The organism is Caulobacter segnis (assembly GCF_029543125.1).
Taxonomy (GTDB): Bacteria; Pseudomonadota; Alphaproteobacteria; order Caulobacterales; family Caulobacteraceae; genus Caulobacter; species Caulobacter segnis_D.
In genome coordinates this window covers 227,673-283,978 of sequence record NZ_JARQWW010000005.1, presented here as the reverse complement: position 1 = coordinate 283,978, position 56,306 = coordinate 227,673, and the positions used below count along the sequence as shown (strand labels likewise).

Below are 56,306 nucleotides of genomic sequence, written 5' to 3'. Positions count from 1 at the left end.
CAAGCTTGGTCCAGTCGACGCGGACGCCCGGGATGATGGTCAGCTTGTCCGACCAGACGAATTCCGCCTGAGCGTACAGACCGTACTTCTCCATGTTGCCTTCCGGGTGCGTCGCGGCCCCCGGCGTGGTGGAGCCGCTGGTGGTGACGCGCGGGTTGCGGCGCTCCTGCTTGTAGCCTTGCGCGCCGACGAACAGGAACGCGCTCCAGTCGGGGCTCAGGGTGAACTTGGACTGGTTCTCGATACGGCCCTGCAGGGTCTCGTAAGAGAACTCCGAATAGACCACGCCAGGCAGGAAGGTGGTTTCGCGCTGCTCGACCTTCGACATGGCGTAGGAGCCCTGCGCCGACAGGTTGAACAGGTTGGAGCCGTTGAAGTCGTTTTCGTAGCCGATGACGGCGGTGTCGTCGTCGACCTTGCGGCGGACCGGCGTGGTGCCGAAGGCTTCGGCTTGGTCATAGATCTGGGTGCTGTCGCTCAGCCAGTTCTGGTAGCTGGCCCAGATGTTGTGACCCCTCTTGCCGTTGATATAGTAGCGGCCCTTCAGAAGGTAGGAGCTGGAGTCCACGTTCGACGGATTGACCTCGACGCCGGCGCCGTTCTCGTAGTGGTCGCTCTTGCGGGCCGTGTACATGGCCAGCAGGTCCAGGTTCTCCACCGGCTTGGCGGCGAAGATCACCGAACCGAAGCGGGCGTTGGCATTGGTCTCATAGCCGCCGCGTACGCGGACGCCGAACTGGTCATCGCCCTTCAGGAAGTCCGACGCGTCCTTGGTGGTGAAGTTGACCACGCCGGCCAGCGCGCCCGCGCCGTACAGGGTGGAGGAGGCGGGGCCGCGCAGGACCTCGACGCGCTTGTACAGTTCCGGCTCCGAGAAGAAGCCGCCCATGCGGTACTGCTCGAAGAACTTCGTGACGCCGTCGACCTGCATCAGGATGCGGCTGTCGGAATCGGCCAGGCCGGTGCCCAGGCCGCGTATGTTGAAGCCCTGGCCCAGCGCGCTGACACCGCCCTGGACGCTGACGCCCGGGATGCCTTCCAGCATGTCGCCGATGGTGGTGGCCTGGGTGTCGTCGATATCGTCCTGGTCCAGCGAGGTCACAGCCTGCGGCGTGTCGATGGCGACCTTTTCGGCGCCGGCCGAGACGATGACGCGGCCCAGCGACAGCTTGGCGGTCGAATCGTCTTGAGCGTGGGCGGCGGTCGTCAGCAGCATGACGGATGCGCCAGCGAGGAGAGCGGTCCTGGACCGCTGCGAAAGAAGCTTCATTATGATCCCCAAGAGATGCGGATGAGTCGCATTAGCGACTTCTGTGTGTCTGCGCGTCTTGGCCCCGACGGCGACGCTTCTCTGCCTGACTAATGATTCAATTGCAAGTGACTCGCAACTGCACTATCGGAGCTGTGCCGGCACCGTCGTCGGCGACACTTTGTTCGGGGCGAGCATGAGACTTCTGAAATCCACCCTGTCGGCCGGCGCGGCCGCGGTTGTGCTGGCGGCGGCGGGTGTCGCGTCCGCGCACATGCCGTACCTGCTGCCGGGCGTCTTCACCCTGGGTGGCCGGGCCAACCACGTGACGCTGCAGTCGGCCTTCACCGAAGATCCCTTCATCGCCGAGGTGGTTCTGAAGTCTGACTTCTTCTTCGCCAAGGACCCCGCGGGCGCCGAGACGCCCATCGCGACGCCGACCTATCTGCGCGACCTGGCCGTGCTCGAAGCCGCCACGCCCGCCGAAGGGACCTACCGCTTCTCGACCGGCCCCCGTCAGGGCCGCAAGGGCAAGATGTACAAGGACGCCAAAGGCGACTGGCTGATGGTGGGCGAGGAAGCCGAAGGCGCGCCCGCCGGCGCCCAGCTCGTCGACGTGGCCAGCATCACCACCGCCGAATCGTATGTCACCAAGGGCAAGCCGACGACCGCGGCCCTGGAGGCCAAGGGCGTGGGTCTGGAGCTGAAGCCCGTGACCCATCCCAGCGACATCGGCGCGGGGCAGGCCGCCAAGTTCCAGCTGCTGTTCGACGGCAAGCCGCTGGCCGGGGCCCTGATCCGCCTCTATCGCGCCGCCGGTGTGTTCGACGGCAAGAAGGTCGCTGGCGAAGCCAAGACCGCCGCCGACGGTACGTTCAGCCTGACCGCTCCCGACGCCGGGCTCTACATGACCATCGTGCGCCACCGCACGGCGTCTCCGGCCGGCGCCGAGACGCCGTACCGCTCCTACACCCACACCCTCAGCTTCGAAGCCGCCCAATAGGGCTGGAGACCGACATGACCATCCGCAAGACGATTCTCTCGGCCGCCCTGCTGACGGTGATCGCCGCTCCTGCCTTCGCCGCCCCGCACGAGCGCAACGCCTTCATCCACGACTACGACGCCAACCACGACGGCGAAGTCACCCAGGCCGAGTTCGACGCCGGTCGTACGGCGCGCTTCAAGGCGACAGACACCAACGGCGACGGCTGGGTCTCGGAAGCCGAATATCTGGCCGAGTATGAAGTCCGCCTGGACGCCAAGCTGGCCAAGTCCGATGCGCCTGCCGAGGACAAGCTGGCCATCCGCCAGCGTGAGGTGCGCCAGACGCACGTCCGCTTCGGCGCCCTCGACAAGGACAAGGACGCCAAGATGACGAAGGCCGAATACGACGCCTCCGGCGCCCGCGCCTTCGCCCAGCAGGACAAGGACAAGAACGGCAAGATCACCAACGCCGACGCTGTTGTCGAAAAGGCCGAGGCCACGACAAAGCCTGCCGCCAACTGACTTCCTCCTGAGGGGAGGCGGCCGCCTCGTGTCTTCGGACCGGGCGGCCGCAGCTCCCTGGACGCCCTTGCCAAGGCCATGAGCCTCGGCCACTTTCCGCCCCCTTCTCTGCGGGGCGATCCATGCTCAACACCCTGATGCGCGCCGATCTGTCGGCCTTGCTGCGGCTCGCCGGCCCGGTGATCCTGGCGCGCCTGGGCATCATGGTCATGGGCCTGACCGACGCCATCGTCGTCGGCCATCATTCCGCCGAACAACTCGCTTTCCACGCCCTGGGCTGGGCGCCCACCGCCGCCATCGTCACCACGGGCGTCGGTCTGTTGGCCGGGGTTCAGGTCATGACCGCCCGCCGCCTCGGCGAAGGCCGTCGCGCCGAGACAGGCCCCATTCTGCGGCGCGGGATCGTCTACGCCTTCTGGGTCGGGGTCATCGCTACGGTCGGCCTGATCCTTGGCGGCCCCCCGATGCTCCATGCCCTGAAGCTGGAGGCCGGTCTGGCGGACGGGGCCAGCCAGGCGTTGCTGGTTTTCGCCCTGTCGTTGACGCCTTATCTGATCTCGGTGGCGGCCACCTACTACATGGAAGCCCTATCGCGGCCGGGGCCGGGTCTCGCCATCATGTGGATCGCGAACGGCCTGAACCTGATCCTGAACCTGCTGCTGGTGCCGGGCGTGCTCGGCATTCCCGCCATGGGGGCGGTGGGGTCGGCCTGGGCCACCTTCGGCTCCCGCGTGTTCCTGATGGTCGCCATGCTGATCTGCGTCTTCGGCATGAAGGAGGCGAGGGCGCTGGGCGTCTTCCAGCGTGCGCCGCGCGACCCTGCCTCGGCGGCGGAGCAGCGCAAGGTCGGCTACGGCGCGGGCGCTTCGTACCTCGTGGAGTCCGGGGCCTTCGCGGCCATGAGCGTCGTCGCCGGCCTGGTCGGCGGCCTGGCCGTCGCCGCCTGGGCGGTCGTGCTGAACGTAGCCGCCTTGATCTTCATGGTGCCGCTCGGCCTTGCCACGGCGACCGGCGTGCTGGTCGGCACCGCTTATGGCGCGCGCGACAGGGCGGCGGTGGAGCGCGCCGGCCTGCTCGGCGGCGGCGTGGCCCTGCTGGCGGGGACCCTGATCTCGGTCATCGTCTGGCCCACGGCGACGCTGATCGCCAGCGCCTATACGACGGATAGGGCGCTGCTGGCGTTGACTGCTCCCGCCATCGTTCTGGCCTGTCTCTTCTTCACCGCCGATGCGGTTCAGGTGGTGGCGGCTCAAGCCCTGCGGGCGCGCGGCGACGTGCTGGTGCCGACCATCACCCACGTCATCAGTTATGCCGTGATCATGACGCCCCTGGCGTGGTTCCTGGCCGTGCCTTTGGGCATGGGCCTGAACGGCATCGTCTGGGGCGTCATCGCCGCCAGCCTGGCGGCGGCGGTGTTCCTCTGCACTCGTTTCGAAATGCTGACCCGGCGCGACAGCTTTTAGGCGTCAGACCCCCAGGATCCAGCCTTCTTCCTGCTCGACGGCGTCCAGCACGTCGGTCGAGACGGCGCTCTGCGGACCGAAAGCGGCGCCCAGCTTGCCGGCTTCGTCCAAGCGGGCGAACTGCTCGCACACGGCGCGGACCTGGGCGCGGTCGATGATCTCGTCACCTTCGGGCTTCACCTCAGCCAGGGCGGGGTAGATTTCGGCGACGACCGCCTCCAGCCCGTCCAAGTCGGCGGGGGTAAGCGCGCGCCAGCCGGTCTCGAACGGCCAGACCTTGGCCTTGTCGCCCAGAACCTTCTTCAGTTCGGCGACGTGAGGAATGCCGACAATGGCCTGGCTGCCCACGGTGCCGTTGCCGAAGATTTGCCAGATGCTCTTGGCGCCCTTGGCCGCCTTGTCGGCGTGGCGCAGCTCGGCCGGCACGTCGTCGCGGCGAGCGGTCGGCTTGGTGGTGGTCAGCCAGCGTTGGGCGTCGTTGACCGGGCAACCCCAGAAGGGCTGGGCCTCGTCGGTCATCAGGCGGTTCATCTTCGCGGCGACGGCGAAGCGGTTGTTGGTGTTGTTCGGCTTGTCGACGACGTTTTTGGTCATGAACGCCCACTGGCCGCGCCAGTCGGCCGGGTTCAGGTCGAGCATCTTGGCCGTGCCGGCGGGATAACCCAGCGGGAAGTCGAAGCCGATCAGAACCCGCTCGCTGCGGCGGCGCAGGTCGGCCAGCACGTCGGCCAGGACCGTCATGGCCTCGGCGCGGGTGGAGGGATTGTGGGCCTCGAACGTCAGGCGGAAGCGCACGTCGCGTTTCAGAACGCCGATCCAGATGGAGTCCTTGCCCGTCTTCGGCTTGGCCGAGGCGCTCCAGTCGACGATCACATAGGCGTTGAACAGGCGGGACAAGACAGACACTCCGGAAGGCAAGGCGCGGTTCTATCTCCGAACGCCTTGCGGGCCAATGCGGCCACGCCTCCGAAAGCTGTTTTAGGAGGCTTGCTCCAGTGCGCCGCGAGCCGGTTCGGTCGCTGGAATGCGGAAGGGCTCGGGAGCGAGAGGCTTCAGGCCCAGGGCCTTGCGGGCGATCATCGGCGGGCGACGCTCTTCCGGCGTCATGAAGAAGCCGGCGTCGCGGACTTTCAGGCCGACGCCGCGATGGCCGCCCAGGACCGCCAGCGGCGCGGCCAGGATGAGACCGGTCACGATCGGCGCGGTGGCGGTCAGCAGGTCCGGGGTGAACCAGAACGCGCTGGCGAGGATGACGCCGGCGGCGCTGATCCAGCCCATGGCGCGCAAGGATTCATCCCAGCTGATGCGATCGGCTTCGCGGCGCTGGCGGGCCCAGCCGCTGTCGCGGCCCAGCAGGATCTCCACCAAGGCGCGGGTCTGGGTGAACATCAGCATCGGCGCGACCAGGGCCGACAGCACCATCTCGACACCCAGGCTCTTCACGATGGCCTTGCCGCCGCCGAAGGCCCGGCGCTCGACCTTGGAGCGCAGGACCAGGATCAGGCCCAGGATCTTCGGACCGAACAGCAGCACCCCAGTGATGATGATGGCCCACGCCGTCGCCTGGATTTCCTTCCAGTTGATCAGCGCCTCGGCCGCGGCCTGCACGTCGGCCCACTGGAACACGGCCTTCTTCAGGTCGGGCATCAGCAGGCGGGAGACGATGCCCACGCTCAGGGCCGCGAACCACAGCGGCGACAGGATGTAGGACAGGCAGCCGATCACCAGATGCAGGCGGCTCAGCCAGTTCAGGCCCGGTGTGCCGATCAGCGGGATATGCTGGACATTGCCCTGGCACCAGCGACGGTCGCGCGAGGCGAAGTCGAGCAGGTTGGGCGGGGATTCCTCGTAGGAGCCTTCCAGATACGGAGCCAGATGCACGCCCCAGCCGCCGCGGCGGAGCAGGGCGGATTCCAGCGCGTCGTGGCTCATCACCTGGCCGCCGAACGGCTTCGGTCCCGCCAGGACCGGCAGGCCGCAGGTCTCGGCGAAGGCGCGCACGCGGATGATGGCGTTGTGGCCCCAGAAGGAGCTTTCCGAACCCGACCACCAGGCAAGGCCCGTCCAGGCGACGCGGCCGTACAGGCGCGTGGCGAACTGCAGGCAGCGCGCGAAGATCGTCTGGCTGTTGATCACGACGGGCATGGTCTGGATCAGACCGATGGAGGGGTGACGCTCCATGGCGTCGGCGATGCGCACCATGGCCTCGCCGGTCATCAGGCTGTCGGCGTCGAGCACGATCATGTGCTCGTAGGCGGCGCCGTGGCGGCGGACCCAATCCGCGACGTTGCCGGCCTTGCGGCCCGTGTTCTGGGTGCGCAGGCGGTAATAGGCGTGGCTGGAGGCTTCGCGGCGGAAGTGGGCGAAGGCGGCCTGCTCGGCGAGGGCGATGGACGCCTCGCGCGTATCGCTGAGCACGAAGAAGTCGAAGCGCTCGCTGGCGCCGGCCTCGCCCAGGGACTCGTCCATGGCGCGGAGACGGGCGAAGACCGCCTGGGCGTCTTCGTTATGGATCGGCATCAGGATCGCGGTCTTGTCGCGAAGGCGGGGCATCGGCGCCGCCTCATCGATGCCGAGCGGGTCCTTGGGATGACGCAGCAGGATGATGAAGCCGGCCACTGCCGTGCAGAACCAGAGCGACAGCGCCAGGAACAGCGGAGCCAGCAGGGTCAGGCAGATGGCTTCCAGGCGGGTGATGCCGCCCAGGGCCACGGTGTCGTAGGTCGCCTTCCAGCCGGCCATGGCCAGCAGGGCGGTCAGCACGAAGATCGCGATGCGGCGAACCAGAATGTCGGTCGGCGAGCTTTCAGGCGTTGGGGCGGCTTCGCCCTGCCAGTCGTGCAGATCGCGGACCGGCATGGTCAGCGGGGTCTCGACAGGCATGTCGACGGCGCGAAGCTGGGCGTCTGTTTTCGGGGCGACGCCTTCACCGGACTCGGTACTGGCGAAAACCGCGCGATCGCTCGATTGGTCCATGATCGGTTGTGGTCCGCTCAAGCTTTGCAGGAAGGGGTCTTGGAGAAGGTCGCCCGAGCTGTTTTCACGCACCGAATGTCACGCACGATGTTCAGCTCCGCTGTACGCCTTCCGAGGTCTGAAAACCCCGACGCACCTACAGTAAAACTTCGATCACGAAATCGCTACCAGTTTAGGTGGGATTTTTGGGCTTCGCAGCGCAAAAAAATCGCTAACGCCCGTAATTTCAGCGGAATTTCATTCTCCGCCGCGCCATATGGCCTCATCACGAAATGCGTGATCGGACGGGAGGCGGGCGTGAATCAGCCGCTGGCTGTTCCCCACCGAAATCTTGTCCATAGTCTGGCCGATGAACACCACCACGACGACTTTCGTCGCTCCTGGCGACGGTTCGCGGCGTCGCTGAAATCCGCTAAGAGGCGCCCATGACGAAAGTTCTCAAAGCCGGCGTGGCCGGAGCGGGCGTGTTCGGCGGCTATCATGCCAAGAAGTACGCCGAACTCGATGGCGTCGAACTGGCGCTGGTGTTCGATGTGGACCTGCCGCGAGCGAAGGCTCTGGCCGAGCCGCTGGGCGCGCAGGCGACCGACGATCTGGCCGCCTTCATCGCCGCCGTCGACGTCGTGACCGTGGCCACGCCCGCCGTTCATCACGCGGGCCCGGCCCTGGCCGCCCTGGAGCAGGGCAAGCCGGTCTATGTGGAGAAGCCGGTCGCGGTGGAGCCGGAAGACGCGGACGAACTGATCGCCGCCGCCCTTGTGCGTGGCCTGCCGCTCGCCGTCGGCCATCAGGAACGTGTCGTGTTCCAGGCCATGGGGCTGTTGGACACTCCCGAGCAGCCGGTGCGGCTGGAGGCGGTGCGTCGCGGCACGCCGTCGGACCGCAGCCTGGACGTGTCAGTCGTGCTGGATCTGATGATCCATGACATCGACCTGGCTCTGACCGTTTGCGAAGCCGATCCCGTCGCCGTCGAGGCGGAGGGCGAGGCGACCCGCAATGACCTGCTCGACTGGGTGAAGGCCGAAGCTACTTTCGAGAACGGCTTCATCGCCACCTTCGACGCCTCCCGCGTCGCTGAGGCGCGCGAACGGACCATGAAGATCGTCTACCCCTCGGGCGAGGTGGAGATCGACTTCCTGGCGCGGACGTTCCGCAACACGACGCCGTTCCCGCTGATCGAGGATTTCAACAATACGCCAGCGGGCAAGGACCCCTTGGGCCGCAGCGTGGCGGAGTTCCTGGCGGCGGTGCGCGGCGACAGTCCGCGTCCGGCGGTCACGGGTGAGGAGGCCGCGCGAGCGCTTGATCTGGCCCTGGCGGTCGAGCAGGCCGCAGAGGGTTAGAAGAGCCTAGGCTCCTTGCCGTCGTCCTCGTCCCAAGGCGGATCATCGTCGATGACGTCCGCGAACAGGGGCAGGGCGTCCTTGGCGGGAGCCGGCGGCTTGGCCGCTTTTGGAGCAGGGGCGCGAGGCGGCTGCGGGCGGGGCGGCGGCGGAGGCTCGTGGAAGGCGGCTTCGTCCTCCTCGTCCTCATCGTCAAAGTCATCATAGACGGGTTGCGGAGCCGGCGTCGGCGGCGCCGCTTCACGACGCGCGATGGGCGTTGGCGGCGGCGGGTTGCGTGTGCCTGGCGCACGTTTGAGGATCGCCTCGATGCGGGCCAGCCAGCTGTTGGCCTCCTGCGCGGCCTTGGCGGCTGTAGGCGCGCTGCGCAGGGCGGCGTCCGAGGGAATCCATAGCGCCAGCTCAAAGTCCGCGTGCTTTGGGTCGTCGAACACCAATCGCAGGACGACGCTCTGCGCCTCGCCATAGGTGCGGTCCAGGAACCGCTTCGGCTCGTCGCGGAAAACCCGGCCTACCGACTGGCCGTCGACCAGAAGTTCGGCGCCGACCAGTTCGTTCAGGCGGAAGATCAGGCACCAGCCGCCCTTGTCCCAGGTGGTGGCGATCAGACCGCTGGTCAGGCGAAAGCCCACCCCGCGTCCGCGTCCCTTGGCGACGATGAAGGCGTCGGGCGCCCCGCCCAGCACCTTGGACAGGGCGCGGCGGATGCGGCGGTCTTCGTCCAGCAGCCATCGCGCCAGACTGCCGGCGAACGTCACCGCGGTCGCGGCGACAGCCAACATCACGAGAAGGCGGGCGAACTCCGTCATGGCGGAGAGGGTAAGGGCGAATCAGGGCCGCCGCGAAGAGGGACCTAGAGGTCGAGCTCCACCACGACCGGAACATGGTCTGACGGCTTCTCCGTGCCGCGCACGTCGCGGTGGATGATGCAGCTCTTCAGTCGGTCGGCGGCCTGGGGCGACAGCAGGGCGTGGTCGATCCGGATGCCGTGGTTCCGCTGCCAGGCGCCGGCCTGATAATCCCAGAACGTGTAGCCGCCAGGCGTTCCGTCGGCCTGCATGTAGGCGTCGGTGAAGCCGAGGTTCTTCAACGCCCGGAACGCGCCCCGGCTTTCCGGCTGGAACAGGGCGTCGCCGAGCCAGCCTTCCGGCTTATCGGCGTCTTCCGGCTCGGGGATCACGTTGTAGTCGCCCAGGATCACCAGCCGCTCTTCCTGTGTCAGCAACGCTTTCGCGTGGCGATGCAGGCGATCCATCCAGGCCAACTTGTAGGCGAACTTCTCGGTGCCGATCGGATTGCCATTGGGCAGGTAGATGCCCACGACCCGAACCGATGTCGCGCCGCCGGTGACAGCCTCGATGAAGCGGGCGTGATCGTCGGCGTCATCGCCCGGCAGGCCGCGGGTCACATCCTCAAGCGGCGTCTTCGAGAGCATGGCCACGCCGTTGTAGGTTTTCTGACCGTGAACGGCGACGTTATAGCCAAGCCTTTCAAAGGCTTCGGTCGGGAATTTCTCGTCGACGCACTTGATTTCCTGCAGCACGGCCACGTCGGGCTGCGCCTGGTCGAACCAGGCCACGATGTTCTCCAGCCGGGCGTTGACGGAGTTTACGTTCCAGGTGGCGATACGCATGGGCTCAGGGAATCCGGGGGGCGAAAGGGCTCGCAAGCTAGGGCGGCGATGCGCCGCGCTCAAGCACAAGCGTCAGTCACAGAACCGTGGTATGGTCGTCTCAAATCCGTCCGAGAGAGACGAGAGTGATGATTGGGAGAAACGCTTTTGGCGCGGGACCGCGCGACGTCAGTCGCCGCCGCGCCATGATGTGGGGCCTGGCGCTGTCGAGCCTGGCCGGTTTGGGACACGCCAACACGCCGGTGGCGCCCGCGCCGCCTCATGGACCGGAATTCGATGTCGGCACGGATGAGGATTCGGCGGACCGCGTGACCGCCCCGGTGTTCTTGAACGGCAAGGGGCCCTTCCCCTTCATGATCGACACAGGCGCCAATTACTCCGCGGTCTCAAACGAGCTGGCGGCGGCTCTGTCTCTCCCTGATCGGGGACCGGTGGTGCTGAACACCATCGTCGGCCCGGAGACGACGGGCTCCGTCGAGGCCGGGGAGATCAAGGTCGGCAGGAAGAGCGCCCGCAATGTCCGCATGGCTTCGATGCCCCGGCGCTGGCTCGGGGCCGCCGGCTTGATCGGGATGGACCAACTGGCGTCCCAGCGGCTTACGCTGGATTTCGCCAACGCCAGCATGAAATTCGGCGGAGCTCCCGCCTTTGGCGACACCTCGGCCATTGTCGTGTCGGCGCAGCACCGCTCGGGTCCGTTGACCCTGGTGAATGCGCGCGTCGGCGGGGCGTTGGTCACCGCGTTCCTCGATTCCGGCGCTGACGGCACGGTGGGCAATCCGGCTCTACGTCAGCTGATGGCGACACGTTTGAGGCGCGTGGCTTATAACGACATGTTCGTGCCATCGCCGTTGATCAGCCCCACGGGCCAGACGATTCCCGGCGAGCTGGCGGTGCTGCGATCGGTCAGCGTGGGCGGCATGGACATCAGCAACCTGCCGATCGTCTTCGCCGACCTGCACACCTTCCGCATGTGGGACATGCACGAGGAGCCGGCCTTTGTGCTTGGCGTCGACATCCTGCGGCGCTTCCGCAGCGTGGTGATCGACTTCCGCCGGGGAGAGGTGATCTTCCGTCTGCCCCGTGATGGCGGGCCGGCGCCCTATACCGGATCACGCATGCGCCGGGGGTGAGCCCTTGGCGCCACGTCGGGTGTTGTTAATGTCGCAGTGCGCGGTTCCATGCGCGTCTTCGCCTTCCCGGTCTTGACCCTCCCTCGTCGAGTGCGCGACAGGTTGAGAACAAGTGTTTTGGGAGGCGTGCCCTTTGAGACTCAAGGCCCGGATCAAGCGTGAGTTGCGGTTCCTCAAGGGGCTGCGTCGCACGCTAGGGCGCGTGAAGTCGATCGCGCCGGATTCCGGCAATCTGATCTGCGACGACATCGAAGCGGCCGTCGACAAGTACCGCGACCGCCAGGCCATCAGTTTCGAGGGCCGCTCCCTGTCCTATGGCGAGTTCGACCAGTTGGCGAACCGCTACGCGCATTGGGCCAAGAGCCAGTCCCTCACCCGCGGGCGGGTAGTGGCGCTCTACCTGCCGAACCGTCTGGAATACGTGGCCATCTGGTATGGCCTGACCAAGGTCGGCGTGGTCACCGCCCTGATCAACAACAACCTCACTGGCCAGGCGCTGTCTCACTGCCTGAACATCTCCGGCGCCAGCCACATCATCGTCGATGATGAGACCGCCCCGCATGTGGACGCGACGAAGGCGCAGCTTGATCGACCCATGCAGCAGTGGACCCTCTCCGCGCCGCAGGGGGATCAGCGCGATCTGGTCAATGCGCTGAAGAGCTGCTCTCAGCTTCGCCCCGATCGCCAGAACGTGCGCGGCGATCTGGTGGCCAAGGATACGGCGCTGCTGATCTTCACCAGCGGCACCACTGGCCTGCCGAAAGCCGCGAAGATCACCCACATGCGGTGCCAGCTCTATATGCGCGGCTTCGCCGGTTCGACCGGTTCGCGCGAGACCGACCGCATCTACATGACCCTGCCGCTCTATCACGCCACTGGCGGGCTTTGCGCGGTGGGCGCGGGCCTGCTGAACGGCGGCGCGGTGGTCCTCAAGAAGAAGTTCTCGGCCAGCCACTTCTGGGACGATATCGTCACCGAGCAATGCACCATGTTCGTCTATATCGGCGAGCTGTGCCGCTATCTGGTGAACCAGCCGGAGCACCCTCTGGAGCGCGGACACAAGTTGCGCCTGGCGTTCGGCAACGGCCTGCGCGCCGATGTCTGGGAGGAGATGCAGAAGCGTTTCGCCATCCCGAACGTGCTGGAATTCTACGGCGCGACCGAAGGCAACGTCAGCATGTTCAATTTCGACGGCAAGGTCGGCGCGGTCGGCCGGGTGCCGAAGTATTTGAAAAAACGCTTCAACTTCCGCTTGGTGCAGTTCGACATTGAGGCCGAAGAGCCGATCCGGGGCCCCTCCGGCCTGTGCATCGAGTGCGGTCCAGGTCAGGTTGGTGAATGCCTGGGCCGTATCGACCCGAAGGACGCCCGCGCCACCTTCACCGGCTACGCCGACAAGGCCGCGACCGAGAAGAAGGTCCTGCACGACGTCTTCGAAAAGGGCGACGCCTGGTTCCGCACCGGCGACCTGATGCGTGTGGACAGCGACGGCTATTTCTATTTCGTCGATCGGGTGGGGGACACCTTCCGCTGGAAGGGGGAGAACGTCTCCACCAGTGAAGTGGCTGAACACCTCTCCGCCATTCCCGGGGTGCAGGAAGTGAACGTCTATGGCGTCGAGGCGCCAGGATCGGACGGCCGCGCAGGCATGGCCTCGCTGGTCGTCGGGCCGGAGTTCGACATCAAGACCCTCGCCGAGGCGGTGGACAATGACCTGCCGGCCTATGCGCGCCCCGTCTTCGTGCGGCTTCAGCCGCAGATCGAGACGACCGGCACCTTCAAGTATCGCAAGATCGACCTGGTCCAGGACGGCTTTGACCCGAACAAGGTCAAGGATCCGATCTATTTCCGCGCCGGCGCCAAGGGCTTCGTGAAGGTCACCAAGGCGGTTCACACCAAGATCGTCGAAGGCGGATACCGACTGTAATGCATCGCGCGTTCCCCATCGCCGCCGCCCTATCGGGCGTCCTGGCCGTTTCCGCATGTGCGCCTAAGCCGCCGGCTGGCGTTGACGCTGAACTGCTGGCTCAGGAGATCGGCAACGCCATCGGGTCTGATTCCACCTGCGTGCTGTTCGCCAGGGCCGGTGGAAGCGGTCAGGTGGTGCACCGCTACGGAACGCACCTGACCTGCGGCAGGACCCTGCCTTCGTGTGAAGGAGGCAGCGTCACCGCCGCCGACATGCTCCAGCGCGCGGCCAAGGGTGATGTGCTGTCTCTAAGCTGCGATACGCGCGTCGAAGACGCCCGGACGGTGGGCTGGGCGACGGGACGCGTCGCCCAGACCGGACCAGCCCGCGACCTCGTCTATGTCGCGGTGATGGAAGGCGACCGCGCCTTGCCGGGGCGGGAGATCCGCACCCGCATCGAGGCCGCCTTCCGGGTCGCCAAGCTCTAAGACAAGCGCTTAGCGGGCGGCCTCATAGGTCGCCGACACATCCACGCGGACCCGCAGTTCGCCACCCTCGATCGGAGTGGAGTCCGCGAACTCGCGCTTGGCCGCCATCATCATCACTGGACGCGGGGGCTCCGGCGCATAGCCACCGGACTCGTTCAGCGACACCAGCCGGACCAGCTTGTAGCCGGTGGCCTGGGCATAGAGCGCGGCCTTGGCTTCCAGGGCCTTCACGGCTTCGCGGCGGGCCGCGTCTTCGGCAGCCTTGGGATCGGTCAGGCCGAAGCTGATGCCGTTGATGGTGTTGGCGCCGGCGGTGACCGTGGCGTCCACGGTCTGGCCAAGCTTGGCCAGGTCGCGCACCCGGATGGTGACCTGGTTGGCGGCTTGATAGCCGGTCAGCTTCGGCGGCTGGTTCTGTTCATAGGCGTACTGCGGGTTCAGGTTCAGGCCCGAGGTCTGGATGTCGCGGCTTTCGATGCCGGCCTTCTTGATGGCGGCGACCACCTGATTCATGCGGGCGGCGTTGGCCTTCATGGCCTCGGCGGCGGTGGGAGCCTCGACATTCACGCCCAGGGTGATGGTGGCCATGTCCGGCGCGACCCGGGTCTCGCCGAAGGCCGACAGGTTCAGGGTGGTGGCCTTGAACTGGACGTCAGCCGCGGTGAGCACGGTCTGGGCGCTGGCGGAAGCCGCGCCGGCGGTGACGAGCAGCGCCCCGAGGGCGGCGGCGCGGAACAGGGTCTTCATCGATATCTCTCCAAGGGCGGTGGTCCGCCGTAACGACGAGCGCAACCTGAGCGTTGCAACATGAACCGGAGCTTTAAGCCGCGTGCAGCGCGTGGTAACCCCCCGCTTCCGGTTGCGGCGACGCAGTCAGGGCCTGTAGCTCAATGGTTAGAGCCGACCGCTCATAACGGTCTGGTTGGGGGTTCGAGTCCCTCCGGGCCTACCAATTCCCGAAAGCATCGTGATACTGACTGGCCTATGCACGGTGTGGCTTCTATCGCCCGCCGGCATGCGGCGAGGGGCGGACGCCGTCAGTACAACAGAGCGTATGGAGCCCCGATGAACCAGCCCGTCCGATTCGAAGCCGCCCATCTCTATACGGACGCGTCCGGCTTCATCGACGTGAAGAAGCTGATCGAGGCCTACCCGTTCGAGGATCACGTGCGGCGGGCGGACGAGTACTTCCGCACCATCGAAAGGCCGTGGGATCACCACTTCCGCAAGCCGTTCCATGAGGTGAACGACACGGCCGCGACCCTGTCGGGCTTCGCCGCGGTGCTGAAGGTGGGCAAGTTCAAGCCGGGCCTGACCGTGGCCGACTTCGGCTGCGGCGCGGGCTGGCTGAGCGCCGCCCTGGCGATGATGCGCTGTCGGCCCGTCGGACTGGATATCTCTGAAGGCGGGCTGGAGATGGCGCGCCGGTTCGTCGGCGAACATCCGCTGCTGAGCACGCTGGACATCCGGTTCGAGGCGATCCGCCGAGAGAAGTCGGTGCCGTTGGAGGACAACTCCGTCGACCGGCTGATCTGCTTCGACAGCTTCCACCACGTGTCCGATCAGGCCGCCTATCTGGAAGAGTTCCACCGGGTCCTGGCGCCCGGCGGTCTGGCGATCTTCCACGAGCCTGGCCCGCGCCATTCGCGGACGGAGCAGTCGCAGTTGGAGATGCGCGAATACGCGGTCATCGAGAACGACATCTTCATCGACGAGATCTGGGCCAACGCCCGCAAGGCCGGGTTCGTCGACATCGATATGGCGATCTTCAATGATCAGCCGCTGACCATGAAGCTTGATGGCTTCAATCGGGGCATCCGCGGGTTGCTGGCCCCATGGACCTATTACAAGCTCGGCCGCCAGCTCATGCAGCAGAGCTATGACAAGCGCGTCTTCGTACTGCGCAAGGCGGGATCGCTGGACGCCAGCAGCCGTTTTGCGGATCAGCTCGATGGCGGCATGGCTTTGGTCGAGCAAAGCTTCGAGCCGGAGAAACGCATTTTCACCGCCGTGCTGGAGGTCGCCAACACCGGTCCTGGCGCTTGGCTGCCTTCGAGCGCGGGATTCGGCGCGGTGAATCTGGGCCTGAATGCCGTTGGAGCAGAAGGATCGAAGGCCTATCCCGACGCCATCCACCTGCCGGTGTCGTCCAACGTCACAGACAGTGGTGAAAGCCGCCGCGTGACCGTGACAGCTGAAATCCCCTGGCAGCTAGGCCCGGAGTTCACCGTCGAGATCCAGCTGGTTTCGGAGTCTGTGGCCTGGTTCGGCCAGCCGATTCAAATTCGGAACTCGCCGCCGGCCTGAGGCCCGCCTATATGCGTGCCCATGGCTGAAGCGTTCAACGAAATCACCCTCTCCGCCGACAAGGCCGCCCGCTATGCGGAGGTGGCCGCTGAGGTCGCTTCCGTCTTGGACGGAGAGAGCAACCTGACCGCCCGCATGGCGACGGTGGCGTCGATGCTGGCCAACAGCTTCGACCACTACTTCTGGACCGGCTTCTATGTGGTCGATCCGGCCAAGCCGCGCGAACTGGTGGTGGGGCCGTATCAGGGCACGCTCGGCTGCCTGCGCATCGCCTTCGGCCGCGGCGTCTGTGGCGCGGCGGCGGAGACGGGCGAGACCCAGCTGGTGAAGGATGTGCACGCTTTCCCGGGCCACATCGCCTGCGACAGCCGCTCACAGAGCGAGATCGTCGTGCCGGTGTTTGACGCGGCGGGGACCCTGCTCGCAGTGTTCGACGTCGATTCCGACCAGCCCGCCGCCTTCGATGCCGTCGATCAACAAGGCATCGAGGCCATTCTGACCGCCACTTTCGCCAAGGCTGGCTGACGCCTTGCGGCGCAAGACAGTTTCGTCTCAATGGATGGCATGACCGAAACCCGCGTCGAGCTTGATCAGGACGCGCTCGCCAATGCGCGGGCGCTGCGCGACGCGTTCGGCTGTTTCACCACTGGCGTGACGGTTGTGACCGCCCTGTGTCCGGAAGGGCGCAAGCTGGGCTTCACGGTCAATTCCTTCGCCTCGGTGTCGCTGGATCCGCCCCTGGCCCTGATCTGCGTGGACCTGAATTCATTCAGCCTGCAGGGGCTGGAGGCGAGCGGCGCCTTCGCCGTGAACGTGCTGCACGCTGATCAGCAGGATCTGGCGAGGCAGTTCGTCCAGCGGGACGACGACCGCTTCGAGGGTGTCGGGCTCGAGACCTGGGGCACCGGCTCGCCGATCATCGACGACTGCATGGCCAATTTCGAATGCCGGATCAGCCAGGCCTTCGACGCCGGGGATCACCGCGTGATCGTGGGTGAGATCCTGCGCGTCCGCTTCGACCCGGCGCATGAGCCGCTGGTCTACTTGCAGGGCCGGTTCCGCAAGGTCCACGTGGACGACCTAGTAGACGTCCCTGCGGTAGAGGCCGTCCTCGGTCAGCTCCGCCATGGTCCGAGCCCCTAGGATCTCGTTCATGGCTGCGCCGACCGCCTTGCCCATCTCGATCCCGCCGCAGACATAGATCGCCGCGCCCTGGCTGACCCAGAGCCGCACTTCGTCGGCTGCCTCGGTCAGGCGATGCTGCACATAGATCCGCTCCGCCTGGTCGCGAGAAAAGGCGAGGGTCACGCGCTCCAGAACGCCAGAGGAGGTCCAGGATTCGATCTCGGCCTGATGGAAGTAGTCGCGCGCCGCATTGCGTTCGCCGAAGATCAGCCAGTTGCGATGTGCTCCGGCGGCTGCACGAGCCTTCAGATGCGCGCGCAGGCCCGCCAGGCCGGTGCCCGCGCCGATCAGGATCAGCGGTCGCGACGGCTCCGGCGCATGGAAGGCGCGGTTGGCGCGGATGCGCAGGTCGATGTCGCCGCCGATCTCGGCATACTTGGTCAGCCAGCCGGAGCCGATGCCGAAGCCGCCGTCCGGCCGCATCATGGTGCGGATGATCAGTTCGACACGACCATCCTGCGGGATGGAGGCGATGGAGTATTCGCGGTGGGGCGGGGCCGGAGCGTCCGCCGGCGCATCCGGTCCATAGCGCGGGCCGATCTCCACGATGTCGCCCGCCGCCCAAACGGCCGGGCCCTCGACCGGCTCGAGCGCTACGTGCCAAGCTTCGCCGCCCTGGCTGCCAGGATTGATCAGGCGGCGCTCCGCAAGCCGCCAGCGCTCATAGGCCGGACGGCTCCAGTCCGGGGCGTCAGTGACGCCGCTGATGGCGCTGAGCTGATGCTGCCAGTGGCGCAGGGCGCCTTCGTCTCCGTCGTCAACCTCGACGCGATCAAACAGCGGGGCCGCGCCGCGTTCGGTCAGCCAGGCGTCGAGGTGCCGGCCAAAGGCGCAGAACTGGCTGTAGGAGCTGTCGCCCAGGGAAAGCAGGCCGTAGCTGAGGCCGCTGAGATCGGGCTCCGCCTTCATCACCCGGCCGACGAAACGGGCGGCAGGGTCGGGGGCGTCGCCTTCGCCGGTGGTGCTGGCCACGAACAGGGCGCGCTTGGCGTTTGTCAGATCTTCGGCGGTCAGGTCGGAAATCGAAAGAACGCGGGCGCCCACCTGACCCATCTGGAGAGCTTTGGCGGTGGTCCAGGCCAGATCCTCCGCAAACCCTGTCTGGCTGGCATAGACGACCAGGACCGCTTCACCGCCCCCGGCGAGGGCGTCAGCCTCGCGACGCGCACGACGGCGCAGCAGGGCGCGACGCAGGGCGACGCCCGTGCAGAACAGCACATAGGCCAGTACGGCGGCGGCGGCCCACAGCAGGCGCTCGGGCGAAAGGGCGGGAAGCTCACTCATCTTCAAGCATGGCCGCGAAGGCCGAGGTCATGTGTTCGTCGTAGCCGGTCGAGGAGCGCGACACGATCACAGCGGCCAAGCCGCGACGCTCGGCGTAATCCAGCCCCGCCTGGACGCCGAGGACGGTGATGGCGGTGGCTTCGGCGTCCGCGCGCATGCAGCTGCTGTGCAGTACGGTGACTGATGCGGCGGGGTCGATGACGGGACGGCCCGTGCGGGGGTCGAGCGTGTGACCGTACCAAGCGCCGGCGTGACGGAAGCGTCGCCGCCAATCGCCCGACGTCGCGGCGGCGAGACCGCACGCCGCCACCACGAAGCGGCCGCCCTCGACCTCGGGCGCGTTCTCCAGCTCGATCCACCAGGGCTGGGCGTCCGGCTTGACGCCGTAGCCATAGAGCTCGCCGCCGATCTCGATCAGCGCCGAGGGAGCGCCGAGGTCCTTGAGGCCGTCAGCGATGTGATCCACCGCAAAGCCTTTGGCGATGCCCGAGAAGTCCAGCCGCAAGCCGCCGGGCTGCTGCAGGCGGCCCAAGGCGTCGACGACGACGCGCCGCCAGCCGATCGAGGCGGCGGCTTCCTGGCTTTCGGCGGGCGAGGGAAGAGCCTCTTTCACCACCTTGGGACCAAAGCCCCACAGATCCACGGCGCCGCCCACGGTGGGATCAAAGGCGCCGTCGCTAGCTTCGGCGACGTCCAGCGCGCAGGCCAGAACCTTGGCGAAGGCTGTCGGCATGTCATGCCAGGAGCCGCTCTCGGCGACGTTGAAGCGGCTGACGAGGGATCCGTGATCCCAAGTGCTCATTTCGGTGATGACCTGATCGAGCCGCTCGGTGATCACGGCATCAACGTCCGCGCGGGAGGCGACGCCGTTATCGACGAACTTCACGGACCAGGTCGTGCCCATGGTCTCGCCGCCCAGACTGAGCAGCGAGCCCGCCGGCCGCTCGGGAGCGACGGCGATATGGGGGACGAGGACGCGGTTCATCGGGGAGGATGAGCCGGCGACGGACGGACCGCCGCCGGTTGTCGCTTAGGGCTTCAGGACTTCGAGCACGGTGATGTAGCTGGCCGAGCGTTCGGCGTTCGGCACGGTGGCCGGGCCACCGCGCACGCCGGCTTCCAGCCAGTACATGCCCGGCTCGGGCCACTTCACCTTGAAGGAGCCGTCGGCCGCAGTCTTCACCTTGATCTCGTTCAGAGTGTCGCGGTAGCGGATGCCGCCCGGGACGATTTCGACTTCCAGGTCGCCGGCCGGCTTGCCGTCCAGTTGCAGCTTGAAGGTGGCTTCCTCGCCCGCGAACAGGTCGTTCGGGTGAGTGATCGGAACCAGCTCGAGGCCGTTGCCCGTCGGGGCCAGGACGGTGGTGGTCGGCGCGCCCTTGGTCACGAAGACCTCCAGGCGGCGTTGGTTCTGATTGACCCGAACCTCCGTCGCGCCCGCCGGGATTTCCGGCTGCGCGCCGCGCCAGCGCTTGGTTTCCGTGCCGACCTTGTAGGAGCCGCTCAGCATGTCGCCGGCGCTGACCACCTTGTAGGTCCCGCTCTGGGTGAGGTGAACGTCGAAGGTCGAGCGGTAGCGGCCGGTGGAGGCGTTCTCGATCTTGGCTTCCGTACCGTCCGGCGCGATGGCCTTCACGCCGTCCAGGCGCATCGGCTGGTGCTCGAAGTAGAACAGGTCGTTGGACACGGCGGCGTCCACGGTCAGCCACGGGTCATTGCCCGACAGCACGGTGGCGGAGGGCAGCATCCACATGCGGTGGGCGTGGGCCGCCATCGGGGCGGCGGCGATGATCGCGGCGGTCAGCGCCAGGCGCAGGGTGTTCTTCATGGTTCTTGGCTCCCTCAGGGTTTGGCGACGACGGAGATAGCGCCCAGCTCGGTCGAGCCCTTGGCGCTGGTGATCTTGGCGGCCTTGGGCGGCCACTGGACCGGAACCTTGATCAGTTCGCGGCCGCCGACTTCACGAGCGGCTTCCACGACCAGCATGTATTCGCCGGCGGGCAGGCCCTTGAGCGGACCTTTGGCGCCGCTGAAGGTCAGGGTGTGGCGGCCCGGCGCTCGGGTCGGGCTGGTGACGCCGTCAACCGGGAAGGACATTTCGCGGCCGGCGCGACGCCACCACTGGCGAATGTCCTTCAGCCACTTCTCGCCTTCGTTGTTCTTCAGCTTGGTGTCGTACCAGACGGCGAAGGTGCCGACCGCCGTTTGATCCGGGCGCTCCAGCCAGATGGCGGCGTAGGGGCGGTGATACTCGGCGACCGACAGGCGCGGAATCTCGACCGTCACGTTCAGGTCGGCGGCCAGGGCCGGGGTGGCCGCGAGGCTTCCGAGGGCGAGAGCGGGCAGGGCTTTCCGCATGGGCGATTACTCCGTCACGAATGAATGAACAGGATGGCGAGGACGAGGGGAATGATGATCCCCAGACCCACCATCGGCCAGGTGCTGGGCCGCGCGCCCGCGTGCATCTGCAGCAGGCACAGGCCGGTGATGCAGAAGACGAGGCAGGCGACCGCGAAGATGTCGAGGAACCACATCCAGGCCGGTCCCGTGTTCCGGCCCTTGTGCAGGTCGTTCAGATAGCTGACGACCCCGCGGGTGGTCTTTTCATACGAGATGTCGCCGGTGACGCGGTCCACGCTCAGCCAGGCGTCGCCGCCGGGACGGGTGAGGGCGACATAGACCTCGTCCTCTGACCATTCGCCTTCGCGGCCAGAGACGTCGACCTTCATGGACTTGCTGATCCAGGCAGCCACGGGGGCCTGCAGGGGCCCTTTCTCCGAAGGTGCATTCACGGCCAGGGCCGCGATCATCGCCTCGGGCAGAACCGCTTCCTTCGTCGTGACCTTCGGCTTGGCCTCGATCAGGGCGGCGTGGTTCAGGGTGATGCCGGTGGCGGCGAACAGAATCATGCCCACCAAGCAGATCGCCGAACTGATCCAGTGCCAGTTGTGCAGTTGTTTGAGCCAGAAGGAGCGGCTCTGGCTGGAGGTTTTGGCTTGGCTCATCGCGAAAGGGTGGCAGATCCAGGGGCGCCGGGCGATGCGCGGCCTAATGAGAACGATTTGCAATAACAAGCCATGCCTTGCCCTGCAAGCCATTGACGCCCGTGCGACACTTTGGGTCTACGAGGGAGACGTGCCTTGGTTCTCGGATTAGGTTGAGAAGAATGCCGCCTTCGATAGACAAGGGTTAGCTTTGAATCGGTGGTTTAGCGGTGTTTGAGAAAGTTTTTCGAACCGCGATGGGAACGCCGAAGTCGTTATCGCGTTCGCGCGAATTCGATCTCAAGCTTCACTACAGATTCATTCCGCTTTTGCTGGAATGGCGCCGCTATCGCCAATAAGTCGCCACTAAAGCGCCGTTTTGCATTGGCGGGATCGAGCGTGTGGGAAGCTCGGCCTGTCGTAGTGCAATGTCAGCCTCCCAAGCTCGAAAACTGGGAGAAGAATTCGATGCAGCTTAAGTCGAAAGGCCTGATCGCCGTCGCGATGCTCGCCGGCGCCGTCGCGGTCAGCGGTTGCGCCACCAAGAAGTACGTCAACACCCAAGTCGGTCAGGTCGAGACCCGTGTCTCCACCCATGACACGCAGATCGCCGAACTCGACCGCACCTCGCGCGAGGCGCTGGAACGGGCCACCGCTGCCGGCAAGCTGGCCGAAGGCAAGTTCGTCTATTCCATGGTCCTGTCGGACGACAGCGTGAAGTTCCCCACCGACAAGGCCGCCCTGTCGCCCGAGGCCGAGTCGCGTCTGGCCGAGTTCGCCGAAAAGCTGAAGGCTGACAACAAGAACGTGTACCTGGAGATCCAGGGCCATACCGACGCCACCGGCGCGGACGACTACAACGAAAAGCTGGGCGAAGCCCGCGCGGAAGCCGTCCGCAAGTTCCTGAACAAGAGCGGCGTGCCGCTGAACCGGATGGCCTCCATCTCGTATGGTTCGGAAGCTCCGGTCGCGCCGAACGACAACCGCGAGGGCCGCGCCCAGAACCGCCGTGTCGTGGTGGTGGTGCTCGCCTAGTTCGACGGGAGCCGTGTGACGTGAGGCGCGGCTCCCCGTGCTTTCAAGCCGCGCCCGTTGGTGGGCGCGGCTTAGCTGTTTGCGGCCAGCCGCTCCAGGGCGGGGCCGAGCATCTCAAGTTCGTCCGGAGCCAGGGTCTCTTCGATCGCGCGGTTGATCGCGTCGAGTTCCGCCCTCAGGCGATCCAGGGCGGCGCGTCCCTTGTCCGTCAGGTCGAGCGAGAGGATGCGGGGGTCCTCCTTCCTCGGCGCGCGGGTGATCAGTTCCGCGGCCATCAGGCGGGACACCATGGTCGTCACCGCCGATTCTTGCTGCTTCAAAGCCTTGGCCATCTCCCGTTGCGAAAGGCCGGGTGAGCGCTCGATTGCGAAGAGCGCCGCGCCCTGGGCCGCGCTGACGCCAGCCGCCGCCATGCCAGCTTCATCAGCCTGCTTGCGGAGCTGCTGCGCGACGGTCTGCAGCAGGTGATAGACCTGAGATTTCTCCATCTACGACACATGCCACGCCTCGCGTGTTGACGCATCCCAAAATCGCGTCATATGTGAATTCACATATGAATTCGTATGCGAAGTAATTGTCTGTTTGGTCCTGTAACCAACGACGCTGAGCGCACGAAATATCAAACCTGACCAAAGACGGGGCGGCCGTCCTCAAGCGCGTTCGGAGCGGAGCATGCTGCGGCTCCCCTGTGTTTTCAAAGCTGACTGGGGAGTTCGAGCATGGCGAAGATCGGGATAGGCGTGGACCGGCGCTGGGTGAGCGCGGGTCTGTTGGCGTTGCTAGGTGGCGGACGCGTCCATGCTCAAGTGAAGGGGCCGTCAGCCGAAGCGCTGATGACCGCCTCCTACAAGGCCGGTCGCTTCAACAGCGCCAAGTTCCAGGCCCAGCTCCAACTGACCGGGCAGGGCGCGCCGCGCGTGCGGGAGCTGAGCGGCGCCTCGCGTCCATGGTCTTCAGCCTGTTCGAGGCGCTTTTCGTGTTTCCGTTCCTGGTGCGGCTGTGGCGGCCCGGCTTCGGGTTGAAGCCTCAACAATAGGTGGTTGGGGCGAGGGCTTCGCGGCCCTCGCCACCGGTTAGTGGCGAGGCGTGCAGCTGAGCATGAGCAGCAGCGACAGCCAGAATATGCCCGAAGCGCCAAGGACGAAGAGCAGGCTCCGACGCACGGTCCAGCGTGACGAACGCCGCCGGATTTCCTGCACGATGGCGGAAGGGGTCTGGGGAATTGTCTGCAACTTCGGCTCCAGAGGGACAGGCTTCACTGTTCGCTTGCGAAGCTACCATTTGGCTGCTGATCAGGCTTCGCCTCGACCATCCCGCTAGTCGTCGAAATATCGTCGTTCGTCTAAAGTTATAGCGATCAGGCGCGCAAGGCGGGTGTCGTCGTCAGAAGGCTGCGGATGCTGCGAAGATAAGTCTTGCCCACGCGCAGCTCCTGACCGGAGGACAGGACGACGCGATAGTCGCCGTAGTTGGGCTTGCGGACCGACGCGATCCGATCGGTGCGGATCAAGGCGGAGCGCCGGATTCGAACGAAGGCCTCTGGATCCAGTCTGGCCTCCATGGTCGCCAGGGTGCCACGCAGCATGTAGGACTGCCCGCGAGCATGCAGCCGGACATAGTCGCGCTCCGCCTCGACCCAGTCCAGCTGATCCACGGGAACGCGGACGAACTCGCCGCGCCGCTGAGCCCAGAATTCGCGGGCGTATTGAGCATCGTGCTCTTCGTCGGCGGCGCTGTCGCCGCGAAGCTGGGCGACCACTTCCCGCAGCTCCGAAACCCGCCGTTCAGATGACGCCAGATGCAGGTTGCGGCGAGCGCGGGTTAGGGCGGCGTTGAGGCGATCGAACTCGACGGGTTTCAGAACATAGTCGATGGCGCTGACCTCGAAGGCGCGCGCGGCGAAGCTTTCGAATGCCGTGACGAAGATGATCTGCGGGATTTCATTCGGCTCCAGACCGTCCAGCAGATCAAAGCCGCTGAAACCCGGCATCTGGATGTCCAGCAGAACCACGTCAGGCCGAAGCTTGCGGATCAGGTCCAGGCCCTCGCGGCCGTTACGGGCCATTCCGATCAACGAGACGTCGGGCATCTGAGGGATCGCGATTTCAAGCCGGCGCAACGCCAGGGCTTCGTCATCGACCGCGATCACAGCAAGCATAGGTCTTCCAACGAGGGCAGCGCGGGTGACGCATCAGGTAGAAAGTTTGTATCTTAAATACCTGCGCAAATCTGCCGTTCGTCGAGCGCCTTCGTCGAGCATTTGCGCCGTTCGTCGCAAAACACGCCCCGTTCGGCCGTTCATCGGAGGGCGGCGCGCGGTTGGAAAGCCGCGCGCCGTCTCTCTTGGTCAGGCGTCTTCCAGCACCCGGGTCTGAGCGAGCCGGGCGTTCAGGGCGTCGAGCTGTCCCCACAGGGCGGTCGGCAGACGTGCGCCGAACTTCTCGTAGGCCGGCGGGATCAGCGCGGCCTCAGCCTGCCAGATCGTCGGATCGACAGTCAGCAGCAGGTCGAGCTGAGCCTGGGTCAGGTTGAGGCCGGACAGCTCCAGATCCTGTTGAGCGGGCAGGCGGCCGATGGGGGTGTCCACGGCGCCGGCCTGGCCTTCCAGCCGGTCGACGATCCATTTCAGGACGCGGCTGTTCTCGCCATAGCCCGGCCAGACGAACTTGCCGTTCTCGTCCTTGCGGAACCAGTTCACGAAGTAGATGCGCGGCAGCTTGGCCGGATCGGCCGAGGCCCCGACCTTCAGCCAGTGGCTGAAATAGTCGCCCATGTTGTAGCCGCAGAAGGGCAGCATGGCGAAGGGATCGCGGCGCAGTTCGCCGATGCTGTTCTCCGCCGCCGCCGTGCCTTCCGACGCGACGTTGGAGGCCAGGAACACGCCGTGCTCCCAGTCGAAGGCTTCCGTCACCAGCGGCACGGCGGAGGCGCGGCGGCCACCGAACAGGATGGCCGAGATCGGCACGCCCTTCGGGTCCTCCCACTCGCTGGCGATGACCGGGCACTGGCCGGCGGGCACGGCGAAGCGGGCGTTCGGGTGGGCGGCGGGTTCACCGGATTCCGGCGTCCAGGCGCGGCCCTTCCAATCGGTGAGGCCTTCCGGAGGCGAAGCCGTCAGGCCTTCCCACCAGACGTCGCCGTCGGCGGTGAGGGCGACGTTGGTGTAGATGCAGTTGGCGTGCAGGGTGTCGACCGCGTTGCGGTTGGTATGGACGCCCGTGCCCGGCGCCACGCCGAAGAACCCGGCTTCCGGGTTGATGGCGTAGAGGCGGCCGTCATCGCCGAACCGCATCCAACAGATGTCGTCGCCCACGGTCTCGGCCTTCCAGCCGGGGAGGGTGGGCTGCAGCATGGCCATGTTGGTCTTGCCGCAGGCGCTGGGGAACGCGGCGGCCACGTAGCGGACCTGGTTCTGCGGCGAGGTCAGCTTGAGGATCAGCATATGCTCGGCCAGCCACCCTTCGTCACGGGCCATGACCGAGGCGATGCGCAGGGCGTAGCACTTCTTCCCGAGCAGGGCATTGCCGCCGTAGCCGGAGCCGTAGGACCAGATCTCACGGCTTTCCGGGAAGTGGACGATGTACTTCTCGTCGTTGCAGGGCCACGGCACATCAGCTTGCCCTTCGGCGAGCGGTGCGCCCAGGGTGTGGACCGCCGGCACGAAGAAGCCGTCGTCGCCCAGGGCGTCCAGGGCCGGCTTGCCCATACGGGTCATGACCCGCATTGAGGCTGCCACATAGGCGCTGTCGGTGATCTCCACGCCGAGGGCGCTGATAGGCGAGCCGACCGGACCCATGGAGAAGGGGACCACATACATGGTGCGGCCGCGCATGCAGCCGTCGAACAGGCCGTTCAGCGTCTCGCGCATCTCGGCCGGGTCGCGCCAGTTGTTGGTCGGGCCGGCGTCGGCCTGATCCTGGGAGCAGATGAAGGTGCGGCTCTCGACCCGCGCCACGTCGCGCGGATCGGACGCGGCGTAGAACGAATTTGGGCGGAGGTCGGGGTTCAGGCGCTTCAGCGTGCCCAGCGCGACCAGTTGATCGGTCAGGGCGGTCCATTCCGCCTCGGAGCCATCGCACCAGTGGATCGCCTTCGGCTTGGTCAGTGCGGCGACGTCCCGCACCCACGCCAACAGGCGCGCGTGTTTCGTCGGAGGCGTGTTCGCCTCCAGCCCATGTGTCTGCATAAAAACTTCCTGCGTCTCTCTGGGCAGGACTGACGCCCGCCTTGGGCGCCAACATACCGACATGCGGCGAAGCGAAAACCATGACAGCGCTGTCTTGGCAAAAAGTCGCGCGAGATCGGGAGATTGTGGGAGCGGATCGTTCGCCTGCAGCGCGAATTCGACGCGAATCTGCTGTGTTTCAAGAGGGACGCAGTCCGACCCTTCCATCCTCGATGGGGGAAGGGCTGGGATGGGGGTGATGCGGCGGTTGGGTTCTGCGCGGCGGAGAGGCAGCATTCACCCTCAACCTCGATCCCTCTCCCATCGAGGGAGAGGGAGGCAGGCACAGCTCCGCGTTCTCTCGGACCTGAACCCGCAAGGTTGGAAGGGCGGCGGAGCGGCCTGACCTGCGTCAGGCGATGGGACTTAGGCGTGCCGGTTCGACGTAGGTCTTTCCGCTCCGCGCGATCGTGTCTGGGGGCTCCTCGAGAGGACTTACAAATCTCCGAGCAAAGGCCCTGACGGGCGGGCCTCCTCCAGCGAGGAGGTCCCGGACCGCGTGGACGCCGGGGTTCCACGCCTGCGACATCCGACGGGGCCGTAAGGCGCGCCCGCCGGAGCGCTTCCCGCTCGACCGCATCCCCGTCACAACCGGCGCTGGCCGAGCGCCCTTCCCGTGACGGAGACGGGAGAAGGTTACGGCTGGTTGGAATGGGGGCGGATAAGTTCGCTGATTTCCCCGCCCCACATCCGTCTTCCTAGGCCTGGCGCCTAAGACCCAGAGACTCCGTGGCGGCAGGATTGGCGGGGCGACAAACGCCGCACTTCACCAGGAAGCTCAGCCGTTTCTGGGCCCTAGGCACAAGGCCTAGGGTGACGGAGCTTTTTGGGAACGCGGCTGTCACCGCTAGAGGTGCGAGGGGATAGGGACGGAGCCCAGTCTCGCCCCCTCCACCGCTTCGCGGTCCCCCTCCCCCGCGGGCGGGGGAGGAGAAGCTCCCCCAGAGGGGGCGAGGGATAGAGAACCCCTACGGCTTGAAGCTCAGCTTCTGGTTGGCGACGAAGGTTTCCCATTCGGCGCGGTTGCGGAAGTCCAGGCCTCGATCCCAGGCCGAGCCCACATAGTAGGTGAAGGGCTTGCCGGGCGTGACGCGGACCAGGATCAGGTAGTTGTCGGCGTCCTCGGTGAAGCCTTCGACCGTCGCCGGGTCCACCGCGATGGCGATGCCGAGGCTGCCGTGTTCGGGATTGTTCGGCTCCCAGAACATCAGGCGGCCGTTCTTGGCGTCACGGGTGACGAAGCCCGAGCCGGCGTCATTGCGGCGCTTGGAGATGCCGATGGCGACCACCAGCTGCTCCTTGGTGTCGGAGCTGAGCGTCGAGGTCATGCGAGTGAAGTTCGAGCCCAGCGGCAGGGAGAAGTCGCGCGTCTCCCAGACCTTGCGGGCCACATCCACGGGCCAGGGGCGATAGTCGACGCTGAACTTGGCTTCGTCGCCGCCCGTCTTGTCGATCCGGTACTTGGAGAAGTTGCGGCTGGTCCACAGCTTGTTGTCGTACCAGACGCCCAGGCCGCCCGCGCCGCGGCCGCGGCCGACGTCGTAGAAGTCCAGGCCTTCACCCCGGTCCACGTGGTAGTTCGGGAACTTCAACTGGCGGTCCATGTAGGGATAGCGCACGCGCTTGGCCCACACGTCGATGCCAGAGCCCGACGGCGCCTCGCGCGATTCCAGCGCCGGACCGTAGATGCGATGCGCGACCTTGTCGTTCTCCCACAGCAGGTCGTCGAGACGATCCGGGGCGAAGCGGACCACGGCGCGCGGGGCCTGCTGGTCGGCCGGCGGCGGGGTCAGGCGCTCGATGGTTGAGGGGCGCTTCAGGCCAGCTGGGTCGTAGGCCAGGGCGGCGGTGGCCTTCATCTCGGCCTCGCGGCGGCGCTTCTCCTCCTCGCCCACCACGGTGACCGGGGCGGGGGGCGTCGGGGTGGTGGCGGCGATCACCTCGGGCGCATCTTGAGCGGGTTCGGCTTCCGGCAGGCTCCGGGTCGGGCCGTGCAGGTCCATGATCTCCAGCCCGGCGAGGATGTAGGTTCCAGAGGCGTAGAGACCGGTTTCGTCCGGCTTGGTTGAGACGGGCTGGTCGCCCGTCTTCTGCGCCGCGCCGACCAGGCCGTTCGGCAGGACGGTGCGGTTCAGCGCCGCCCAGCCTTTCTGCACATGCGGCAGGTAGGTCGCGCGATCCAGCAGGCCGTGGTTGATGCCCCAGGCCAGCGCATAGACGAAGAAGACGGAGCCGGAAGTCTCGGCTTCAGGATGCGCCTTCGGGTCCAGCAGGCTGGAGCGCCACAGGCCGTCGTCCTGCTGCAGCTTGGCGACGCGCGCCGACATCTTCTGGAAGATGTCCACGTAATAGGCGCGGTCCGGGTAGTCGGCCGGCATGGACTCCAGCCAGCGGGCGATGCCGCCCATCACCCAGCCGTTGGCGCGCGCCCAGTAGATGGGCTGGCCGTTGGCGCTGCGGCGGTCCTTGAAGCGCTCGTCGCGCAGGAACAGGCCTTCTTCCGGAACCCACAGGCGGGCGGCGGTGCGTCGCCATTCCTTGTCGGCGGCGGCGAGGTATTTGGGATCGCCGGTGATCGCCGACATCCGCGCCAGGACCGGCGGCGCCATGTAGAGGGCGTCGGCCCACCACCAGACCAGGGCCGGCGTCTCGGTGGAGCGGTTCAGGTGCGGGACTTGCCAGTCCAGGCGCTGACGCAGGGGCATCAGAACGCCTTCCTGGCGGCGACGCGAATAGAGCTCTTCGTAGAGGTCGCCGATGGTGATGTCGTCGGCGTTCAGCATGGTCGGGCCGGAACGGGCGCCGCGGACGCTGTAGTTGTAGTGCTCCGCCACGGCGGTCAGGAAGCGCAGGGTTTCCGGATCGTCCGACACGCGCGCCAGACGCGCCGCGCCGACATAGAAGGTGGCCGCCACCCAGTTGGACGACATCTGGGTCAGGTTGCTGCCGGTCGACAGGGCGATCGGCTCCCGCGCCATGGCGGCGATCTGCGAGGAGGCCACGTATTCGATCGCGGCCAGGGTCTCGGCGCGGGTGGGCAGGCGGGAGGCGTTCACGTTCAGCGCCGGGCGCGGGCGGGCCTTCAGCCAGTCCGCTTCGACGCCGGGCGGCAGGGTGGGGCCGGTCGTTTGGGCGAGGACCGGGCTGGACAGCAGCGCAGTCGTGGTCAGGGCGATGGTCAGGCCGAGACCGGCGCGGCGGGGCAGGGGCATGTATTGTTCCTCCGGCGACGCTGGGGGATGGCGTCGCATCGTCTGTTCAGCGTTCTCGACCACAGGTGGAAAGCGCCGACGGCGTCTGTCGTAGGGCGCCTGGCCGTGCCGTCAACGCCTTGGCCTTGACCATATCGTCCGCTATCGTGAGACGAAAGAACAGAATGTGGGAAACGCTTGGGGCGACGATCCGGTCGCCGTGGAAGCTGGCTTTGGGCGCTCGTCCGCCGCCGTTCCCCGATCACCGAGAGGCTGTCTATGCATCGTCGATCCCTTCTGCAACTGGGCCTGAGCGGAGCCTTGGCTTCCGCCGCGCCAGCCCTGGCCCAGACTGGCGGCCGCACCTTCCTCGCCTCCGATTTCGGCGCAACGGGTGACGGTCGGACCATCGATACGCGTGCGATCCAGGCGGCCATCGACGCCGCCGCCGCTCAGGGCGGCGGGACCGTCGTGCTGAAGCCCGGCGTGTATCTGACCGGCTCGCTGTTCGTGAAGTCGGCCGTCACCTTGCTGATCGACCGCGGGGCCACCGTGCGCGGCCTGACCGATCTTTCGGCCTATCCGACGATCCGCACCCGTGTGGCCGGGGTCGAAATGGATTGGCCGGCGGCCCTGCTGAACGTCTATCGCCAGCGCGGCGCCAAAATCACCGGCGAGGGCGTGGTGGACGGCGACGGCAAGGCGTTCTGGGACAGCTATTACGCCATGCGCCGCGACTATGACCCGCGCGGCCTGCGCTGGGCGGCGGACTATGACTGCCGCCGGCCGCGCCTGATCCACGTCTATGACTCCGACAATGTGGAGGTCTCCGGCCTCAACCTGACCCGAGCCGGGTTCTGGACGGTCCACGTCTGCTACTCGCGCGACGTAAAGGTCTCGGACCTGATCATCCGCAACAACATCGGGGGCCGGGGGCCGTCCACGGACGGCATCGACATCGACTCCTCCGAGCGAGTGCTGGTCGAGCGTTGCGACCTGTCGGTCAATGACGACGCCCTGTGCATCAAGGCCGGCCGCGATTGGGACGGCCTGCGCGTGGCGCGGCCCTGCCGTCAGGTGAAGATCAAGGACTGCGTGGTCCGCGACGCCCTGGCCGGCATGACCTTCGGCAGCGAGACCTCCGGCGGGTTCGAGGACATCGAGGTGTCCGGCCTGCGGATCGAATATCCGACGCCGCTGGGCATCTTCTTCAAGTCCGGCCACACGCGCGGCGGGGTGATCTCCAACATCCGTCTGCACGACATCTTCATGCAGGATGTCGCCACGGTCCTGCGGGTGAACCTGAACTGGTATCCGAACTACAGCTATGCGGAGATCCCCAAGGGCATCGACAATGTGCCTGATCACTGGCGCGCCCTGGCGACGCCGGTCCCTCGGGAGCAGGGCCTGCCGCGCATCCGCAATGTCCACCTGTCCAACGTCAAGGCGGTGGGCGCCAAGATCGGCTTCGAGGCCGCCGCCTATCCCGAGGCTCCGCTGAAGGACTTCACCTTCGAGCGGCTGGACTGGGACGTGCGAGAGTCCGGCTCCATCGCCAACGCCGAGAACTGGCGCTTCACCGACTGCCGCATCGACAGCCTGGACGGCAAGGCGCCCAAGGTCACCGACTCCAAGGGCGTCGTCGGCCTGCGTGGCCGCCTGGGCTAGTCCCGGACACCCGTCTCAAGCTTCCCCAGCCGACAAAGAAAAAGGCCCGGAGCAGAGGCTGCTCCGGGCCGAGTAGAAACGCTGAAGTTCAGGGGGAAGGATCAGTACTTCCAGCGCATTCCCAGCATGACCTCGCGGCCAAAGTGGCGGTAGTTCGACACCCGGTTCGTCTCGTCGACGTAACGGTCGTTGTAGGCGTCGGTCAGGTTCAGGGCTTCGACCGAGACCGTCAGGTTGTCGGTGATCTCGTAGGAAGCCGAGGCGTCCAGGTTGAACGTGCTGCGCACGCCTTCCTCGCTGTTGTTGTTGCCGCCCGGATAGGCCAGCAGATACTGGCTGCGGTAGGCGCCTGAGACGCGGGCCTGCATCGGGCCCTTCTCGTAGTACAGCGTGGTGTTGAAGGCATACTTCGACTGGCCCGTCAGGCGGTTCTTGCCATAGGCGCCGTAGTCGACCTCGGAGTCGACGTAGGTGAAGTTGCCGATGAAGCCGAAGTCCTTGCCGATGCCCGGCAGGAAGGTGAAGGGCTGCTGGTACTGCAGCTCGATGCCGTGCAGCGAGCCGCCGGCGCCGTTGACCTTGCGGGTGACTTCGAAGTCTTCATCCGGCGACGCCGGCGTGCCGACGAGCAGGTCGTCCGGCAGGCCCAGGCTGCGCCACGGCACCATTTCGGTGACGGTGGTGATGAAGCTGTCGATGTCCTTGTAGAACACGGCGGCGGCCAGCAGGCCTTCGCTCTGGAAGTACCATTCCACCGACAGGTCGAAGTTGGTCGCGCGGAACGGATCCAGCATCGGGTTGCCGTAGGACACGCGGCGCGTCGGAGTCGACAGCGAGCCGCCCGGCGTCAGGTCGCCCAGGGCCGGACGCGACATCACCTTGGCGGCGCCGAGGCGGACGACCAGGTCGTCACGCGGCTCGATGGCCACGTTGAAGGACGGCAGGATGTCGTCGTACTTGTTTTTGACGGTGACGTAGTTGGTGTCCAGGAAGCCCGAGGAGTCGATGTCGGTGCGGGCGTAGCGGACGCCGACGTTGCCGCGGACGGTCATGTCCGCGAACGTGGTGTTGAAGTCCGCCTGGGCGAACAGGCCCTTGTCGGTTTCCTCGACTTCACGGATGCCGTTATAGGTCGGCACCAGCGGAGCATTGAACTGGCCCACGACGCCGTTCAGCTTCTGGATGTCCGGAACGATGAAGCTCAGGTTCGAGCCGTTCGGGATATCCAGGCCGCCGTCGATGCTGACGACCTTGCCCACATTGCCCACGCCGACGATGCGGTCAGCGCCGGAGAGGGCCGAGACCGCCTGCTGCATGCCGAAGGTGTCGAAGCCGTAGGTGCGGTACTCACCACCGGCCTTGAAGGTGATCTCCGGCGTCAGGTCGTATTCCAGGGCGCCGGCGGCGACCTGGTTTTCGAAGTTCGCGCCGCCGGTGCTGCGGCGCCATTCGGTCAGGGTGAAGCGGTCACCCTTCGAGACGTCGAAGCCGTAGTTGATCATCGGCAGACGGTCGTCGCCGCGGAAGTCGTAGGTGAAGCCGTTCTGGTTGTTCGCGTCGAACATGTAGGCGACGTTGAACGGGGTGCGGGCTTCGGACTTGTTGGCGCCGAGCTTCAGGCGGCCGCGCAGGCGGTCGCTGAACTCGTGCTTCACGTTCAGGGAGCCCTGGTAGAAGTTGCTCTCGTCACGGGTGAAGCCGTTCTCCGAGCGGATGTCGACCATGTCGAACACGCCGTAGGAGAGGGTGTTGTTGGAGGCGTCGATAGCGTAGTCGCGGACGATGGTCTCGCGGACGCCGCCGGCGGCGCGGCTGAAGCTGATGGCTTCGATGTTCGGGCTCTCGGCTTCCTGGTTGAAGCGCGACCACAGGAAGTCGACGGCGACTTCGGTGCGCTCGGTCGGGCGCCACTGGATCGAGCTGGTCACACCCAGGCGGTCTTCATCGAAGGTGCCGAAGGTGTAGCGCGGGATCCGCGGATAGTAGGCGCGGAGCACATCGTTGCGTTGCGCAGCGGTGGTGCAGGGGATGCAGTTGGCGAAGTTGTTGCCGGCGCCGTAGGCGGCGGTCGGATCGCCGGATTGCCAGCGCGTGGTGTTGAAGCTCTCGCTGATCGGCGAACGCTCCGAATAGGCCACCGAGATCAGGGCGCCGAAGGTGCGGTCTTCGTTGGCCCAGCTCAGCAGGCCGGCCAGGCGAGGCACGGTCTTTTCGGACAGGTCGTTGTACGAGCCCTGCACCGACAGGGCCGAGGTCAGGCCGCTGCGGTTGTAGTCCAGCGGACGGGCGGTCTGCAGATCGACGGTCGCGCCCAGCGAGCCTTCCTCGATCTCGGCCGACTGCGTCTTGCGGACGGTGATGCTGTTGAACAGCTCCGAGGCGAACATCGAGAAGTCGAAGCCGCGGCTGCGGTTGCTGCCGTAGGCGGCCTGGGCTTCCAGGCCGTTGATGCGGGTGCGGGTGAAGTCGGCGCCCAGACCACGGACCGAGATCGTACGGCCCTGGCCGCCTTCGCGGTCGATGGTGACGCCCGGCAGGCGCTGGATCGACTCGGCGAGGTTCAGGTCCGGGAAGTCGGCGATGTCTTCAGCCAGGATGGTGTCGACCGCGCCAGCCTCTTCGCGCTTGATGTTCAGAGCCTGCTGCAGGCTCGAGCGGAAGCCGGTGACGACAATGTCTTCGACTTCGGTCACGCCGTCATCGCCGGTCTGGGCCGTCGAGACAGGAGCCGCGGCGTCCGTCTGCGCGAACGCAGGCGCAGCCATAAGCGCGAGAACCGACACCGAGGCGGCGCACAGAATCCGAGTTTGCGTGGAGCGTCGCATGATTTCTCTCTCTCCCCTCCGGAGCCGCATATGGCACCGGTGTCATTTTTTGATACATTGTCGCGTATGTTCGAACGCGATTGCGTTCCACTTCTTGCAACAGCTTCTCGATTTTTGCAATACGCCACGATCGGCGTTACCAAACCGTGTGTGGCAAGCATTTCCTTCAAACCCGCGGGTTTGAAGTTTTCTGTTTTTACTCAATAGTTTGTCGAAAACTGGCCGCAGTTTCCCATGCGGCCCGCTTTGCGAAACACGCTCTCGAATTACGAAACATAGGTATTCTTAGCGCTCGACCCGGAGCTATCCGGGCCGAGTCAAAGCCGGTTATCAGGCCGCTTTCGCCACTTCGACGGCATACACGTGGTTCTTGCCGTGCATGTTGGACACGAACACAACCCACTTGGCATCTGGTGTGAAGGTCAGGTTCGGCTCCAGCCGGTAGTCGTGGTTCGCCATGTCCACCAGCGGCTCCGACCGCATGTACTGCACGTCGATCAGTTCGGCCTTATCGCTGCTCGGATCGGCGTCCACCACGGCTTCCGGCCGCAGCAGCTTCAGCCATTTGGCGTTCTGCGCATGGGCGACCATGTCGGCGTCGCCGCCGTCACCCGCGAACAGGGTGCCGTCCGGCGATACGTTGTAGTGCACCGACCAGTCGTTCTGTTCGACCCGCCGCCAGACGCGCTTGCCGGTCTCCAGATCGACGGAGGCCACCCAGAACACCTGGCCGCGCGGTGTCTGCAGATCGTAGAGCACCTGCTTGCCGTCCGGGCTGAACCACTCGTGGCCGAAGATCTCGAAGTTCATGGTCCGCTCGTGGGTCTTGCGCAGACCCGAACCGTCGGCGCGAATGGCCCACATGCGGTCGACCCGGTGCCACGGACCTTCGTGGCAGAAGATGATCTGCTGCGGATCGGTGGGTGAGAACTGGGTGTGCCCGATCCACTCGTTGGTCTTGTGGATCACGCGGCGCTGGCCGGTCTTCACGTCGACGACGAAGATCTCCATCGGATAGCGCGCGGCCCAGCGCTGCAGCATCCGCACGCCCTTGGCCCGAGCGAAGTTCAACGGCTTGCCGTCAGGGCCGTTGGCCGCGTACTCGGCCTGGTCGAAGCGGCGGTTGCGGTTGTCCGTGACGGTGGGCTGCAGCGGCTGGGAGCCATAGGCCACGAAACCCAGCAGCAGGGTCTCGTCGGCGTTGACCGAGTTGATCTGGCCGTTGGGCAGCTTGCAGATGGTCCGCGTCTTCCGAGTGTCGACGTCGATCGCGTAGATCGTGCGCGGACGGTCCATCGGCTGGCCGTCGCCCGGCTCGATGACGGAATAATAGACGCTGCGGGTCTTGCGGCCGGTGAACATCAGATCGGCCTTGGCGTCGTTCACTAGGGGCTTCACCGCCCAGGTGCGCAGGTCGACCGTCGAGATGCCTTCCGGCGAGGAGATGACCATCAAGTCGCCGCCCGGCAGGAACATGTTCTTGTAGAAGTACGGCTTGCCGCCGCCGCCGTCGGGCGACACCCGGCGGATGCGATGGCCCGTCTTCTGATCAACCCATTCGGTCGGCACGGGACCCGACCAGACCGGCTGGGCCGGGAGGGGCGTCTCCTGAGTGGAAGGTGGCGCGGTGTTGGGCGCGGGCCAGCGCGGCGCTTCGCCAGGTGCGGCGGCGGGCGCTGAGGTGGTCTGCGCCTGGGCTGGGGCCGAGGCAAGGGCGGCTCCAGCGGCCGGAAGGGCCCAAAGGGCCTTGAGCGCGTCGCGGCGGGAAGTCGTCATCGGCGGTCCTCTCAATCGTACTCAGGTCGCGCGGATCAGGGCGCGGGCGTCAGGCCTTCGACGCGCACGGTCCAGCCCGACTTCGGGAAGCCGGGAGCGTGGCCGGTCGAGCCGTCCCAACCGCCCGCCATCAGGCCCACCGCCATCAGCAGGGAGCCGTTGGACGGGAAGTAGGTCTCGGCCGCGCGGCGATAGCCGGCGCCGTCCGGATTGACCGTCATCTTCACACCGCCGGCGCCGGCGGAGGCCGGCACCAGATCGTCGGCGTGCTCGTCCAGGTGGACGCGCGGGGTCATGCCGGTGACGCCCCACTGGTTGTTCTTCAGATCGGCGAACAGCCAGTCGACGGCCTTTTCCGGTTGGCCCAGGCGGGCCGCCGTCATGGCCATCATCGGGAAGTCCCAGCCCCAGGTCTGGCGCACGTCCCAGTTGGCCTCGACCGCCGCGAAGGTGCGCTTCATCGCGTCCTTGTCGATCCGCTCGCCGGGGATGAACCCATAGGCCATCAGGAACGACGGGTGGTCGCGGTTCTTGCACTGCGCCGCCGAGGCGTGGTTGCGGCAGGCCTCGGACATGGCCGTGGTCCAGAAGTCCGGCACGTTCTCCACCGGCAGGTAGAGGCCGTCCCTGGTGGCGGGCGGCGCGATCTTGGCGAGAGCCGCGTCCCAATCCGCGCGGCGCGCCTGACCCTGACGTTCACGCCAGGCCTGGGCGGTCTGCAGGGCCCAGCGGAAGTACTCGACCTCGAAGGTCGGGTTCACCGTGGTCAGCGGGTCGTAGTTCTCCTGCGCCGGGATCAGCGGCGGGCCGAGGTTCAGGCGGCCGTTGTGCTCCAGAGGCCAGGAGGCCAGCAGATCAGCGGTGGACTCCACCACCTCGCCATAGCGATTCAGAACCTCGGGGTTCTTCTCCGCGCGCCAGACCAGCTCGGCCATCAGGATGGGGTGCGGCTGCTGCCACATGATGAAGGGCGAGACGAGGCTGGGGCTGTTGCGGCCCTCGGGCCCGGCCATCTTCGGCCACCAGGCGCCCTTCACGCCGTGACGCGCCGCTTCGGCGCGAGCGTTCGGCAGGTTGGAGACGTACCAAGGCAGGCTGCGCTCCAGCAGGTCGGCGTGACCCCACATGGCCTGCCAGCCGGAATGCCAGGGGTGCATCTCCAGATGGAACTTGCCGTACCAACTGTTGGAGAAGAGGCCTTCTTCCTGAGGCGGCAGTTCGCCGGCGCCGTTCACCGCCGACAGGTACTGGGACAGCACCACGCGGCGCTCCAGCTCCTTGGCGCGGGGATCGGTGCTGCCGGAGAAGTCGACCGCGCCGCCCTTGCTCCAGAAATCGTTCCAGCGGGTCGTCGCCGCCTTCACGCCGTCGGCGTAGGCCGGCGAGGCGGCGGCGTTGTCGGCCTCGTCGAAGCGGACCGTGAGCTGAAGGCTCTGACCCTTCGCCGCCGCGACCTGGAAGCTGTCGCCAGCCGGTTTCACGTGACCGTTGGCGGTGATGGTCGAAAAATAGGTCGTCTCGTCGATTGTGCGGCGGATGCGCGTCTCGCCGTCCTTGGCCGACAGGACCGTCAGGCTCTGCGCGCCCTGCTTGTCGAAGCTGGTCGGATCCGGATTGATCGCCGGGTTCACGGTCGGATAGCGCACCTGCACGCCCAGGCCGCGCTTGGCGACGAGGGGGGAAGCGACCTCGACCATCACCATGTCGAGTTCAGGATGGACGCGCGTGGTCACGGTCACGGGCTGGCCGTCATAGGTGAAGCGGCTGCTCAGCGTTCCGGTCCACAGGTCCAGCGTCTGATGCGGCTTCGACACCTTGGCGAAGTCGAGCGCCAGGCCGTCAGCGAAGATCAGGCCGACGCGGCCCAGCGAGAACCGATGCGGGTTGGCCCGCAGCCAAGTGAAGGCCGGGTTGGTCTCGGCGTCGTTCCAGGATTTCATCCAGGCGTACGGCTGCTCGCCCCGCCCGGCGACCGGCACGTTCACCAGGCCGTTCTGCTCGGTATAGCCCTTGGGGTTCGGAAAGCTGTGCCAGGCCCACTGGGCCATGGTCAGCAGCGGCGCCAGCTCGGAGTACTGCTCGGGAAAGGTCTGGAGGCCGGTGATGTCGGCGGTGAAGCCGATGTCGCCATTGCCCAGCATGACCGGCGCATGGCGGTCCACGGCCGTCAGCGTCGGGTTGTGGCGAGAGACCAGAGCCTTGCGGTCGATCTTCGCCGCAGGAGCGACGGTCGCGCTGGCGGAAGTCGTCTGGGCCATGGCGGCGGCCGGGGTGACGAGCAGGGTGAAGGCGGCCAGGGCGGTCCTCAGCTGCATCAGACGGTCTCCTTGCGGCCCAGGCCCGCGCCCTTCCAACCGTACCAGGCGACGACCGCGAAGCAGGCGGCCGGCATCAGGAAGGCGACATTGGCGCCGTACAGGTCGGCGACCTTGCCCATGGGCCAGGGCAGCAGCACGCCGCCGCCGATGGCCATGACCATCAGGGACGAGGCCTTCTTGGTCGATGCGCCCAGGCCGGTGGTGCCCAGGGCGAAGATGGTCGCGAACATGGTCGACATGAAGAAGAACACGGCGATCAGGGCGATCGGCGAGACCTTGTCGATCCCCGCGGCCACGATCAGCGTCAGGATGACGTTGATGATCCCGTAGGCGGTCAGCAGGGCGCGCGGCTTGACGCGCAGCAGCAAGGCCGTGGCGGCGAAGCGGCCGACCAGATAGCCGACCGCGGCCAGGGACAGCATGAAGGCGCCCTGTTGAGAAGTCAGGCCCTGCCAATTGTAGGTGGCCAGATTGATGAAGTAGGCGCCGATGCCGACCTGGGCGCCCACGTACAGCGCCTGGGTCAGGACGCCGGCGATGAAGTGCGGCTGCTGGGACAGGGGGCGGGCAGGGCCGTCGCCGGCGCCTTCGCCGTGATCGGCCAGGCCGGTCTCGGGCAGCCGGGCGCGCCACACGGCGATGGCGAAGGCGACCACGGCGGCGGCGATCAGGCCATAGACGATCTGGATCGAACGGGTCGCGCCGCCCAGGGCTTCGGTGGTGGTCGGGCTGAAGAACACCGCGCCGCCGATCAGCGGTCCGAAGAACACGCCCAGGGCGTTGAACGACTGCGCCAGGTTCAGGCGTTGCGAGGCCTTGGCCGGGTCACCCAGGACGTTGACGTAGGTGTCGGCCGAGGTCTCCAGCACGCACAGGCCGGCGGCGAGCACGAACATGGAGCCCACGAAGGGCGCGAACTGGCCCATGCCGGCGGCGGGGATGAACAGCAGGGCGCCGATGGCCGTGACGATCAGGCCGGTGACGATCCCGAACTTGTAGCCCCGGGCGTGCAGCAGCATGCCGGCGGGAATGGACAGCAGCAGATAGGCGCCGAAATAGGCGATCTGCAGCCACGCGCTGTCGGCCTGGCTGATGCTCAGGGTTTCCTGGAAGTGCTTGTTCAGCACGTCCAGCAGGCCGTAGGCCAAGCCCCAGATCAGGAAGCAGGCGATGGCGAAGGCGAGGGGACCCTTGAGGTTTCCCGCGGGCATGGCGAGGCCGCCCTTGGTGTGCGCGGCGTCGGTCTCGATGACCATGTGCTGTCTCCTGGTGTCCTCAGGGCCTGGCCGTCTTCATGCGGCGTCGGCGGATGAATTCAGATGCGATAGATTCTCTCCGCGTTCGCCGCGAAGAGGTTGTCACGTTCCGTGTGGCCGAAACCGGCCGTGATGGCGTGGAAGGCGGCGAAGAAGGCGTCGAAAGTCCCGTGAACCTTCTCGACCGGGAAGTCGCTGGCGAACATCGCCCGGTCGGTCCCGAAGATGTCGATGCATTCCAGGACGATCGGACGGATGGACTCCAGCGTCCAGGCGCGGTCGGTGATGCCGAGGCCGGAGATCTTGATCGAGACCTGCGGATGGGCGGCCAGCAGGCGCAGGCCGTCGCGCCAGAGCTTCATGCCGGCTTCGTCGCGATCCGTCGGCAGGCCGGCGTGATTGATGATCAGCGGAATGTCGGGATAGCGCGTCGCCAGAGCCGCCGCCTTGGCCATCTGCGAGGGATAGAGCTGCAGGTCGAAGGACAGCTTGTGCTTGGCCAGCAGGGCGAAGCCCGCTTCCCAGACCGGGTCGTCCAGCAGGTCGCGGTCGTTGTAGGTCTTCAGCGGATCGGCGTGCCAGCAGATGATCTGGCGCACGCCGCGCACATTGGCGCGCTGGGCGTGCGCCTCCAGCAGGGCGTCGAGATCCGGATCGAGCATGTCCGCCCCGGCGACGATGCCGATCGGATAGCCTTGCTGATCGGCGATGGCCTGCAGCCAGTCGGTCTCGCCCAGTTGCAGGCCACGCGGCATGCCGGCCTCCACATGGACGATCTTCTCGACCCGCCAGGGGCCGACGTCCGCGAGGTAGTCCTTCAGCAGGTAGTCGCGATGCGCGATGGGGGACATGTCCCCCGCCGGATTGTTCGGCAGGGGATCATCCTGCAACCACCCATAACGGGCGCGCGACAGGTCCCAAAGGTGGACATGCGGATCGACGATGCGCGGTTCGCGGTCCACCATTGGGTTCCTAGTAGGTCGTCCGTCCGCCCGACGTATCGAAGGTCGAGGCGGTGGTGAAGCTGCATTCCTCGGACGCCATGAAGCAGACCATGGCGGCGCTTTCGTTCACTTCGCCCAGGCGGCCCATGGGGATCTTCGAGCGCATGTAGTCGACCTGGCTCTGCGGAAGCTGCTCCAGGATCGGGCTCTCGAAGGTGGCCGGCGTCAGGCTGTTGGCGATGACGCCCTTGCCCGCGAGCTCCTTGCCCAGCGACTTGGTCAGGCCGATGACCCCCGCCTTCGACGCCGAATAGGCGCTGGCGTTGGGGTTGCCTTCCTTGCCCGCGACCGAGGCCACGTTGACGATGCGGCCGTAGCCGTTCGCCAGCATGAAGGGCACGACTTCGCGGCAGCAGTAGAAGACGCCGTTCAGGTTGATGTCGATGACGCGCTGCCAGCTGTCGATCGGGAAGTCCTGCACCGGAACGGTGGCGCCGGTGATGCCGGCCGAGGCGACCAGGATGTCGATGCGGCCCAGGACTTCGTTCGATTCCTTGGCGGCCGCGGCGACGGCGGCCGGATCGGCGACGTCGAGAGCGACGACGTGCTTGGCGCCGATCTCTTCAGCGGCCTTGGCCAGGGCGTCGGCGTTCAGGTCCCAGAGGCAGACCTGGCCGCCCTCGGCGATGATGCGCGCGGCCGAGGCCTTGCCCAGGCCCGATGCGCCGCCGGTGACGACGGCCGTGCGGCCGGAGAAACGTCCTTGGTACACGCTCACGAAACAGCTTCCTTCGACCAGGCGATGACGTCTTGGCGCTGCTGGCCGAGCTTTTCGATGCCCAGCGTCATGACGTCGCCGGCCTTCAGGTAGAACGGCTCCGGCTTCTGGCCGAGGCCCACGCCCGGAGGCGTGCCCGTGGTGATCAGGTCGCCCGGCTCCAGGGTCATGAACTGGCTGACATAGGAGACGATCTCGGCGATGCCGAAGATCATCGTCTTGGTGTTGCCGGTCTGCATGCGCTTGCCGTTCAGGTCGAGCCACATGTCCAGCTTCTGGACGTCGCCGACTTCATCGGTGGTCACGATCCACGGACCGACGGGGCCGAAGGTGTCGCAACCCTTGCCCTTGTCCCAGGTGCCGCCGCGCTCGGTCTGGAAGGCGCGCTCGGACACGTCATTGATCAGCACGTAGCCGGCCACGTGATCCAGGGCGTCGGCCTGCTCGACGTAGGAGGCGGCCTTGCCGATGACGATGCCCAGTTCGACTTCCCAGTCGGTCTTCAGCGAACCGCGAGGGATGACCACGGGATCGTTCGGGCCGGTCAGGCAGGAGATGGCCTTGGTGAAGACCACCGGCTCTTCCGGGATCGGCAGGTTGGATTCAGCGGCGTGGTCCGCGAAGTTCAGGCCGATGGCGATGAACTTGCGGCTGCCGTTCACCGGCACGCCGTAGCGGGGCTCACCCTCGACGACGGGCAGGGTGGTCGGATCGATCGCCTTCAGCTTGGCGAGTTCCTCGCCGTACAGCTGGGCGGGGGTGATGTCGGCCACATGAGCGGACAGGTCGCGGATGCGGCCTTCCGCATCCAGCAGGCCCGGCTTTTCCTGGCCCTTGGGGCCGTAACGCAGGAGTTTCATTCGGGGAGGAGCCTTTGGTTATCGCGCGTAGGGGCGATGGAGGGCGATGTCGCGGTTGAGTTCGACGCCGAAGCCCGGGGTGTCCGGCACCTTCAGGCGGCCGTTCACCGGGACCGGCTCGCCGATCAGCTGCGGATGGAACATCGGCACGACTTCGTCGGCCTTGGGCGCCATCATCAGGAACTCGGCGAACGGGCTGTTATGGCGCGTGACGACGAAGTGGTAGCTGTAGACCGACGAACCGTGCGGGATCATCAGCACCCCCTTGGCGTCGGCCATGGCGGAGATCTTGATCAGCTCGGTGACGCCGCCGCACCAGCCCACATCCGGCTGGATGATGTCGCAGCACTCCATCTCCAGCAGCATGCGGAAGCCCCAGCGGGTGGCTTCGTGCTCGCCCGTGGTGACCAGCATGCCGTCAGGGGCGTTCTTCTTCAGCGCCTGATAGCCCCAGTAGTCGTCGGGGCTGAGGCATTCCTCGATCCACTTCAGCCCGTACTTGTGGGCGGCGTGGGCGAGCTTGGTGGCGTAGTTCAGGTCCAGCGCCATCCAGCAGTCGAACATCAGCCAGAAGTCGTCGCCGCATGCGTTCCGCATGGCTTCGAGTTCGGCCAGGTTCTTCTTCAGGCCTTCCTCACCCTCGGCCGGGCCGTGGTGCAGGGGCATCTTGCCGCCGATGAAGCCGAGCTCCTTGGCTTTGTCGGGACGGGCGCCGGTGGCGTAGAATTGCAGCTCGTCGCGCACCGCGCCGCCGAGCATGGCGAACACCGGCTCCTGGCGCAGGCGGCCCAGCAGATCCCACAGCGCCAGGTCGACGCCGGAGATGGCGTTCACGACCAGACCCTTGCGGCCATAGTACTGGGTGGAGAAGTACATCTGGTCCCAGATCTTCTCGACCTCGGACGGATCACGGCCTTCCAGGAAGCGGGCCAGGTGCTTTTCGACGATGTAGGCGGCGGGCTCGCCGCCGGTGGTCACCGCGAAGCCGACGACGCCGTTCTCGGCCTCGATCTCCACCACCAGCGTGCCCAGCACGTTGATGCCGAAGCTGCGGCGGCTCTGGCGGTACTCAGGATACTTCGCCATCGGCGTGGCGATGTGATCGTCGATCCAGTGGCCGTCGCCCTGGTCGTGATAGTCGGCGCCGCCGCCCTTGCCGTCGTTCTTCACGACGAAGGCGCGGACATGCTTGATCTTGGGAAGCCGGCTCACTGCGCGATGCTCCTCATATGGCAATTTTCTCCCATATATCGGGATGGCACTGGCTTTCCTCCGAGCGGCGCGCCAAAGTCCCCATCCGATAACGCGGTGACTTGCGCGTTTTGCTATATTCTGAGAATGAGGCTTACGAAATGGGACGGACGGCGTCAATCAAGTCCACGCAGGTCGAAGCGGATGAGGAAACCGGCGCGAAAGCGTCCGGCAGCCAGACCCTTCTTCGTGGGCTCGATGTCGTCGATGCGCTGATCGACGGCCCTCTGCCCCTCGCCGAGCTTTCCGAGAAACTGGAGCTGACGCGCAGCACGACGCACCGCCTGGCCTCGGCCCTGGTGGACCGCCGCCTGCTGTCGTTCCGCCCGCGTGAAGGCTACAGCCTCGGCCCGAAGCTGCTTGAGCTCGGCCATGCCGCCAGCCAGCAGATGCATCTGCCGCGCCTGGCCCGCCCGTGGCTGGAGCAACTCTCCGCCGCCACCGAAGATACGGTGCATCTGGGCGTGCTCGACGGCCGTCACGCTCTATATCTGGACAAGGTTCCCGGGCGTCGCCGCGTCAACATCGGCTCGCGACTGGGCGAGCGTCACCCCATCGCCTCGACGGGCCTGGGCAAGGCCCTGATCCTCGACAAGACCGAGCCCGAGTGGATCGAGTTCTACGGTCCCGAAGGGCAGCCGCTGGATTCCGCCTCACGCGCCGTGTGGCTGGAGCGCATGCGCGGCTACGCCCAGAAGGGCTACGCCTTCGATCTTGAAGAGAACGAAGACCAGATCCGCTGCGTCGCCGCGCCGATCCGGTCGGTGGACGGCAAGATTGTCGCCGCCATCAGCCTCTCCTCGGCCGCGCAATACATGTCCGACGCCCGCATGTCGGAGCTGACCAAGGTCGTCACTGACACGGCCCACGCCATCAGCGCCGAAATGGGCTGGAACCCCAAGTCCTAGAGTTCAAAGAAATCCGGAGCCCGCATGCTGCTTGAGAACAAGGTCGTCCTGGTCACGGGCGCTTCGCGGGGTATCGGTCGGGCGACAGCCATCGAGGCGGCGCGCCAGGGCGCCAATGTCGCCATCAACACCTTCCGCGACGACGCGGTCGCCGCCGAAGTGGTGGCCGAGGTCGAAGCCCTGGGCCGCAAGGCGGTGGTGTTCGATGCCGACGTCGCCCTGCCGGAAAGCGCTACGGGTTTCGTGGACAAGGCGGTCGAGGCGTTCGGCCGTGTGGACGTCTTTGTCTCCAACGCCGGCATCTGCCCGTTCCATGCCTTCCTCGACATGCCGGTCGAGACCCTGCGCCGGACCATGGAGGTCAATCTCCACGGCGCCTACTTCATGACCCAGGCCGCCGCGAACGAGATGGTGAAGCAGGGGCAGGGCGGTTCGATCGTGGCGATCAGCTCCATCTCCGCCCTGGTGGGCGGTGAGATGCAGACTCACTACACCCCGACCAAGGCCGGCGTTCACAGCCTGATGCAGTCCTGCGCGGTGGCGCTGGGCAAGCACGGCATCCGCTGCAATTCGGTCCTGCCGGGCACGATCGCCACGGACATCAACAAGGACGATCTCGCCGACCCGAAGAAGCGGGAATACATGGAAGGCCGCATTCCGCTGGGCCGTCTGGGCCGTCCGGAAGACATCGCCAGCGTCGTCGCCTTCCTGGCCTCGGACATGGCGGGCTACATGTCCGGCGCGGCGCTGCTGGTCGATGGCGGCGCCTTCGCCAACTTCCAGTAAGGCGCGCCGTGATCATCTCTTCGCCTGACGATTATCGCGAAGCGGCGCGGCGCAAGCTGCCGCCGTTCCTGTTCCATTACATCGACGGCGGCGCCTACGCCGAGCAGACGCTGAATCGGAACGTCGAGGACTTCCGGGCCATCGCCCTGCGCCAACGCGTGCTGCAGGGCGTCGGCGACATCAGCGTCGAGACCAAGCTGTTCGACGAGACCCTGCGTCTGCCGGTGATCCTGGCGCCGGTGGGCCTGACCGGCATGTACGCCCGTCGCGGCGAAGTGCAGGCGGCCAAGGCCGCGGCCTCGCGCGGCGTGCCCTTTACGCTGTCCACTGTCTCGGTCTGCGCGATCGAGGAGGTGGCGTCCGTCATCGACCGGCCCATGTGGTTCCAGCTCTACGTCCTGCGCGACCGGGGCTTCATGAAGAACGCCCTGGAGCGGGCGAAGGAAGCGGGCGTGAAGACTCTGGTCTTCACCGTCGACATGCCGGTTCCCGGCGCGCGTTATCGCGACGCTCATTCGGGCATGAGCGGGCCGAACGCCCCCCTGCGCCGCATGTTGCAGGCCGCGACGCATCCGGCTTGGGCCTGGGATGTTGGTCTGAACGGACGCCCTCACGACCTGGGCAATGTCTCCCGCTACCTGGGCAAGGCGACGGGCTTGGCCGACTACATCGGCTGGCTGGGCGCGAACTTCGACCCGTCCATCTCCTGGCGCGATCTGCAGTGGATCCGCGACTTCTGGGACGGCCCGATGATCATCAAGGGCGTGCTGGATCCGAAGGACGCCCGCGATGCGGTGGCCTTTGGCGCCGACGGCATCGTGGTCTCCAACCATGGCGGGCGACAGCTGGACGGCGTGCTGTCTTCAGCCCGGGCGCTTCCGCCCATCGCCGAGGCGGTGAAGGGCGACATCCGCATCCTGCTGGACTCCGGCGTCCGCAACGGTCTCGACGTGGTGCGGGCTATCGCGCTGGGCGCCGATGCGGTGATGATCGGCCGGCCGTTCGTCTACGCCCTGGCCGCGGATGGGCAGGCGGGCGTGGCCAACCTGCTCGACCTGATGGAGAAGGAGATGTGGGTGGCCATGACGCTCACCGGCGCCAAGTCCATCGCCGACATCGGGTCGCATACCGCCGTTTGATTCCGCAATCGCTATCGCGCCGCTTGAAAGCTGACTAGCTTCCCGCCCATCCGTTTTGGCTTGGGGAATCGACATGAGGCTTTCGCGGCGCGGCTTTGGATTTGGTGTGGCGGCGGCGGCCCTGGCGCCCGCTCTGGCGAGCGCGCAGAGCGATCTCGACAAGCAACTGACGACCTATCTCGACGCAGCGTTCGAGCAGGATCTGTCGCAGGACCCGGAGCGTCTGACGCGTCTGGGCCGCAAGACCCTGAACGACCAACTGTCGGACCGCAGCGACGCCGCGGTTGCCAAGCGCCTGGCCTGGCGCAGGCAGAGCGTCGCGGAGATGAAGCGGCGCTTCGACCCGAAGAAGCTGGGCGAGGACGCCCGCACCTCCTTCGAAATGTGGGAGCTGGAGCTGACCCGGGCCGAGGAAGCCAACCGCTGGCGCGGCCACAGCTATGTCTTCGGCCGCGGCGGACCGCACGCCGGTCTGCCGAACTTCCTGATCAATGCGCACCGCGTGGATACGCCCGCCGACATGCAGGCCTATGTGTCCCGTGTGGCGGCGATCGGGCCGGCGCTCGACGTCCAGCTTGAGCGCGCCAAGCGTTCGGCGGCGGCGGGCGTCCGCGCGCCGCGCTTCTCCTATGAGCAATCCCTGGACGAGGTCGGCCGTCTGATGACCGGCGCGCCGTTCGCGGGCGAGGGCGAGACCGCCCTGTTCGCTGACGCCAAGACCAAGATCGGCAAGCTGAAGGCCAGCGGCAAGATCGACGACGCCCAGGCCGCCGCCTTCGAAAAGGCGGTCGCCGACGCCATGACCGTCAAGATGAAGCCGGCCTATGACCGTCTCGCCGTCTGGCTGAAGGCGGATGTGGCGCACACCTCGCCGGAGCCGAAGGGCGCGGTCTCCCTGCCGGACGGCGTGGCCTACTACAACGCGATGCTGCGCCAGCAGACGACCACCGACATGACCGCCGACCAGATCCACGACCTGGGCCTGGCCGAGGTCAAACGCATCCGTGGCGAGATGGAGACGCTGAAGGCCAAGATCGGCTTCAAGGGGACGCTGGAGGAGTTCTTCGTCTTCATGCGCACCGACGACCGCTTTTATGTCAGCGACGACGACGCGGGCCGGGCGCGGTATCTGAAGATGTCGGAGGAATATCTGGCCGCGATGAAGGCCGAGCTGCCCAAATACTTCAATCGCATTCCGCGCTCGAACCTCATCGTCAAGCGCGTGGAGTCCTTCCGCGAAGAGCCGGGCGGCGCCGCGCACTACAGCTCGGGCGCGCCGGACGGTTCGCGTCCGGGCGTCTTCTACGTCCACCTGTCGGACATCCGCGCCACGCCGATCTACGAGATCGAGGGGACCAGCTATCACGAAGGCTGGCCGGGCCATCACATGCAGATCTCCCTGGCCCAGGAGATGACCGGCGTGCCCGTGTTCCGCACCCAGACGGGCTACGGCGCCTATGTGGAGGGCTGGGGTCTGTATGTGGAACTGCTGGCCAAGGAGGCCGGCTTCTATCAGGACGCCTACAGCGACTTCGGCCGCCTGGGCCGTGAGATCTGGCGCGCCATCCGCCTGGTCGTCGACACCGGCATCCACGCCAAGGGCTGGAGCGAGGCGCAGGCGCTGGAGTTCTATACCGCCAACTCGCCGCAGCCGGTGGGCAAGATCCGCTCGGAAATCCGCCGCTACTTCGTGAACCCCGGCCAGGCGACTTCTTACAAGGTCGGGATGGTCAAGATCCTGGCCCTGCGCGCAAAGGCTCGTGAGTCCCTGGGCGACCGTTTCGACCTGAAAGGCTTCCACGACACGGTCCTCAGCGCCGGCGCCCTGCCGCTGTCGGTCCTGGAGACGCGCGTCGACCGCTGGGTGGCCGAGCGCAAGGCCGCCTGATGAACTATGGCGTCGGCGTGCTTAGCGCGCCGACGCCGTCAGCTTTCCCGGCTTTTCGGGAAGGTCAGTGAGAACGTGACGCCGCGCCTGCGCTGGCTGACGCTGGCCGTCCCGCCTAACTGCTCCATGATCCGCGCTGCAATGGACAGGCCCAAGCCTGAGCCGTCACCGCTTTGCCGATGGCCGCGCCAGAAGCGGCGGAAGAGGTCGGCCTGCGAAACATCGCCGACACCCGGTCCGTCGTCGCTGACGTGGATCGCGTTCGAGGTCACCTCGAGCTCGATGGATGTGCCCGCCGGGGTGTGCAGAACAGCATTTTCCAGCAGGGCGTCGATCGCGCGCGCCACGCGCTCGGCCTCGCCGGACACGACCGCATGCTCCACTCCGGCGACCGTGATGGACTGGCTCTTGGCCAGGGCCAACGACGTGATCGCCGCCACCCGTTCCTCGACCACTTGCCTCAGTTCGACGCGCGCGGAGGGGGAGGGGGTGTTGGCGTCGATCTCGGCGATCAGCAGAAGTCTTTCGACGATGTTCCGGATGTGTCCGATCTGGGCGAGAAGGCGTTCGCGCAGCGCGGGATCGGCTGCATCCTCGGCGCGGAGCTGCAGGACCGATAGGGGCGTGCGCAGTTCATGGGCGGCGTCAGCGGCGAAGTCACGCTCGATGCGGTAGGCCTCGGTGACGCGGTCCAGCGCGCTGTTGAATGCATTGCCCAGCGGTAGAACCTCGGCCGGCAGGTCCGCCACGCCGATCCGCGCATCGAGAGCGTGAGGATGAATGGCGGCCACTTCTTCCGAAGCCCGACGCACCGGCGCCAAGGTGCGTCGCACGATCCAGACGTCGATGGCGAGCTGCAGGCCGAGCAGCACCAGGATCAGCAGCGCCGCCACCAGCAGCACCTGGGTGATCACGTCGTCGAAGATGACGTCCGGGTGGTCAAGGTCCTGGACGACCACGACACGGAGGTTTGGCCGTCCGTCCAAAGGCGCACTGAGCCCGGAATAGAGCTTGGCGCCTTGCACCCGCTCGAAGAAGGCCGCCTGGCCGTCGGTCGGCATGCGCAGGGGCGGGGGGCTCGCCAGGTCCCCGATGCTGACGAGGCGGCCGTTCTCCAACAGACCGAAGGTGAAGCTGTCGCCGCCGCCATGCAGGGCGTGGCGCGCCTGGTCGGTCAGCGCCCAGCGCCCACGCTCGCCGCGCAGTCCGGTCTTCAAGGTCTCGCCATAGGCCGAGAGCGTCTGGCGTTGCAGCCGTTCGCTGGTCGTCTCCAGCAGAATCCAGACCCCCGCCGCCACGACGATGGCGGTCACCAGCGTCGCGCAGGCGTGCAGCAGCAGGACCCTTGATAGGATGGAGCGCCCCCGGATCATGCGGCCTGCTCGCGAAGCAGATAGCCGACACCCCGCATGGTGACGACCTCGACCCCGGCCTCCAGCTGGTCGAGCCGCTTGCGCAGCCGGTGGACCCCGACCTCCACCGCGTTGGATGAGAACTCTTCGCCGAAGCCGAAGAACAGGGTCTCGATCTGCGTCTTGCGCACGACCTTGTCGCGATGGCGCAGCAGAAGCTCCAGAAGTTGGGCTTCCCTCCGTGACAGGCTGAGCGGGGCGTCACCGACCTGGGCAAGGCGCGCAGCGGCGTCATAGGTCAACCGGCCGCAGGTCAACGTAGCGGCGCCGCCCGCCGTCGCTCGCCGCATCAGCGCCCTGACGCGGGCGATCAGTTCGTCCGTGGCGAAGGGCTTGCCTAGATAGTCGTCGGCGCCGGCGTCCAGGCCGGCGATCCGGTCACGAAGGGCCGAGCGCGCGGTCAGGATCAGCACAGGCAGCGTCTTGTTCCGCCCGCGCAGCCACTCCAGCAGGTCGATCCCGTCGCCATCGGGAAGCCCAAGGTCCAGCAGCAGGCCGGCATAGTCGCCGCCGTCGATCAGAAGCCTGGCGTCCTCCGCACTGGCCACATGATCGCTCGGGAACCCCGCCTGTTCGAGCCGTCCTATGATCAGCTCGGCCAGTTCGTCATGGTCCTCGACGATCAGCAAACGCATGACCCCTCCACTGTAAGGACGCCGTAATCCAGGCTGCGGTCTTGCGGGCGGCCAACCCAGCCCGGGCCGGCGTGCGCGGCTTCATCGCGACGAACGGTCCAGGCGCAACCGGATGACCCGCCGACCATGCGATCCTATACCGCCTTCTTCGCTCTTCTGGTGAGCCTCTCTCCGCTGTGTGCGCGGGCCGACGCCTATCCGCACATTCCCGAGCCGATGGTGTTCGACATGGTGCGGCCGTTGGGGGCGAGCCGCGGCGAGCTTGAGGTCAACACGCTCGCGCAGAGGAACCTCTCGGGGCGTCATGACGCGGTCGAATGGGCGCCAGAGATCGAGATCGCCTTCGCACAGGGCATGGCGATCGAGTTCGAGCTTCCCATCGAGAACCGGACGATCACCGACTACAAGATGGGCCTTCAGGGCACGCTGGGGACTTTCAACGGCGGTCGGGGCGTCCACGGGATCCAGTATCTGGGGCTCTACAACCGTGAGAGCCGTCGCTGGGAGAACACGGCCCTCTATCTCATCGGCCATCGTTTCGGAGAGCGCTTCAGCACCATGAGCATGGTGGGGATCGGCGATGTGACGATCGACGGGGATGAAGGCAGCAACTTCATCTTCAACCACACGACCTTCTACGATGCGTCGGAGACCACGACCCTCGGTCTGGAGTTCAATCTCCGCACCGGCGCCGACCGCTACGCGCTGCTCATGCCGCAGATCCACCAGAAGCTCGCTGAAGGACTGAACGTCCAGGCCGGCGTGGGCGCGGTGAAGGCCGACGGCGAGGTCTGGCGACCCCGGGCAGGGCTGCGCCTGATCAAGGAGTTCTGATCAGGCGACGTCCACGATCTGCAGCATTTCGCGCAGGGTGGGGGTGTCGTCGTCGCGCCGCCAGACCAGACCCGTCTCGAGCATCGGCGGGTCCTTGATGTCCACATAGCGGACCCCCGCCCGCGCCAGGTTGCGCAGGGACGCCGGCACCAGGGCGACGCCCAGGCCGGCCGAGACCAAGCTGATGATGGTCTGCATCTGGATGGCCTCCTGCACGATCCGTGCGGGGCGCCCTTGGGTCTTGAAATAGCCGGTGACGAGATCGTGGAAAGCGGGCGCCACGGTTCTGGGGAACAGGATAAGCGGCGCGGCGGTCAGCGCTTGCGGCGCCAGCACGTCGTTCTCCACGGCCAGTCTTCCATCCTCGATCCAGGCGGCGGGGACGGCGGCGATCAGCGGCTCCGACACCAGCTGTCGATAGGCGAGGGTGTCCGGCAAGCCTTGGCTATGTGGCGGGATGATGATGCCGACGTGCCGTTCGCCGGCCAGGATCGCCGGGATCTGGACATCGCTGGTCGCCTCGACGAGACGAATCTCCACATCCGGGAACGCCTCGGCATAGCGCCGGACCAGATCGGGCAGGACGCTGTAGTCGGCGGTGCTGACGAAAGATAGCGACAGATGGCCGCTGAGGCCGCTGCGCAAACGGTGCGCGCTGTCGGGCAGGGCGTCCAGCGTCGCCAGGGCGGCCCGAACCTGGGGCAGCCATTGCTCGCCGAAAGGAGACAGCCGGACGCTGCGTTTGGTCCGGATGAAAAGCGCCACGCCCAGTGTCTTCTCCAGCGCCATCACCGATTGGCTGAGCGGCGGCTGGGTCATGCCGAGGCGCTCGGCCGCCCGTCCGAAGTGTAGCGTGTCGGCGACGGCGGCGAAGTGCCGGAGTTGGCGGGTTTCGATTGTCATCTATGCGGCGACCTTGTTGTTGCTGAATAATATATTTCACAAAGGCTTTTAAGTCAGGCATCCGTCGCCGCTTAATCGTGCCGGAACCAGACTGATGCCCGCCTATCGTTCGAGAACCTCCACCCACGGCCGCAACATGGCTGGCGCCCGGGGCCTGTGGCGCGCCACGGGCATGAAGGACGAGGACTTCGGCAAGCCGATCATCGCCGTCGCCAACAGCTTCACCCAGTTCGTCCCGGGTCACGTCCACCTGAAGGACCTGGGTCAGCTCGTCGCGCGCGAGATCGAGGCGGCCGGGGGCGTGGCCAAGGAGTTCAACACCATCGCCGTGGATGACGGCATCGCCATGGGTCACGGCGGGATGCTGTACTCGCTGCCTAGCCGCGAGCTGATCGCCGACAGCGTCGAGTACATGGTCAACGCGCACTGCGCCGACGCCATCGTCTGCATCTCCAATTGCGACAAGATCACGCCCGGCATGCTGATGGCCGCCATGCGTCTGAACATCCCGGTGGTGTTCGTCTCCGGCGGGCCGATGGAGGCCGGCAAGGTGCAGGTGAAGGGCGCGATCCGTGCGCTGGACCTGGTCGACGCCATGGTCGTCGCCGCCGACGACAAGTACACGGACGAGGAAGTCGCCGCGATCGAGAAGGCGGCTTGCCCGACCTGCGGCTCGTGCTCGGGCATGTTCACCGCCAACTCCATGAACTGCCTGACCGAGGCGCTGGGCCTGTCGCTGCCGGGCAACGGCTCGGTCCTGGCGACCCACGCTGACCGCGAGGCGCTGTTCAAGGAAGCCGGCCGTCTGGTCGTCGACCTCTGCCAGCGCTGGTACGAGCAGGAGGACCCCACGGCCCTGCCGCGCGGCATCGCCACGCGTGAAGCGTTCGAGAACGCCATGAGCCTGGACATCGCCATGGGCGGCTCCACCAACACGGTGCTGCACCTGCTGGCGGCGGCTCAGGAAGGCGGGGTCGACTTCAAGATGGAGGACATCGACCGCCTGTCGCGCAAGGTGCCGTGTCTGTCGAAGGTCGCGCCCGCCAAGAGCGACGTCCACATGGAGGACGTCCACCGCGCCGGCGGCGTCATGGCGATCCTGGGCGAGCTGGAGAAGGGCGGTTTGATCGACACCAGCCAGCCTACCGTTCACGCCACGACCATGGCCGAGGCCCTGGCCCGCTGGGACATCGGACGCACCAACAGCGCAACGGCTCATGAGTTCTTCCGAGCCGCGCCGGGCGGCAAGCCGACCCAGGTCGCCTTCAGCCAGGCGGCGCGCTGGGAGGAGCTGGATCTGGACCGCGAGAAGGGCGTCATCCGCTCTGTCGAGCACCCGTTCTCCAAGGACGGCGGACTGGCGGTCCTGTTCGGCAACCTCGCGCCGGAAGGCTGCATCGTGAAGACCGCCGGGGTGGACGAATCCATCCTGACCTTCCGCGGCACTGCGCGTGTGTTCGAAAGCCAGGAGACCGCCGTCAGCGGCATCCTGGGCGGCCAGGTGAAGGCCGGCGAGGTGGTGGTCATCCGCTATGAGGGGCCCAAGGGCGGGCCGGGCATGCAGGAGATGCTCTATCCGACCACCTATCTGAAATCGAAGGGTCTTGGCGCGGCCTGCGCCCTGATCACCGATGGTCGCTTCTCGGGCGGCACCTCGGGCCTGTCGATCGGCCACGTGTCGCCGGAAGCGGGCGAAGGCGGCCTGATCGCTCTGGTGGAGACGGGGGACTCGATCCTGATCGACATCCCCAATCGCGGCATCAATCTTGAGGTTTCGGACGGGGTTCTCGCCGAGCGTCGCGCGGCCATGCTCGCGCGCGGCTCGGGCGCCTGGAAGCCGCTGGACCGCAAGCGTGAGGTCAGTCCGGCCCTGCGGGCCTACGCCGCCATGACCACCAATGCCGCCAAGGGCGCGGTCCGCGACATCAGCCAGCTCGAACGATAGGCGAGAGAAGCAGCGGCGCGATCAGTTTGCGCCGCTTGTCCGCTGGATCAGAGCGCGCACGTCGTCCGAAAACGCGGCGGCCGTGTCGCCCAGATAGAGCATGTGGCCCGACGGATAGTCCCGGAAGGTGACGCGGTCCGTCGGCAGGTCGGCCGCCTGCAGGCTGCGGCGTGCGGCGGCGGGCGTGGTCACCAGATCGTAGCTGCCGGAGGCCACAAGCACCTGGAGGCGTTCGTTGCGGCGCATCGCCGTGGCGATATCCACCGCGAAGCTCTGGCCTTGCGGCACCTGGGCGCGGCTCCATTTCCATTTGGACAGCAGGTCCCGCCAGACGATGGCGCCGTAGGGCCGCTCCATGCCGACCTTCAGATCGTCATGCAGCATCTGGTGGAACGCGGCGACGAAGCCCGGCACGTAGCGCCCCATGGCGGGATCATCCGCCACCGGCTCATTGCCGGAGCCCTTGGTCGGCAAGGTGTAGCGGCCGTCATAGAGGCCGACGCTGAGTCCCTTGTCAGCCAGCAGCCGGCGGGCGAACAGGCCCGTGGGGACCTTCAGATCCTGAGCATAGGCGTCGGCCGGCAGGCCGGTGTAGCCGCTGAGTTTGGCGACCAAGGCCTGGCGCTCGGCCGGGGGCAGGGGAGAGGCCGCATTGCGGCGCAGGGCGTCCTCGTATTCACCGGCGGCGAAACGATCCACCTCGGCCTGGAAGTCGGCCAGGGTCTTGCCTTGATGCGCCGTGCGGCCATGGGCCCACGCCGTCGCCGCCTGGGCGGTCAGGTCGTTGGCGGCGGAGGTAAAGGCGGCCTCCGGCTTCGGCGGGCCGTCGCGGCTCTCGAGGGTGGTGCCCAGCAGGACGATGCCGTTGACGGTGATGCCGCGCATCATGCCCAGATAGGTTGGGCCGCCCATCAGGGCGCGTGGCATCAGGGCGGCGCGGACGCTGCCATAGCTCTCGCCCATGATGAATTTCGGCGAGGTCCAGCGGCCGTTCTCGGTCAGCCAGAGCTCGATGAACTGGGCCACGGAGTCGGCGTCCTGATCCACGCCCCAGAAGTCCTCGGCCTTGCCGGAGCCTACGGCGCGGCTGAAGCCGGTGCCGACTGGATCGATGAACACCAGGTCGGCGACGTCCAGCAGGCTGTCGGGATTGTCGGCGACGCCGAAGGGCGGGACGTTGCTGGGGTTGACCTCGCGGTCGAGGACGACCCGGCGCGGACCCACTACGCCCATGTGCAGCCACAGCGATGACGAGCCAGGCCCGCCGTTGAACACGAACATCACCGGGCGATTGAGATCGCGCGGGCCGTCCTTGACGTAGGCGAAGCTGAAGATGCTGGCGGTCGGTTCGCCGGACAGCGTGGTCAGGTAGATTTCACCGGCCGTGGCCGTGTAGTCGATCTTCCGACCGCGGATGGTCGTGCGATGCTTGGTGACAAACCGTTGCGGCGGCGCGGGTTTGGCGGTCGGTTGGTTGGCGGTCTGTGAGACGGCCAGCTGAATCGGCGGCTCGGACTGAGCGAGGGCGGGGCTGGCGGCCAACAGGCACAGAGCGCCAAGCAGGATGCGGTTCATGCGGGCGGAGCTTTCGGCAGGACGTTCAAAAGTCGGTCGATGTCATTCATATCGTTGAAGATCGCCACCGAGACGCGGAAGCGGTTTTGCGAGACGGTCATGCGCACCGCCCCCTTGGACAGGGGCTCGGCCAGCTTGGCGCGCGCGTCCTTCAGAGCGAAGGCGACGAGGGGCGTGCGGCTGTCTTGCGGCGTCAGAGGCTCGTAGCCGCGCTGGCGCAGTTCGGTCTGAACCGTGTCGATCAGCGGCTGCCGCCAGGCCTGAATCCGCTCGACCCCGATGGACTGAATCCAGGGCAAGGTTTGGTCGAGCTGCACGACGCCGGTCCATGACGTGGTGCCCATGGCGAACACGCCGGTCGCGTCGGGGCGGGCGGCGTAGTCGGCGACAGATTCACCCGGGGCGTCATATGGGAACACGTGGCTCTGGAAGCGGCCGATCTGGTGATAGCCCCACCAGGGGCGCTTGATCTTCGACTGCACTTCCTTGCGCACATAGAGGAAGCCGAGGCCGAAATCGCCCATCAGCCACTTGTAGGAAGAGGTCGCCGCGAAATCGACGCCGGCGGCGCGCAGGTCCACCGGCACTGCCCCCGCCGCGTGGGCCAGGTCCACATAGACATAAGCGCCCTTGGCGTGGGCGATGTCGCAGACCTTCTTGAGATCGTGTTCGAAGCCGTTGGTGGTCGAGACGG

Annotated in this window: 48 protein-coding genes and 1 tRNA gene (2 of these 49 cut by a window edge); 20 read left to right on the top strand and 29 right to left on the bottom strand. The window is 66.5% G+C overall.

Annotated features, from left to right (window positions below):
- A protein-coding gene (locus P7B02_RS16240) for a TonB-dependent receptor domain-containing protein (protein WP_277787393.1) crosses the window boundary here: on the bottom strand, positions 1 to 1,216 show its 5' portion. 776 nt of this gene lie to the left of the window's left edge; only the first 1,216 of its 1,992 coding nucleotides appear in the window; its start codon is at positions 1,214 to 1,216; its stop codon lies off the left edge, out of view.
- A 229-nt stretch (positions 1,217 to 1,445) separates the two neighbouring features.
- Between P7B02_RS16240 and P7B02_RS16235 the strand changes: the two genes are divergently transcribed.
- From P7B02_RS16235 to P7B02_RS16225, 3 genes are all read left to right on the top strand, one after another.
- Positions 1,446 to 2,252, top strand: a complete 807-nt coding sequence (locus tag P7B02_RS16235; protein WP_277787392.1) for a DUF4198 domain-containing protein — start codon at positions 1,446 to 1,448, stop codon at positions 2,250 to 2,252.
- 14 nt (positions 2,253 to 2,266) lie between these two features.
- Positions 2,267 to 2,755, top strand: a complete 489-nt coding sequence (locus tag P7B02_RS16230) for a hypothetical protein (RefSeq protein WP_277787391.1) — start codon at positions 2,267 to 2,269, stop codon at positions 2,753 to 2,755.
- Between the two features lie 122 nt (positions 2,756 to 2,877).
- Complete coding sequence (locus P7B02_RS16225; protein ID WP_347276660.1) at positions 2,878 to 4,218, top strand: MATE family efflux transporter; 1,341 nt, start codon at positions 2,878 to 2,880, stop codon at positions 4,216 to 4,218.
- Positions 4,219 to 4,221: 3 nt separating this feature from the next.
- Here the strand turns inward: P7B02_RS16225 and P7B02_RS16220 are convergent, their stop codons facing one another.
- Together P7B02_RS16220 and mdoH are read right to left on the bottom strand one after the other, a co-directional pair.
- Complete coding sequence (locus P7B02_RS16220) at positions 4,222 to 5,115, bottom strand: cobalamin biosynthesis protein CbiG (protein WP_277787390.1); 894 nt, start codon at positions 5,113 to 5,115, stop codon at positions 4,222 to 4,224.
- 81 nt (positions 5,116 to 5,196) lie between these two features.
- Positions 5,197 to 7,194: a glucans biosynthesis glucosyltransferase MdoH gene (gene mdoH, locus P7B02_RS16215; protein ID WP_347276659.1), complete on the bottom strand. Its 1,998-nt coding sequence runs from the start codon at positions 7,192 to 7,194 to the stop codon at positions 5,197 to 5,199.
- Positions 7,195 to 7,619: 425 nt separating this feature from the next.
- Between mdoH and P7B02_RS16210 the strand changes: the two genes are divergently transcribed.
- Entirely contained in the window at positions 7,620 to 8,537 is a 918-nt protein-coding gene (locus tag P7B02_RS16210; RefSeq protein ID WP_277787389.1) for a Gfo/Idh/MocA family protein, read from the top strand.
- Here the strand turns inward: P7B02_RS16210 and P7B02_RS16205 are convergent.
- Together P7B02_RS16205 and xth are read right to left on the bottom strand one after the other, a co-directional pair.
- Positions 8,534 to 9,346, bottom strand: a complete 813-nt coding sequence (locus P7B02_RS16205) for a hypothetical protein (protein WP_277787388.1) — start codon at positions 9,344 to 9,346, stop codon at positions 8,534 to 8,536. The two genes, P7B02_RS16210 and P7B02_RS16205, sit on opposite strands and share 4 nt — an antisense overlap.
- 44 nt (positions 9,347 to 9,390) lie before the next feature.
- Positions 9,391 to 10,170, bottom strand: coding sequence for an exodeoxyribonuclease III (gene xth / locus P7B02_RS16200; protein WP_277787387.1), 780 nt, complete (start codon positions 10,168 to 10,170; stop codon positions 9,391 to 9,393).
- A 128-nt stretch (positions 10,171 to 10,298) separates the two neighbouring features.
- On the opposite strand from xth, the gene P7B02_RS16195 reads away from it, so the two are divergent.
- From P7B02_RS16195 to P7B02_RS16185, 3 genes are all read left to right on the top strand, one after another.
- Positions 10,299 to 11,303: a retroviral-like aspartic protease family protein gene (locus P7B02_RS16195; RefSeq protein ID WP_277787386.1), complete on the top strand. Its 1,005-nt coding sequence runs from the start codon at positions 10,299 to 10,301 to the stop codon at positions 11,301 to 11,303.
- 133 nt (positions 11,304 to 11,436) lie between these two features.
- Complete coding sequence (locus P7B02_RS16190) at positions 11,437 to 13,230, top strand: long-chain-acyl-CoA synthetase (RefSeq protein WP_277787385.1); 1,794 nt, start codon at positions 11,437 to 11,439, stop codon at positions 13,228 to 13,230.
- A complete protein-coding gene (locus P7B02_RS16185) occupies positions 13,230 to 13,700 on the top strand; it encodes a hypothetical protein (RefSeq protein ID WP_277787384.1) in 471 nt (156 codons plus the stop codon). The genes P7B02_RS16190 and P7B02_RS16185 overlap by 1 nt, the downstream gene beginning before the upstream one ends.
- A 9-nt stretch (positions 13,701 to 13,709) precedes the next feature.
- Here the strand turns inward: P7B02_RS16185 and P7B02_RS16180 are convergent, their stop codons facing one another.
- Positions 13,710 to 14,447 carry an SIMPL domain-containing protein gene (locus P7B02_RS16180; RefSeq protein WP_277787383.1) on the bottom strand — a complete coding sequence of 246 codons (738 nt, stop codon included), beginning with the start codon at positions 14,445 to 14,447 and terminating at the stop codon, positions 13,710 to 13,712.
- Between the two features lie 129 nt (positions 14,448 to 14,576).
- On the opposite strand from P7B02_RS16180, the gene P7B02_RS16175 reads away from it, so the two are divergent.
- From P7B02_RS16175 to P7B02_RS16160, 4 genes are all read left to right on the top strand, one after another.
- A tRNA-Ile gene (locus P7B02_RS16175) sits at positions 14,577 to 14,652 on the top strand.
- A 113-nt stretch (positions 14,653 to 14,765) separates the two neighbouring features.
- Positions 14,766 to 16,007 carry a class I SAM-dependent methyltransferase gene (locus P7B02_RS16170; protein ID WP_277787382.1) on the top strand — a complete coding sequence of 414 codons (1,242 nt, stop codon included), beginning with the start codon at positions 14,766 to 14,768 and terminating at the stop codon, positions 16,005 to 16,007.
- Positions 16,008 to 16,028: 21 nt separating this feature from the next.
- Positions 16,029 to 16,532: a GAF domain-containing protein gene (locus P7B02_RS16165; protein ID WP_277787381.1), complete on the top strand. Its 504-nt coding sequence runs from the start codon at positions 16,029 to 16,031 to the stop codon at positions 16,530 to 16,532.
- Positions 16,533 to 16,571: 39 nt separating this feature from the next.
- Positions 16,572 to 17,150, top strand: coding sequence for a flavin reductase family protein (locus P7B02_RS16160; protein WP_277787380.1), 579 nt, complete (start codon positions 16,572 to 16,574; stop codon positions 17,148 to 17,150).
- Here the strand turns inward: P7B02_RS16160 and P7B02_RS16155 are convergent.
- The 5 genes from P7B02_RS16155 to P7B02_RS16135 are packed head-to-tail and all read right to left on the bottom strand — an operon-like array spanning position 17,088 to position 21,481.
- On the bottom strand, positions 17,088 to 18,476 hold the full coding sequence (locus tag P7B02_RS16155) for a sulfite reductase subunit alpha (RefSeq protein ID WP_277787379.1): 1,389 nt from the start codon (positions 18,474 to 18,476) through the stop codon (positions 17,088 to 17,090). The genes P7B02_RS16160 and P7B02_RS16155 overlap by 63 nt on opposite strands.
- Complete coding sequence (locus tag P7B02_RS16150) at positions 18,469 to 19,461, bottom strand: FAD:protein FMN transferase (protein ID WP_277787378.1); 993 nt, start codon at positions 19,459 to 19,461, stop codon at positions 18,469 to 18,471. The genes P7B02_RS16155 and P7B02_RS16150 overlap by 8 nt, the downstream gene beginning before the upstream one ends.
- Before the next feature lie 45 nt (positions 19,462 to 19,506).
- Positions 19,507 to 20,304 (bottom strand): DUF4198 domain-containing protein, encoded by a 798-nt coding sequence (locus tag P7B02_RS16145; RefSeq protein WP_277787377.1) that lies wholly within the window; start codon positions 20,302 to 20,304, stop codon positions 19,507 to 19,509.
- Positions 20,305 to 20,318: 14 nt separating this feature from the next.
- Positions 20,319 to 20,834, bottom strand: a complete 516-nt coding sequence (locus tag P7B02_RS16140) for a DUF2271 domain-containing protein (protein WP_277787376.1) — start codon at positions 20,832 to 20,834, stop codon at positions 20,319 to 20,321.
- A 14-nt stretch (positions 20,835 to 20,848) separates the two neighbouring features.
- Positions 20,849 to 21,481, bottom strand: a complete 633-nt coding sequence (locus P7B02_RS16135) for a PepSY-associated TM helix domain-containing protein (RefSeq protein WP_431355824.1) — start codon at positions 21,479 to 21,481, stop codon at positions 20,849 to 20,851.
- Between the two features lie 447 nt (positions 21,482 to 21,928).
- Between P7B02_RS16135 and P7B02_RS16130 the strand changes: the two genes are divergently transcribed.
- Entirely contained in the window at positions 21,929 to 22,495 is a 567-nt protein-coding gene (locus P7B02_RS16130) for an OmpA family protein (protein ID WP_277787374.1), read from the top strand.
- A 71-nt stretch (positions 22,496 to 22,566) separates the two neighbouring features.
- On the opposite strand, the gene P7B02_RS16125 is transcribed toward P7B02_RS16130, so the two are convergent.
- Complete coding sequence (locus P7B02_RS16125; RefSeq protein ID WP_277787373.1) at positions 22,567 to 22,983, bottom strand: MarR family winged helix-turn-helix transcriptional regulator; 417 nt, start codon at positions 22,981 to 22,983, stop codon at positions 22,567 to 22,569.
- Between the two features lie 231 nt (positions 22,984 to 23,214).
- Between P7B02_RS16125 and P7B02_RS16120 the strand changes: the two genes are divergently transcribed.
- Entirely contained in the window at positions 23,215 to 23,517 is a 303-nt protein-coding gene (locus P7B02_RS16120; RefSeq protein ID WP_277787372.1) for a hypothetical protein, read from the top strand.
- Between the two features lie 51 nt (positions 23,518 to 23,568).
- Here P7B02_RS16120 and P7B02_RS16115 read toward each other — a convergent pair whose 3' ends face one another.
- The 4 genes from P7B02_RS16115 to P7B02_RS16100 all read right to left on the bottom strand — a co-directional run bounded on the left by P7B02_RS16115 (position 23,569) and on the right by P7B02_RS16100 (position 29,932).
- Positions 23,569 to 23,727 (bottom strand): hypothetical protein, encoded by a 159-nt coding sequence (locus P7B02_RS16115; protein ID WP_277787371.1) that lies wholly within the window; start codon positions 23,725 to 23,727, stop codon positions 23,569 to 23,571.
- Positions 23,728 to 23,852: 125 nt separating this feature from the next.
- Positions 23,853 to 24,653: a LytR/AlgR family response regulator transcription factor gene (locus P7B02_RS16110; RefSeq protein ID WP_277787370.1), complete on the bottom strand. Its 801-nt coding sequence runs from the start codon at positions 24,651 to 24,653 to the stop codon at positions 23,853 to 23,855.
- 189 nt (positions 24,654 to 24,842) lie between these two features.
- The gene (locus P7B02_RS16105; protein WP_277787369.1) at positions 24,843 to 26,681 is read right to left on the bottom strand and encodes a phosphoenolpyruvate carboxykinase (GTP); all 1,839 of its coding nucleotides are present in this window, start codon (positions 26,679 to 26,681) and stop codon (positions 24,843 to 24,845) included.
- 1,007 nt (positions 26,682 to 27,688) lie between these two features.
- Positions 27,689 to 29,932 carry a glycoside hydrolase family 88 protein gene (locus P7B02_RS16100; protein WP_277787368.1) on the bottom strand — a complete coding sequence of 748 codons (2,244 nt, stop codon included), beginning with the start codon at positions 29,930 to 29,932 and terminating at the stop codon, positions 27,689 to 27,691.
- 258 nt (positions 29,933 to 30,190) lie between these two features.
- Here P7B02_RS16100 and P7B02_RS16095 point away from each other — a divergent pair, with 258 nt between their 5' ends.
- Positions 30,191 to 31,579 (top strand): glycoside hydrolase family 28 protein, encoded by a 1,389-nt coding sequence (locus tag P7B02_RS16095; protein WP_277787367.1) that lies wholly within the window; start codon positions 30,191 to 30,193, stop codon positions 31,577 to 31,579.
- Between the two features lie 101 nt (positions 31,580 to 31,680).
- Here the strand turns inward: P7B02_RS16095 and P7B02_RS16090 are convergent, their stop codons facing one another.
- From P7B02_RS16090 to rhmD, 8 genes are all read right to left on the bottom strand, one after another.
- The gene (locus tag P7B02_RS16090) at positions 31,681 to 34,404 is read right to left on the bottom strand and encodes a TonB-dependent receptor (RefSeq protein ID WP_277787366.1); all 2,724 of its coding nucleotides are present in this window, start codon (positions 34,402 to 34,404) and stop codon (positions 31,681 to 31,683) included.
- Positions 34,405 to 34,734: 330 nt separating this feature from the next.
- Positions 34,735 to 36,180: an oligogalacturonate lyase family protein gene (locus P7B02_RS16085; protein WP_277787365.1), complete on the bottom strand. Its 1,446-nt coding sequence runs from the start codon at positions 36,178 to 36,180 to the stop codon at positions 34,735 to 34,737.
- Positions 36,181 to 36,215: 35 nt separating this feature from the next.
- The gene (locus tag P7B02_RS16080; RefSeq protein WP_277787364.1) at positions 36,216 to 38,495 is read right to left on the bottom strand and encodes a hypothetical protein; all 2,280 of its coding nucleotides are present in this window, start codon (positions 38,493 to 38,495) and stop codon (positions 36,216 to 36,218) included.
- Positions 38,495 to 39,754: a sugar MFS transporter gene (locus P7B02_RS16075; protein ID WP_277787363.1), complete on the bottom strand. Its 1,260-nt coding sequence runs from the start codon at positions 39,752 to 39,754 to the stop codon at positions 38,495 to 38,497. The genes P7B02_RS16080 and P7B02_RS16075 overlap by 1 nt, the downstream gene beginning before the upstream one ends.
- A gap of 59 nt (positions 39,755 to 39,813) precedes the next feature.
- Positions 39,814 to 40,716: an amidohydrolase family protein gene (locus P7B02_RS16070; RefSeq protein WP_431355823.1), complete on the bottom strand. Its 903-nt coding sequence runs from the start codon at positions 40,714 to 40,716 to the stop codon at positions 39,814 to 39,816.
- A 10-nt stretch (positions 40,717 to 40,726) separates the two neighbouring features.
- Complete coding sequence (locus P7B02_RS16065) at positions 40,727 to 41,476, bottom strand: SDR family NAD(P)-dependent oxidoreductase (RefSeq protein WP_277787361.1); 750 nt, start codon at positions 41,474 to 41,476, stop codon at positions 40,727 to 40,729.
- A complete protein-coding gene (locus tag P7B02_RS16060) occupies positions 41,473 to 42,336 on the bottom strand; it encodes a fumarylacetoacetate hydrolase family protein (RefSeq protein WP_277787360.1) in 864 nt (287 codons plus the stop codon). The genes P7B02_RS16065 and P7B02_RS16060 overlap by 4 nt, the downstream gene beginning before the upstream one ends.
- Before the next feature lie 18 nt (positions 42,337 to 42,354).
- The gene (rhmD, locus tag P7B02_RS16055; RefSeq protein ID WP_277787359.1) at positions 42,355 to 43,548 is read right to left on the bottom strand and encodes an L-rhamnonate dehydratase; all 1,194 of its coding nucleotides are present in this window, start codon (positions 43,546 to 43,548) and stop codon (positions 42,355 to 42,357) included.
- 140 nt (positions 43,549 to 43,688) lie between these two features.
- Here rhmD and P7B02_RS16050 point away from each other — a divergent pair, with 140 nt between their 5' ends.
- The 4 genes from P7B02_RS16050 (at position 43,689) to P7B02_RS16035 (ending at position 48,308) form a co-directional block, all read left to right on the top strand.
- Positions 43,689 to 44,495: an IclR family transcriptional regulator gene (locus tag P7B02_RS16050; protein ID WP_277787358.1), complete on the top strand. Its 807-nt coding sequence runs from the start codon at positions 43,689 to 43,691 to the stop codon at positions 44,493 to 44,495.
- Between the two features lie 24 nt (positions 44,496 to 44,519).
- On the top strand, positions 44,520 to 45,281 hold the full coding sequence (locus P7B02_RS16045) for an SDR family NAD(P)-dependent oxidoreductase (RefSeq protein ID WP_277787357.1): 762 nt from the start codon (positions 44,520 to 44,522) through the stop codon (positions 45,279 to 45,281).
- An 8-nt stretch (positions 45,282 to 45,289) separates the two neighbouring features.
- Complete coding sequence (lldD, locus tag P7B02_RS16040) at positions 45,290 to 46,420, top strand: FMN-dependent L-lactate dehydrogenase LldD (RefSeq protein WP_277787356.1); 1,131 nt, start codon at positions 45,290 to 45,292, stop codon at positions 46,418 to 46,420.
- Positions 46,421 to 46,493: 73 nt separating this feature from the next.
- A complete protein-coding gene (locus tag P7B02_RS16035) occupies positions 46,494 to 48,308 on the top strand; it encodes a DUF885 domain-containing protein (RefSeq protein WP_277787355.1) in 1,815 nt (604 codons plus the stop codon).
- Positions 48,309 to 48,346: 38 nt separating this feature from the next.
- On the opposite strand, the gene P7B02_RS16030 is transcribed toward P7B02_RS16035, so the two are convergent.
- Positions 48,347 to 49,681 carry an ATP-binding protein gene (locus P7B02_RS16030; RefSeq protein WP_277787354.1) on the bottom strand — a complete coding sequence of 445 codons (1,335 nt, stop codon included), beginning with the start codon at positions 49,679 to 49,681 and terminating at the stop codon, positions 48,347 to 48,349.
- Entirely contained in the window at positions 49,678 to 50,355 is a 678-nt protein-coding gene (locus tag P7B02_RS16025; protein WP_277787353.1) for a response regulator transcription factor, read from the bottom strand. The genes P7B02_RS16030 and P7B02_RS16025 overlap by 4 nt, the downstream gene beginning before the upstream one ends.
- A 126-nt stretch (positions 50,356 to 50,481) precedes the next feature.
- On the opposite strand from P7B02_RS16025, the gene P7B02_RS16020 reads away from it, so the two are divergent.
- Positions 50,482 to 51,189 carry a hypothetical protein gene (locus P7B02_RS16020; RefSeq protein ID WP_277787352.1) on the top strand — a complete coding sequence of 236 codons (708 nt, stop codon included), beginning with the start codon at positions 50,482 to 50,484 and terminating at the stop codon, positions 51,187 to 51,189.
- Here the strand turns inward: P7B02_RS16020 and P7B02_RS16015 are convergent, their stop codons facing one another.
- Positions 51,190 to 52,092, bottom strand: a complete 903-nt coding sequence (locus P7B02_RS16015) for a LysR family transcriptional regulator (RefSeq protein WP_347276658.1) — start codon at positions 52,090 to 52,092, stop codon at positions 51,190 to 51,192.
- Positions 52,093 to 52,186: 94 nt separating this feature from the next.
- Here P7B02_RS16015 and ilvD point away from each other — a divergent pair, with 94 nt between their 5' ends.
- Positions 52,187 to 54,037, top strand: a complete 1,851-nt coding sequence (gene ilvD, locus P7B02_RS16010) for a dihydroxy-acid dehydratase (RefSeq protein ID WP_277787351.1) — start codon at positions 52,187 to 52,189, stop codon at positions 54,035 to 54,037.
- A gap of 21 nt (positions 54,038 to 54,058) precedes the next feature.
- Here ilvD and P7B02_RS16005 read toward each other — a convergent pair whose 3' ends face one another.
- Together P7B02_RS16005 and P7B02_RS16000 are read right to left on the bottom strand one after the other, a co-directional pair.
- Complete coding sequence (locus P7B02_RS16005) at positions 54,059 to 55,612, bottom strand: S10 family peptidase (protein ID WP_277787350.1); 1,554 nt, start codon at positions 55,610 to 55,612, stop codon at positions 54,059 to 54,061.
- Positions 55,609 to 56,306, bottom strand: the 3' portion of a protein-coding gene (locus tag P7B02_RS16000; protein ID WP_277787349.1) for an aminotransferase class V-fold PLP-dependent enzyme. It continues 547 nt past the right edge of the window; only the last 698 of its 1,245 coding nucleotides appear in the window; its start codon lies beyond the right edge, outside the window; its stop codon occupies positions 55,609 to 55,611. Before P7B02_RS16000 ends, P7B02_RS16005 begins: the two co-directional genes overlap by 4 nt.

What these genes read in the sequence shown, in the direction of transcription:
- P7B02_RS16235 (WP_277787392.1), top strand. Translation starts at nt 1,446, where the DNA reads ATGAGACTTCTGAAATCCACCCTGTCGGCCGGCGCGGCCGCGGTTGTG.
- P7B02_RS16230 (WP_277787391.1), top strand. Translation starts at nt 2,267, where the DNA reads ATGACCATCCGCAAGACGATTCTCTCGGCCGCCCTGCTGACGGTGATC.
- P7B02_RS16225 (WP_347276660.1), top strand. Translation starts at nt 2,878, where the DNA reads ATGCTCAACACCCTGATGCGCGCCGATCTGTCGGCCTTGCTGCGGCTC.
- mdoH (WP_347276659.1), bottom strand. Translation starts at nt 7,194, where the DNA reads ATGGACCAATCGAGCGATCGCGCGGTTTTCGCCAGTACCGAGTCCGGT.
- P7B02_RS16210 (WP_277787389.1), top strand. Translation starts at nt 7,620, where the DNA reads ATGACGAAAGTTCTCAAAGCCGGCGTGGCCGGAGCGGGCGTGTTCGGC.
- P7B02_RS16205 (WP_277787388.1), bottom strand. Translation starts at nt 9,346, where the DNA reads ATGACGGAGTTCGCCCGCCTTCTCGTGATGTTGGCTGTCGCCGCGACC.
- xth (WP_277787387.1), bottom strand. Translation starts at nt 10,170, where the DNA reads ATGCGTATCGCCACCTGGAACGTAAACTCCGTCAACGCCCGGCTGGAG.
- P7B02_RS16195 (WP_277787386.1), top strand. Translation starts at nt 10,299, where the DNA reads ATGATTGGGAGAAACGCTTTTGGCGCGGGACCGCGCGACGTCAGTCGC.
- P7B02_RS16185 (WP_277787384.1), top strand. Translation starts at nt 13,230, where the DNA reads ATGCATCGCGCGTTCCCCATCGCCGCCGCCCTATCGGGCGTCCTGGCC.
- P7B02_RS16180 (WP_277787383.1), bottom strand. Translation starts at nt 14,447, where the DNA reads ATGAAGACCCTGTTCCGCGCCGCCGCCCTCGGGGCGCTGCTCGTCACC.
- P7B02_RS16170 (WP_277787382.1), top strand. Translation starts at nt 14,766, where the DNA reads ATGAACCAGCCCGTCCGATTCGAAGCCGCCCATCTCTATACGGACGCG.
- P7B02_RS16165 (WP_277787381.1), top strand. Translation starts at nt 16,029, where the DNA reads ATGGCTGAAGCGTTCAACGAAATCACCCTCTCCGCCGACAAGGCCGCC.
- P7B02_RS16160 (WP_277787380.1), top strand. Translation starts at nt 16,572, where the DNA reads ATGACCGAAACCCGCGTCGAGCTTGATCAGGACGCGCTCGCCAATGCG.
- P7B02_RS16155 (WP_277787379.1), bottom strand. Translation starts at nt 18,476, where the DNA reads ATGAGTGAGCTTCCCGCCCTTTCGCCCGAGCGCCTGCTGTGGGCCGCC.
- P7B02_RS16150 (WP_277787378.1), bottom strand. Translation starts at nt 19,461, where the DNA reads ATGAACCGCGTCCTCGTCCCCCATATCGCCGTCGCTCCCGAGCGGCCG.
- P7B02_RS16145 (WP_277787377.1), bottom strand. Translation starts at nt 20,304, where the DNA reads ATGAAGAACACCCTGCGCCTGGCGCTGACCGCCGCGATCATCGCCGCC.
- P7B02_RS16140 (WP_277787376.1), bottom strand. Translation starts at nt 20,834, where the DNA reads ATGCGGAAAGCCCTGCCCGCTCTCGCCCTCGGAAGCCTCGCGGCCACC.
- P7B02_RS16135 (WP_431355824.1), bottom strand. Translation starts at nt 21,481, where the DNA reads ATGAGCCAAGCCAAAACCTCCAGCCAGAGCCGCTCCTTCTGGCTCAAA.
- P7B02_RS16130 (WP_277787374.1), top strand. Translation starts at nt 21,929, where the DNA reads ATGCAGCTTAAGTCGAAAGGCCTGATCGCCGTCGCGATGCTCGCCGGC.
- P7B02_RS16125 (WP_277787373.1), bottom strand. Translation starts at nt 22,983, where the DNA reads ATGGAGAAATCTCAGGTCTATCACCTGCTGCAGACCGTCGCGCAGCAG.
- P7B02_RS16120 (WP_277787372.1), top strand. Translation starts at nt 23,215, where the DNA reads ATGGCGAAGATCGGGATAGGCGTGGACCGGCGCTGGGTGAGCGCGGGT.
- P7B02_RS16110 (WP_277787370.1), bottom strand. Translation starts at nt 24,653, where the DNA reads ATGCTTGCTGTGATCGCGGTCGATGACGAAGCCCTGGCGTTGCGCCGG.
- P7B02_RS16105 (WP_277787369.1), bottom strand. Translation starts at nt 26,681, where the DNA reads ATGCAGACACATGGGCTGGAGGCGAACACGCCTCCGACGAAACACGCG.
- P7B02_RS16100 (WP_277787368.1), bottom strand. Translation starts at nt 29,932, where the DNA reads ATGCCCCTGCCCCGCCGCGCCGGTCTCGGCCTGACCATCGCCCTGACC.
- P7B02_RS16095 (WP_277787367.1), top strand. Translation starts at nt 30,191, where the DNA reads ATGCATCGTCGATCCCTTCTGCAACTGGGCCTGAGCGGAGCCTTGGCT.
- P7B02_RS16090 (WP_277787366.1), bottom strand. Translation starts at nt 34,404, where the DNA reads ATGCGACGCTCCACGCAAACTCGGATTCTGTGCGCCGCCTCGGTGTCG.
- P7B02_RS16085 (WP_277787365.1), bottom strand. Translation starts at nt 36,180, where the DNA reads ATGACGACTTCCCGCCGCGACGCGCTCAAGGCCCTTTGGGCCCTTCCG.
- P7B02_RS16080 (WP_277787364.1), bottom strand. Translation starts at nt 38,495, where the DNA reads ATGCAGCTGAGGACCGCCCTGGCCGCCTTCACCCTGCTCGTCACCCCG.
- P7B02_RS16075 (WP_277787363.1), bottom strand. Translation starts at nt 39,754, where the DNA reads ATGGTCATCGAGACCGACGCCGCGCACACCAAGGGCGGCCTCGCCATG.
- P7B02_RS16060 (WP_277787360.1), bottom strand. Translation starts at nt 42,336, where the DNA reads ATGAAACTCCTGCGTTACGGCCCCAAGGGCCAGGAAAAGCCGGGCCTG.
- P7B02_RS16050 (WP_277787358.1), top strand. Translation starts at nt 43,689, where the DNA reads ATGGGACGGACGGCGTCAATCAAGTCCACGCAGGTCGAAGCGGATGAG.
- P7B02_RS16045 (WP_277787357.1), top strand. Translation starts at nt 44,520, where the DNA reads ATGCTGCTTGAGAACAAGGTCGTCCTGGTCACGGGCGCTTCGCGGGGT.
- P7B02_RS16035 (WP_277787355.1), top strand. Translation starts at nt 46,494, where the DNA reads ATGAGGCTTTCGCGGCGCGGCTTTGGATTTGGTGTGGCGGCGGCGGCC.
- P7B02_RS16030 (WP_277787354.1), bottom strand. Translation starts at nt 49,681, where the DNA reads ATGATCCGGGGGCGCTCCATCCTATCAAGGGTCCTGCTGCTGCACGCC.
- P7B02_RS16025 (WP_277787353.1), bottom strand. Translation starts at nt 50,355, where the DNA reads ATGCGTTTGCTGATCGTCGAGGACCATGACGAACTGGCCGAGCTGATC.
- P7B02_RS16020 (WP_277787352.1), top strand. Translation starts at nt 50,482, where the DNA reads ATGCGATCCTATACCGCCTTCTTCGCTCTTCTGGTGAGCCTCTCTCCG.
- P7B02_RS16015 (WP_347276658.1), bottom strand. Translation starts at nt 52,092, where the DNA reads ATGACAATCGAAACCCGCCAACTCCGGCACTTCGCCGCCGTCGCCGAC.
- ilvD (WP_277787351.1), top strand. Translation starts at nt 52,187, where the DNA reads ATGCCCGCCTATCGTTCGAGAACCTCCACCCACGGCCGCAACATGGCT.
- P7B02_RS16005 (WP_277787350.1), bottom strand. Translation starts at nt 55,612, where the DNA reads ATGAACCGCATCCTGCTTGGCGCTCTGTGCCTGTTGGCCGCCAGCCCC.